Below are 57671 nucleotides of genomic sequence, written 5' to 3' on the forward strand. Positions count from 1 at the left end.
GCCGTCTAAATCACCATAGACTTCATCCGTAGAAATATGATGGAATCGAAAATTAGATTTCTTATCTCCACTCAAGTTTTGCCAGTAGTGCCTCGCGGCTTCAAGCAGGGTATAAGTGCCGACTACATTGGTTTGAATAAATGCACCAGGCCCATCAATTGAGCGATCAACATGAGACTCGGCAGCCAAGTGCATAACGCCGTCCGGCTCCTCTTTTTCAAAGATCTTTGCCAACTCAAGCGGGTCACAAACATCGGCTTAATAAAATGAATACCTATCTGATGGCAGCACCTCTTCAACCGAGGATAAATTGCCAGCGTAAGTTAATTTGTCGACATTAACTATTTCATCCGTTGTATTTTTAATGATATGACGTACTAATGCACTGCCGATAAAACCAGCTCCGCCAGTTACTAATATTTTTAATTTGCCTTTCCCTCTTTGTATTTTCTAATCCCACTTAGATAGCAAATAAAAAACATCACCCCTACCCGGAATTCTAACAACTCCCTTACAGCGCTTTTACGCATTATCATTGAATTGCAAAGCATGCAATTTTGCATAATGCCCGGATTGCGCTATTAATTCCTCATGCTTACCCTGCTCAACTATTCGCCCCGCATCCATCACCACAATCCGATCAGCCTTTTCAATCGTCGACAACCGATGCGCAATCACAATCGTAGTCCTACCTTCCATCACCTTATCAAGCGCTTCCTGAATGGTACGCTCTGACTCCGTATCCAAAGCTGAAGTGGCCTCATCAAGAATAAGAATCGGGGCATCTTTTAATAAGGCCCTGGCAATGGAAAGGCGCTGCCGCTGGCCGCCGGATAAACGGGTGCCATCTTCACCCACAATGGTTTGCAGTCCTTCGGGTAAGGTATTTATAAATTCCATGGCGTGGGCATCCGTGGCGGCTTTTTCGATGGCGCTGTGATCAACATCGGCCAATTGGCCATAGGCTATATTGGCGGCAACGGTATCGTTAAATAACACTACCTGCTGGTTAACCAAAGCAACCTGTCTGCGTAAGCAATCGATGTCCAAATCACGCAGGGCTATATCGTCTAATAAGATATCACCGCTGCCAAGCTCATAGAAACGTAATAACAAACTGGCCAAGGTGGTTTTACCACTGCCAGAACGGCCAACCAATGCCACGGTTTCGCCGGGCTCAATGGTCAGGTTGATATTATCGAGTACCGGCTTACCGGCTTCATATTCAAAGTTGATATTGCGCAGCTCAATTCGGCCGCTGACTCGCTCCACCACTTGTGAGCCACTATTGTGCTCCTGCTGTTCATCCAGCAAACCAAAAATAGAATCTGCCGCTGCTATACCGCGCTGAATGGTGGAGTTGATCTCACTTAGTTGTCTTACCGGCTTGGCTAACAAGCCCGCCGCAACCACATAAGCCACTAACTCCCCCGCTGAGGTATCGGCAGCCATCAGCAGGACGATATACATCAAGGCGGCTATAGCCAGCGATAATAAAAAGGTGAATACCGGCGTTTGGACAGAGGCAATACGGCTGAATTTTATACCCTGGAGGGTATTGCTGTTGCTGGCAGTGTGGAAGCGCTGCTTCTCATAGCCCTCACCACCGTAACTGCGCACGAGCCGATAACCCTGAATAGCTTCGTTAGAGATATGAGTCACCCGCCCCATGGACGATTGCATCTTTTCACTCATACGGCGGAATAGTTTACTGGTATAGACAATCAGGCCAGCAAGCACCGGCGTTACCAGTATAAAGATCAGCGTTAGTTCCCAGTTTTGATATAGCAAATATCCCAATAGGGCGATAACAGTAAGCCCTTCCCTAAATAACACCTTGATGGCATTAGTCGCGGCATTAGTCACCTGATTCACGTTGTAGGTGATCATCGATACCAGTTCGCCGGAGTTACATTGGTCATGGAAGGCGCTGGGCAGCACCAGCATATGGTCAAACATCTGCTTGCGCAGATCATTCACTACACTCAGGGAGATTTTCGACATAAAGTAGTTGCCGCAGAAAAAGCCAATACCGCGCACAATACTGATAGCCACAACAGCCAGGGGGATAAAGGTGACCAGGTCGGCATCTTTGCTCTCTAGCCCATCAACGAAGTACTTCATCATATGGGCCAATGCACTCTGGGTACTGGCATAGGCGGCAAAACCCAACAAACTAATCACAAAATAGGGCCAATAGCGGGCGCTATAGCCTAATAACCGGCGGTAGATTGACCAGCCATCAGCGGTTTGTGTGGATGAAGGTTTAGCCATTAAGAGTAGCCGCAGTCCTGAGCATTGATCGTTTTAAAAGGGATTTCAGTTATTGGCGGGCATTATACGGCATTCTGACGCAATTGATGACTACATTTACGCCCTATCCAGCAATTTAAATACTGAGCATAAGGCGGTATGATGGCCCTCCTTTACAGCCAAAACCATAATAAACACCAATAGATAGATTGCGCGCCATTATGAGCCGACCACCGCTACAACCATTTTCCAACTTGCTAGTGGTTATGACTGACCGCCATATCGGTAATTTGTTAGTCAGTCTATATGCCATTAAAGCCGCGCAACAACAATTATCTAACGAGCAAACCCTTAGCTGCGTTATTGATTACCATCTGCTATCGCTGGCCACATATTTTTTACCTGATATTGAATTTATTCCCTGCAACTTGCGCGGCTCCAAACTTTCTATATGGCAAAAGTCCAAGCTGTTTATCAAACTGTATACTCGACTAAAACAACTCAAGATAGATACTGCTGTGGATTTATATGGTCATGGCGAATCCCTTAAAATTGCCCAGCTTTCAGGTGCCAACTATATTTCTGCTTTCTATAGTCGACCGAAATTGAAAGAGAAATATGATTGGTGTGATAGAGACAGTGATTTAACCGCCAACCACCAAATAGATTTTTACCGGTATCCATTTTATCCGCTCTTTGGTGAGCTTACGCATGTAAAACTCAATGCACCAAAGCTCGACAATGTTTACTCAGGGCTGCGAACAAAGCTGAACGCATTAGCTGTTGATCAAAACAGGCCTCTGGTGGTTATTCATCCCGGTGCTGGTAAAACATATAAATTATGGCCTACTCATCACTGGCAAAAACTGATTGCCATGCTGGAGCAAGATAACAAACAGGTGTTATTGATTGGCGCCGGGGTTGATAAGCCTGAAGTGGAAGCGATTATTAAGGATACGTCGATTGCCCCCATCAATGGCTTTGGGCAATTTAACCTAATTGAAACTATTCACCTGGGGTTTATCTGTGAGTCGATGATTGGTAATGACTCTGGGCCCACTCACCTAATGGCAACAACACCAACTTACGTCTATAGCCTATTTGGACCTACTGACGATACGCTATGGTCACCGCTGTCGGACAATAGCCACATTCTTCGCTCAGAAACTCCCTGCCTTGAAGCCTGTAGTAAACAAAGCTGTGCCAGAACCCAAAGCTGCTTACAGTTGCTTTCTGCAAACACTGTGTACCAGCAATCACAGACCCAGGCTTAGCCTTGCTCCATTAGGCAATGCTCGTTTTTGGCAACATAGACACTAATTGTCCGGCGACGATGTTTAACGTAATAGGCCAGGCAGTTTTTTCCAGAAACCACTACCTGCTCATCTGAACGGCCATAATAAACAACGGCAACATCAGGCTTTAAGCCTGATTCCAGCACCTTTAATACTTTTGTTGGTTCGGCCTTGAGTGTACGTGCTTTCTTATAATCCACACGGTTAACCAGCGATACTTGCAAAGCGTTAGAATAAACAGCAGGGCCTGACAGGCCCATAGCTTCAACTTTACTTTGCGCCTCATTTAAGAAGCGTTTGCTTCCCGAGGGAGCATCCAGCACTTTAAACAGGGGCACAATGATAATAAGTGTCAGTAATATTTTTGAAAACCGCGCCTGCCTGGCGGCGGCAGACAAGATTAATATGATCGATAAGGCGGTTAGAAAATAGGTTAACGGAAGGTTATATCTAAAAACTAAAAACCCTCGGCTAAATAAAAATACCAAACAATAAACAACGATTGATAAGGCGTAAACCGAGAGTAAGATAGTGGCATTATTTTTCTGTTTCCGCTGAAAGTAAAAAAGCCCCAGCAGATATACCGACAACGAGCTGGAAAGATAGAAAAAATAGGTGCCTATATAGAGGCTAAACAAGCCAACGCCACTATGTCCAGCCCAGTATTTGGATAATAACTCCGCCTCCAGAATTTCTTGCCCCTGTGAAAAGGTGACAAAAACACTGGGAATTTTACCGCTAACATACTTCCAGGCATCTGCCTGGGGCATATCAATAGCAAGCAGACCAATAGCCGCCGCCAACAATAGTACAACCCCTGCCAACAAGCCCAATAGGTACTGACGAGTTAAATAAATAACCGCCAGGAAACCAAAAGCCAATATAACCAAAGCCTCAATACGAAATAACGCTGCAATCACAAAAGATAGAACAAACAAAATCAATGACTTTTTATCACGGCTGGATGTTAGCCTGTCGGTGTTAATGCAAATAAGGCTGTAATAAACACCGATCATAATAAAGAGAATAAAGCCCTGGTCTCGCATTAAGTAGTTACGAAAATTGTGGAAGCTTATTGAAATAATAAATAATACGACGGCCCAAAATAGACGTGACTGGTGCACACGCAATGCACTGCAAATGCGATAAAAAAAGTAGATTTGGCCACACTGAAAAACAAAATTAAGCACCCAGCCACTGACCAGTAAATTATTGAAAAAAGCCATATCGACATAGGCAACAAGCACGGAGTAATAGGCCCATGGGTAGGTTTTAAGCGCCTCGGCCAGGCCATGGTCGATAAAGTTTCTAGCGGCATAGAGGTACAGGGCGCCATCGTCGTTCACCGCCCAGCCGTATTGCCATAGACGAAGTAGAAAGGTAATGACTAATAACGACAGAAAAAAAGTAACCAGACGGCCACGGGATTCCAACATATAGCTGGTAAAAGCTCTTAACCCGGTAACAATACTATCCTGCATTGACATATATTCTCATTCCATAGTTCCATTGGGAGCTTATAGCAGTGACTTGCAAGCCATCATTTCTAAACACATAGCATATCGACATATCTGATTACAGCCAACAGTAAATTCTAAATAGACTTCTCTCGCCAGAGTATCTATTCTTAGCCACCAATAAACAATAACCCTTTAGTATTAAGCGTGCGCCAGTTGAATGACTATCGTGGCATATCCATAAAGCAGCATTACCCTTTCATACCATAAAGGCTCTGGATGTTATTTAATTCTTTCGAGTTTATCCTGCTGTATCTACCCCTGGTGGTACTGGGCTATTACCTGCTGCGCAGGCTATCGACGGGGTCTACTCCAACACTTTCTCCAACACTTTATCTGGTGATTGCTTCACTGGGCTTTTATGGCTGGTGGAAACTTGAGTATGTCGCTCTGCTGCTTGCCTCCATCTTGCTGAATTATGGCCTGAGCCTAATGCTATTGCGAGCAGGCCCCGGGGGCTATAAAAAACTCGTGCTGGGCCTTGGGGTAGCGGCCAACCTGCTGACATTGATGTATTTTAAGTATGCGGACTTTATTATTGAAAGCATTAACCTGATGCTCGACAGCCAAAGCCCATCGCTGTCTATTATCTTGCCATTGGCTATTTCCTTTTACACCTTTCAGCAAATCGCTTACCTGGTTGATAGTTACCAGGGGAAAACCCATGCCCATGGGTTTCTCGATTACTGTTTGTTTGTCTGTTTTTTCCCTCAACTTATTGCTGGCCCGATTGTTCACTACAGCGAAATGCTGCCGCAATTTGCCCGGCAGAGGAAAACCCTCTTCAACCCATCAAATATCTCGGTAGGCTTAATTCTATTTACTCTGGGCCTGGCAAAGAAGGTATTGATTGCCGACAATATGGCGCCCTACTCCACCGCCATTTTTGCCAAGGCAGACGCGGGCCAAACCATAACGCTACTGGAGGCATGGCAGGGCGCCCTGGCTTACAGCTTACAACTGTATTTTGACTTTAGTGGCTACTGCGATATGGCGATGGGCGCCGCCAGAATGTTTGGTATTGTGCTGCCTATTAATTTTAATTCGCCTTATAAGGCCAAAAATATTATCGATTTCTGGCGTCGCTGGCATATGACACTGTCACGGTTTTTAAGAGACTATTTATATATCGCCCTTGGAGGTAACCGCAAGGGTCAAAGCCGCCGCTATATCAATCTGTTTATTACCATGTTGCTGGGTGGGCTCTGGCACGGAGCCGGCTGGAATTTTGTTATCTGGGGAGCCTTGCATGGCAGTTATCTTATTATCAACCACGCTTGGCATGCTGTGCACAGGGGCCTGCCAGCCCTACCCCGGTCAGTCAATTGGCTGGGTAGCAAGCTAGGGGTTGCTATTACATTATTAGCCATTATTGTAGGCTGGGTGTTCTTTAGAGCCGAAACCTATTCAGGGGCCATGAAAATGCTGGCGGGAATGTTTGGCCAAAACGGCATTGCCATACCGATAAAATATGCCGAGCGTTGGGGCTCATTCAGTGACAACTTAATCAGTGCCGGTGTTGAATTCCGTTATCTGGATGGCTTTAGCTCTATCTCACCACTGTATACCATTCTATTATTATGGGTCTTTGCCCGCTATGCACCCAATAGCTTTAGTTTACTACGGGCCTATAAGCCTGCTTTAGGCACGATTGATGCTTCCCGTTTTGAAATTAAGCTGACTAAAACAAATGCTGTTTTAGTTGGGCTGCTTTTTATCATCGCAACGGTATCACTCAATACTGTTTCTGAATTCCTTTACTTTCAATTTTAGGATAACGATGAATCAAGCAACTCCTCGCTATGCTGTCTTCTTTTTTATTACCGTCACGGTAGCGGCGCTATTGTTAATGGCTTTAAATTATACGATTGATCCCTGGATGTATTTCCGCGACAGCAAGTTTTCTATTGATACGGGACAGGGCCGGCATCAAAATGCGGGTATCGGCAAGCATAAACAATTTTCAATATTGGTTATTGGCACATCACTCAGTCAAAATTTTTTAGCTACGGATGCTGAAAATAAATTCTCCGGCGAGGTGGCAGTACTATCCATACCCGCCGGCAGCGGTAAAGAGCAGAATCTTACCGTAGCCAATGCATTAAAATATCAAACACTGAGTCGAGTTATTTGGGAGCTACACCCAGCCGCTTTTGTACTGGATAAGGATGCGGTTAAAACCTCTTCATTCCCTGAATATTTATACGACAATAACCCCCTAACTGATGCCTATTATCTTTACAATCTCACCAACCTGAAGAAAAGCCTATCAAGCCTGCAAGAGATTAGTGGTAAAAAAGATATCAAGCCCAGGAATTGGAAAAACCTATACGCTGCCAAAGACAATGAATATGGCTGCCCTTCTTTATTACATATGCAAATTAAGAAAGCGGGTATGCCGCAACAGGACAGTGACCTATTAGATACAAGTAATAATATCGCTGACAACATCGAGGCCAATATCGTTTCTTTGGTTAATGCTCACCCCGATATACAATTTGATTTTTTCTTCCCGCCATTTTCAAAATTATATTGGGGCTTGATAAAAGAACATGAGCCGGTTAGGTATGCGTTGTATCTTCAAGTTGCCCAAACTGCGCAGGCCCTATTGGCAGGCAAAGAAAATACCAGACTCTATGATTTCAGGGCAAAAGAGGCGCTATCAGGTGATTTGAATAATTACCGCGATTTGACGCATTACTCTTCAGCGGCCAATAAACAGATTATTAGCGATATTGCCAAAGGAGATTATCAAGCCACGGAGCAAGGCTTAGCCGCCTTTAACGCCTGGGTTAGTCAGTATGCTACCGATGATGTTGTTCAAAAATGCCTTAAAAAGTAATAACAGATGGTTTGCGGCCGTATTTTTTGAGATGCTTTTTTTGAAAATCAGGGATGATTAAACGGATATCACTAGCCAATGTTTTTTTATCGACTGCCGCCGTCTTATAATAGACCTCCATCAGGCCCGTTAAAAAAGACTGTTCAATACTGGCCTCTGAAAGTCCCACTAAAAGCCTCGCCAAATCCCTCGCCGGAGAATACTTTTTGGAAATCGCCCTGACACTATCTAAATCTACAAAATAGACTGATGCATTATCTATAAGCAGATTATGCAGTTTGGTATCTCCATGGACATAACCAGCACTATGAACACGGGCTAGCTGCTGGGCAACTTGCGATAAAACATGGCTTAGTTCCTGATCATCTGCTGTGGCAACAAAATCATATAATGTTTGGGCATCTTCAAGATACTCACTGAAATGCACTGACTCGCGGGCTAGCAAACCGGTTTTCTTGATCACATAACCCATTGACTGTGGCGCTGTAGCACCAGCGGCGATAAATAGATTAACTTTGTCATGGCTTTGTTGTGCCCTGTTACCTTTGAACACAGCCCTAAGCATGGCTGCAATACCAGAATCACGGTAGGATTTACAAAAAAGTGTTTGCTGATTCAATAGTGTTGCGCTAAAAATACTGCGGGAAGGCTCTTCTTTGATCACGCTTATTGCGCTAAATAAATCCGGGATACTCGCTAAGCTCTCGTCGATGTCCAGGCCTGAATTTTTTTTAATCAGGCCGGTAGTGCCATCACTTGAGATCGGGTAAAAATCACGGCGATCAGTACTCATTGGATAATCCGCACAATGCAAACACCTTATAAGGATGATATTAAAGCGTCGATCTGTTCCTGGTAACCCAACAATGCGATATCTTTTTTATATCTCTCAGCCGCAACTTTGGCTGAACGCAATGTATAAGGTGAAGGTCGGTCAGATTTGGTTGACTTATTTTTATGAGGCAAGGCCGGCAGGTCATATTTTTTGGCGAGTACGGTCCAATCTTCGGCCATATTTTCAAACTTGCCTATATAGTCCACTACGACATTATCACCATCACAAAGAAAACTTGTCTGGGCGCGCAGGTGTCGATCAATTTTTTCATCCGGTATTTCAGCCACCCGGTCTACAAACTCTTCGAATGTCATATCCAATGTAATACCCAGATTCCAGAATATATTTTTACTGCCTCCGGAGTTTCTGACATCTTGTATTTTATCGGTATAACTTGAGTGCAAACGATCGAGGGGATTTCTAACGAAGGCAAAAATAAATGGCGGTTTATCGGCCACTAAAAACTGTTTGATGGTTTCATGGCTGGCATAGTTATTCGCATAATGGCGCACCAGTTGCGGGGTAACCTCTTCAATATCACCACCGGCCTGTGTTGCATGTAAATGCCTGGCCAGGGTCAACTCAATAGAGGTTGAAGCCACTTTGGTAATTTTAATATAACCCAACTCCGGTGAAGGCAGGCGCCATATTTTAGGGCGGTGCCTGGCTACCTTGTAATTTCTTAACCATTTCTGGAAAAAGCCAGGATTAGGGCCGTAGTCTTTCATAAATGTTTACTCAAATATGCTTAGATCAGTGTCGGAGTACGCTTAAAGTCTCTCCGATACAGTTTAACCGCACGACGCTCAACAGCACGTAAAAAGTCATGGTGCTGGCTGAATATATCCTTAAGCGGCATTTGATAATAGGCTCGCAAAAACCGATAGACATCACCCCTTGTCAGGCCGATATCCAACGCTGAAAAATAAATACTACCTACATCTTTTACCCACCAACGCCTGGGCACTTGCTGGCGTATTTGTGCACGATGCAAGTCCACGATGAACAGACGGATTTTTTCCTTATCGGTAAAAGCTTCACCCGATGAGATATCTAAAAGAAAATGACAGATATAGAGGTCGCGATGGTTAATGCCATGGTTATGCATCGTGCTGGCAACTTCGGCAACTTTCTCAATGATGGCTTTTTTATGACTAAACGCCGGAGGTTTTTCAGGCCATTGTTCAGCATATTGAGCCAGGCTTAAAGTGTCTGTCAGTTCTTCGGTAATAATAAATGACTGCTCTGCTGCCGGGTTATAACCGCGTTTTCCATAGGCCACTGCGGTTAATGTATCCAGCCCTAGCTGGTGTAATTTTTTTATCGCCAACCATTCGTTGCTAGCGCCGGTAATCGGCAGCCTTAGTTGTAATAGGTTTTTTATGACTTCTTGCCAGCCAATACCCTCATGCAACTTCACGTAAAAACCTTCACCGTTGATCTTAAAGCACTGGGTGGTTCTTCCCTCTTTTGAACGGACTACCTTGCCTTTTATAGCTTTGATTTTTTCAAAAGGGTCTGCGTTACCCAGCCAATCTCGAATCACCTGTGAGTCAATAATCAATGGCATCGCTTCACTCCAATAGCTTCGATTTTTTCTGCGATCCGTAACGGGCGTGAATAGATATCCGCTGACTGCGCAAAGTCAGCACACCGTGTACGCCAATCAACTGGATCTACCATTAACTTAGCTAATTGTTGATTCATTGTAGTTTGATTAAAGGGCTCAGGAGTTACTGCGCCCAGATTATTGTCTTCGATATAAAAAGCATAGCCACAGATACCACTACAAATAACGGGCAACCCAGCGACCACTGCTTCTAATAATACGTTGCCAGTATTTTCCAAGTAAGCCGGATGCGCCAAACAGTTCGCTGCAAATAATAATTCAGGAACGTCATCACGTTGCCCAACAAACAGCACCCTATCACGAATGCCCAGCTTTGCCGCTAACGTCTCATAATCTTTGCTGCGCTTATCGCGGCCTATCACTAACACTTTTAAAGTGGCCTTCTGGTCCGCTGGAAGTGCTGCCGCCGCTTTTAACAAGCGGTCTAGTCCTTTTCTTTTATAATCTGAACCAAGAAAGGCAATCACTTTTTCTTCGGGTGCAATATCCAGCTCTTGTCGAATTCGCACTGCTTGCTGGTCACTCTCTGCGGTTCTCACTCGGGTCCGACTAATACCCGGGGGCATTAGATGCATGCGTACAAAGGGCGTTGAGTAGTAGCGATTAAACGCGTCGCCCTGGTCTGCTGATAACAACAGAACTTCAGTCTTGGAATCTTTGGCGAATACAGCGCGCTCATAACGAATAGACCATCGGCTGCGAGGCGATAAGCGGTATAGCCAACTTTTGTCTTCAAAGGCTTTTGCCGCAAAACAAGTGTCGGCACAATAATAAATATCCAAACCCGGCATTTTATTAAAACCCACTACGATATCGGCGGGTTTTCTTTTCAGCTCCTGCTGTAATAGCTTATAAAAATGTTTGTTGTAACCATGATTGGTAACGCCCGAGGCTGCAAGCAAGGTCACTGATAAATTGGCCGGACACTCCCCCTCCCACTCACCGGTGTACACGGTAATATCATGGCCACGTTTTAACAGTTCTTCGCTAATAGCTAAAAAATTTCTCTGCAAACCACCATAGGGAAAATATTTATACAGGCACAATGCAATCTTCATTAGCAACCCGCCGCTTTATACAATTTTTGATTGCCATCGGGCTGGGTTTTAAAGCGCTTATGTACCCACATATATTGCTCGGGCGCTTTACGAATGGCCTGTTCCAGCGTTTGATTAACTAACTCAGCATCGCGGGTTTCATCCCCTGAAGGAAACTCAGGCATCGCTGTTATTTCCATGGTGTAACCGGCATTATCTTTATTGCGATAATGGGCCAGCATCAAGATGGGTGAATTATTTAATCGCACCATTTTTGAGGTGGCTACAATGGTCGCTGCCGTCTGGCCAAAAAACGGTACAAAAACTGCACCCTTATTGCCAAAGTCCTGGTCTGGCGCATACCAGACACAGCGGTTTTTTCTAAGGTCGCGTAGTAGCTCGCGGAATTTTTTTCGGTCTACCACTTTGGTAAAGCGCGAGCGTTTTTTGCAAATCCAATAATCCATTAAGGCATTATTATGGGGGCGATAAACACAATCAAAGGGCTTGCCGTAAAAAGACAGTAATAAGCCGCCTAAATCTAAGGTACTAAAATGGCCGCCTAGTAGAATCACGCCCCGCTCTTGTTTCAACGCTTCTTCTAGCAGTTCGAAACCTACAAAGGTGGTTCGGTTTTCGATACTTTGCCGGTTGCCCCAATAGGCCCAGGCCGTTTCTATAAAACCGATAGCATTGGCTTTAAAAATATCTTTAACGAGTTTAGTTTGTTCGCTGGCTGTCAGTTCTTTAAAACAGAGGGCGATATTCACGTCTGTCACTCGTCGGCGTTTTGTCGCTAAGCGATATAGCAGTGAGCCTAATCCACTGCCCACTGCAAGGCCCGCCTTAAAAGGTAATAGCGCGATTAAACGCATCAACAATAAAAGCAGCCAGGTCGGCCAATAGCCGGGGGCTAGAAAATCTGACCACTGTGGGTCGAGTGGGCGACTCATAGCAATGTGTCCAATGCTGTAATCACACGCTGCGGCGACAAGTCTTTTAAACAATGCATCTGCCTGTCTTTAAGTGGGCACTCCCGCTGGAAACAGGGGCCGCACTCCACCGCCATTTTTTCTACCGCGACATTGTCGCTCAGTGGCGGCGTAAAGTCCGGGGAGGTTGAGCCATAAACTACTACCATTGGCCGGGCTAAAGCGGCGGCAACATGCATAAGGCCGGAGTCATTACTGACCACGGCGGAAGCGGCGGATAGTATATCAACGGCCTCGGCTAATTCGGTTTCTCCTGCTAAATTAATGCAGGCGTTTTTCTGCTTTTCAGGTAGCAATGCAATTATGGATTCGGTCACGTCTATATCATTGGCGGAACCAAACAGAGCCACCTGCCAGCCGCGATCAATAAAGGATTGCGCGACGGCGGCATAATGATTTTCTGGCCAGCGTTTTGCGGGGCCAAACTCTGCACCTGGACATAAGGCAATAAAGGGTTGCTGGTTAAAACCGTAGCGTTGCAGTAACCCGGCAACACGGGATGAATCGACCACTAAGGACGGTCTTGGTAACTCATCGGGCAACGGTGTAAAGGGTTTATGGGCCAGGGCCACAAAACGTTGCACCATTAATGGGTAGTCAGATTTTTTTAGTAAGCGAATATCGTTTAACAAACCATAACGCATTTCACCCCGCCAACCGGTACGCTCTGGAATTTTTGCAAGCCAGGGGACTAGTGCTGATTTTAACGAGTTGGGTAATAGAATGGCTTGATCGTATTGCTCGGCTTGCAGGCTTGTGGCTAACTCAAAACGCACACTTAAATTGAGTTTGCCATGGCCTACCGGCATCGCTATTCCCTTGCGCACTTCTGGCATGCGCTCAAGAATGGCTAAGCTCCATGCTGGAGCCAGGACATCAATAGAACTATCTGGGTGTTGCTGTTTCAAGGCAATAAATAAAGATTGCGCCATTACCATATCGCCAACCCAGGACGGGCCAACGATAAGGATTTTTTTGGGGCTGGATGTCATAGGGGCTTAAACCGGAGCCAGCCAATCCATATTTTGCTCACGACGACCTTTAACCGCATCGAAGTACATGGTCTGCATCTGTTCAGTAATCGGGCCGCGACCACCTTCACCAATCAAACGGCCATCCAATTCACGGATCGGCAATACTTCTGCTGCGGTGCCGGTGAAAAATGCTTCATCGGCCACATAGACTTCATCGCGGGTAATACGCTTTTCCCTGACCTCGTAACCCAACTCTTCAGCAAAAGAAAAAATGGTATTGCGGGTTATGCCATCTAAACAGCTGGTTAACTCCGGCGTAAAAATAATGCCGTTGCGAACAATAAAGATATTCTCGCCACTGCCTTCGGCAACATAGCCTTCATTATCTAATAGCAGCGCTTCTTCACAGCCACTGTCCAGAGCTTCTTTTAGTGCCAACATCGAGTTGATGTAGTGGCCATTGGCTTTGGCTTTACACATGGAGATATTGACGTGATGGCGAGTATAGGAAGAGGTGCGCACTTTAATGCCCTGCTCTTTAGCCTCTGGCGACATATAAGAAGGCCACTCCCAGGCAGCAACAATGACATGGGATTTTAAGTTATCGGCACGCAAGCCCATACCTTCTGACCCATAAAAGCACATGGGACGAAGATAGCCTTCCTCTAAATTATTTTCGCGTACTACCGCTCTTTGCGCTTCATTAATGGTTTCTTTGTCGAAGGGCATGGTCATATTCAAAATATGGGCACTGCGAAACAGGCGGTCGGTATGCTCCTGTAACTTGAAAATACAGGTGCCGTTATTCTGCGTGTGATAAGCGCGCACGCCTTCAAACACGCCCAAACCATAGTGGAGGGTGTGGGTCAGCACATGGACTTTGGCATCGCGCCAGGGCACCATTTCACCATCAAACCAGATAACACCATCGCGGTCAGCCATGGACATAACAAACTCCTTACAACGTCAAATCGTTTTTATTGCTTCTATATATTCTGTTTACTTAAGCTATCAAGCATCAGCCTATCGCCTGCAGCCTATCACCTGCAACCATAAGGTCACCACCGCCTGGCGGTGCCGGGCAAAATCCGCCAGGGGCACTTCGCTGGGTTGCTGCTGCAAACTCAAGCGGTGTGCGTGGGCGCGGTATGCCTTGTAAGCTTCCGTTAGGGCCTCCGCCTCAGCGATGGAAAATAGCCCCTGTTGTTGTAGGGCCTCCAGTATTCGGATGTTGTCCGTATATACTGCTAATGCGGGGTGTTGGTGTGACCAAGCCAGAACCGCGTATTGCACCATAAATTCGATGTCGACGATAGCTCCAGTGCCATGTTTGAGGTGAAAAATTGGCGGATCGGCCTGTTCCAGCCCCTTTGGCAGCAAATGATCGCGCATCTTTTCCCGCATGGCGCCAACTTGCTTCTTTAATTGGTCCTCATCACGGTGCTGGCACAGCAGTTCAACTCTTAAGGCTTCAAAGGTCTGGGAGAGCTGTTTATCTCCGGCCACCACCCGCGCTCGCACCAAAGCCTGGTGCTCCCAGGTCCAGGCATCTTGCTTTTGATAGGTTTCAAAGGCGCTTAAGGAAGTAACCAATAGACCCGATGTGCCGGAGGGCCGCAGCCGCATATCCACCTCATAGAGCATGCCGGAGGGGGTCTGGGCGGTCATAATATGGATCATGCGCTGGCCTAGACGGGTAAAAAACATCCCGTTATCAATGGGGCGGTCGCCGTCGGTGGACAGGCCCGAGGCCGCATTATGGATAAAGACCAGGTCTAAATCAGAGCCGTGGCCCAGCTCGATGCCCCCCAGCTTGCCGTAGCCGACAATAATAAAGTCTTTATCGCAGGCCACCCCCTTGGATTTTTGGGGGCGGCCATGTTTGGCCACCAGGTTACTCCAGGCCAGCTCCAGCACATGTTCAAGTACAACTTCGGCGATCATGGTCAGATAGTCACTGACTTTCATTAAGGGTAATTTGCCGATGACTTCTGCGGCGGAAATGTGTAGTTGATGGGCCTGTTTAAAATAACGCAGGCCATCCATATGCGCTTCCAGGTCATCCCAGGCTACGCGCAGCAGGTGTTGTTGCAACTCTGCGCGCAGCTTGTCTTTTTCCGGAACCTGGTAGAGAGTTCGAGTATCTAATAGCTCATCTAACAGTACCGGTTGGGTGGCGAGTTTTTCTGCAATCCAGGGGCTGGCCGAGCAAAGAATAACCAACTGCTTTAATGCGTTTGGGTTTTCTACTAGCAGTACTAGATAGGCCGAACGCCGCAATACGGATTCGACCAGGGGAACAATGCGCAATAGTGTCGCGGAGGGGCTTGCAGTATTAGCTACGGCCTGAAGTAACAGGGGAATAAATTGATCGAGACGCTCGCGGCTAACCGCTTGCATTCGCTGTACTGTGCGATCTTTTTGTAAACGTTGCAATTGGGTGAGTACTGCCTGGCCATCTTCATGTCCCGCTTCGGCTAGATAGGCCAGGACTTGATCGTTGTCGTTGTCGCTATCGGCTAACCAAACCGTATCCCAGTTTGAGGGTTTATCCATGGCGACGGCTTCCTTGTCATCGGCAATAATTTGCTGGAAGTGTTTGCTAACGTTGTTTCTGTGTTTCGTTAATGCCGCAATAAAATCTGGCCATTGTCGAAAGCCTAACACCATGGCCAGGGCGGCCTGGGGTAAATGATCTATTGGCAGCGTTTGTGTTTGTTGATCGTTAAAAGCTTGAATGCCGTGTTCGGTATTTCGCAGAAAGAGATAGGCGGCCTGTAATTCTTCTACGGCTTTTACCGGCATCGTGTTTTGTTCCGCCAGGACCGTTAACACTGTTTGTACACGACGTTCTTGTAGCTCCAGCTCTCGGCCACCACGTATTAGTTGAAAACACTGGGCAATAAATTCAATGTCCCGAATACCGCCGGGGCCCAGCTTTACGTCATTGTCTAAACGCCGGCGCTTTACTTCCTGCTGTATCATTTTTTTCATGGAGCGCAATGATTCAAAGGCTGAGAAATCTACATAACGGCGGTAGGTAAAGGGCCGTAGTACATTCATTAATTGCCCGGCAGCCTTCGCCTCACCGGCAATCACCCTGGCCTTGATCATCGCATAGCGTTCCCAGTCACGGCCTTGATCCTGATAGTACTCTTCCATGGCGCCTAAACTTAATACCAGTGCACCACTTTCACCATAGGGCCGCAGCCGCATATCGACACGGAACACAAAACCATCAACCGTCATCTGGTCAATAGATTGAATCAGCTTTCTTGCAACACGGGTAAAAAACTCACCATTGTCCTGGGGGTTTTTCTTGTGATCGGTTTCTCCGCGACGGGGGTAACAAAACATTAAATCGATATCAGAAGAGAGATTTAATTCCCGGGCACCCAGTTTGCCCATACCGATAACCATCATTTTTTGTTCTGTGGAAATACTATTAATGATGGCCATGGGGCGGCCATATAATTTGACAAGATTGTTATGATGGAAATCCAATGCCTGTTGAATGCTGGCTTCAGCCAGCAGAGAAATATCCCGGGTTGTTTCTTCAAGGTCGGCCAGACGGTTGATATCACGCCAAATAATGCGCAGCATTTCCTGGTTGCGGTTAAGGCGTAATTGGCTGTCTAGCTCTTTAGGGTTGCTAGTATGGACAAGCCGATGGGAAAGGTTATTCTGAATGGATGCTTTGGTATAGGTGGTTTTTAAGTTATTGCTATCAACCAACTCACGAAATAGTAGCGGCTTGCGGCAACAAAGATCAAAGGCATACTGGCTACCGCACCATACTCTATCTAACTGCTCTGAAAATTTTTTATCCGCTACACACTGTTCAAACCACGCAAGATAATCGGGGTTGGTGCTAGTAAATTGCTGCCTGTTTTGGTTGATTTGCTCCGACAATAATGCCGGAAAATCGGCGGGCGACAATACCTTCATGGTTTTTCTCGACGTAAGCTGGGTCTTTATTTTCTTGGCGGCGCCACTCTTAATACTTCTGCAATCGTGGTATCGCCTGCGGCCACTTTTTGTGCGCCGGATAAGCATAGGGTTTTCATACCTTCCTTCATCGATTGTTGACGAATTTTTTCGATATCCACCCGCTCATCCACATGCTCTTGCACTTCATCGGATAATAATAATATTTCATAAATACCCTGGCGCCCCAAGTAGCCAGTGTTACGGCATTCCAAACAGCCCTTGGGTTGATAAATCGTTGCTGGCTTTGGCACTTTCCAGGGTTTTGTTAACGAGGTCCAATCCGCTTCCGACACTGTATCGGGTTGTTTGCAATGTGGGCATAAGGTTCTGACTAAACGCTGGGCCATTGCTCCCAACACGGTGGCTTTTAATAAATAAGGCGGCACACCTAATTCCAGTAATCGGGTCAGTGCGCTCGGGGCATCGTTGGTGTGCAGGGTGGATAAAACCAGGTGGCCTGTCAGTGCGGCTTGAATAGCCATCTCAGCGGTTTCCAAATCCCGGATCTCACCGATCATAATAATATCCGGATCTTGCCGCATTAATGCACGCACGCCGCTGGCAAAATCCAAATCAATATTATGTTGCACTTGCATCTGGTTAAAACTGTCTTCCATCATTTCGATAGGGTCTTCGATGGTGCAGACATTGACTTCTGAAGTGGCTAGCTGTTTTAAGCTGGAATATAAAGTGGTGGTTTTTCCGGAACCGGTTGGCCCGGTTACCAAAACAATACCGTGGGGGTTTTTTATCATGCCATGCCAGCGGGCATAATCTTCGTTGGCTAAACCCAACTGTTCAAAACTTCGCAGCATCACATCGGGATCAAATATCCGCATCACCAGTTTTTCACCGAAGGCGGTGGGCAAAGTGGATAACCGTAGTTCCACTTCATTGCCTTGCGGGGTGACGGTTTTTAAACGGCCGTCCTGGGGTTTGCGTTTTTCTGCCACATTTAACCGACCAAGAATTTTTAAGCGGCTGGTAATGGCCATCGCCACCTGTAGCGGAAATTCACTGACGTTATATAACACTCCATCAATTCGGAATCGTACATTGCCGACTTCACGGCGCGGTTCGATATGAATATCACTGGCACGTTGGTCAAAGGCGTATTGTAAAATCCAGTCAACAATATTAACGATATGCTGGTCATTGGCATCGGGGTCTTTCATATCCCCCAGTTCTAATAACTGCTCGAAGTTGGTGACGCCAGCAAAAGTTTTACCGGCGGCTTTGCCCGAAGCACCGCGCACGGACTTTGATAGCGAATAAAATTCTACCGTATAACGTTTCAGGTCAGCGGGGTCGATCAGCACACGTTTAATCGGCCGGCGCAGTACATGCTCCAGGTTGGACTGCCAACCATTCAGGTAAGGCTCGCAACTGGCGATGGTGACTTCTTCGGCGGAGACATCCACCGCCAGGATTTTATGGCGCTGGGCAAACTCGAAGGACATTACTTCGGTAATGGCGGGTACGTTGATTTTTAGCGGGTCCAGGTTATAGACCGGCTGCTCGCAGGACAGGGACAGCCAGGCCAATAGTGCATCTATATTGAGGACGGCACCCGGGCGAGCGGCATCCGGTAGTTTCTGGTCAGCTATATAGCTAAGGGGGTGCCTGAGGGCATCTTGCTGGCTGCGGCTACTATTGAGCACCTGCACATGGTCTTTGTGACCGATGCGCTGGTCCCGCAGCAAATCATCCATCAGGCCCCGTAAATCCAAGGCTCGCTCCGCCTGTTTGGCCCCAAAAGCTGCATTGTCTGTTGAACCCGCCATGTAAATCTAACTCCTTCGATAAGCCGCTAATCTTCTGTCTTAGCCTTTAAGTATGGCCCAGTATGGCAGGGCCGCCAGCGGTGGCGGTGATATTAATCACAGCTTTGACCAGAGCATGGTGATGTACTTTTTCCGCCACGACAAATAATGTAATAAAAATGTCATTTTTCTGAAACAATAGCCTGATCTTCGAGTACAATTACGGCTTTCTGAACCTGTAAACTGGGCGGCTGTGCCTATTAGCCGGCCTGAAATATAGCTCGGATACAAATAACAATACCTATTCAAGGAGCTCACTTATGGCTGGCAATCCCTTCGGGAATCTATTTGGCCAATCCCCTATTCGGCCTATTCAAGAGCATATGGCAACTGCCCATAGCTGTGCGTCAAAGCTTAGCGACTATTTTGAAGCTGTGATCGCAAGTGATTGGGATAAAGCCAAAGATCTGCAAAAGCAGATTTCTAAGCTGGAAGGCGATGCCGACAAGCTGAAAAAGCAGGTGCGCCTGAATATGCCCAAAAGCCTGTTTATGCCGGTGCCTCGTTCTGACTTGCTCGACCTGGTGGCCATGCAAGACAAAATCGCCAACTGCGCCAAGGATATTGCCGGCATTATGCTGGGCCGCAAGATGGTAATCCCTGAAAAAATAGCCCCTATTATGGTCGACTATGTGCACGAAGCCGTTGCCACATCAGCCCAGGCTCTCAAAGCGATTCAAGAAATGGATGAGTTGTTAGAAACCGGATTTCGTGGCCGTGAAGTCAAGGTGGTTGAAGAGCTGATTAAAGAGCTGGACCGTCTTGAACATAAAAACGACAAGCTTCAGGTTAAAGTCCGCGCCATGCTGTTTAAGCTGGAAAAAGACCTGCCCCCTGTCGACGTTATGTTTCTCTACAAAATCATCGACTGGGTTGGCGAATTAGCCGACCGCGCACAAAAAGTAGGCTCTCGCTTAGAGCGCTTGCTTGCCAGTTAATAAACACACTAATAACTAATAATTTTTCGGAAAAGAACTATGTCTATTATTGCTGAGCACGGCCACATACTTTTAATAATGGCCTGCCTTTTTGGCTTTTTTATGGCCTGGGGTGTTGGAGCCAATGATGTTGCCAATGCTATGGGTACCTCGGTAGGGTCAAAAGCCCTGACTATCAAGCAGGCGATTTTAATCGCTATGGTCTTTGAGTTTGCGGGAGCTTACCTCGCCGGTGGTGAGGTAACGTCCACCATTCGCAAGGGCATCCTTGACCCGGCCTTGATCAATAACTCACCAGAGTTACTGGTCTACGGGATGATGGCCGCACTCCTGGCGGCGGGTACCTGGCTATTAATCGCCAGTATGAAAGGCTGGCCGGTTTCCACTACCCACTCTATTGTAGGCGCACTGGTAGGTTTTGCCGCGGTAGGTATTTCGGTGGATGCGGTTAACTGGGGCAAGGTCGGTACTATTGTTGCCAGTTGGGTTGTCTCGCCAGTTCTCGCGGGAACTATATCCTTCGGCCTGTTTATGAGTGTACAAAAGCTGATACTCAATACCGACAAGCCGTTTCAAAATGCTAAAAAATATGTCCCCATGTATATGTTTGCTGTGGGCTTTATGATTGCCATGGTGACCTTGTTAAAAGGTCTAAAGCATCTGGGTATTGAGATCGACCTCGGCCTGGGCAGCAAGTTTGCCAACGCTTTGCCCGTTGCTGCTGTTATCGGCATCATTGTCGCTATCATTGGTAAAGGTATGCTGGGCAAAGTTAAAGAAGAGGTGATTCCGGAAGATGGCAACCGCTTTGGCAATGTAGAAAGAGTGTTTGCGATATTAATGATTTTCACTGCCTGTGCCATGGCCTTTGCCCACGGTTCTAACGATGTAGCTAACGCCGTTGGCCCACTGGCGGCGATTGCCAGTGTGATTGGCAGCGGTGGTGAGATTGCCAGCAAGTCAGCTCTTCCACCCTGGATTCTTTTGCTGGGCGGTGGCGGTATTGTTATCGGTTTGGCTACCTACGGCTTTAAGGTAATGGCAACCATCGGTAAGAAGATTACTGAACTGACCCCAAGTCGCGGTTTTGCTGCGGAACTGGGCGCTGCGACTACGGTAGTATTTGCCTCTGCAACGGGATTACCTATTTCTACCACCCACACTCTGGTAGGTGCTGTGCTGGGTGTTGGTTTGGCCAGGGGTATTGGCGCTCTGAACCTGCGAGTTGTTGGTAGTATCTTTATGTCCTGGGTGATTACTTTGCCAGCAGGTGCCGGCTTAGCCATTCTGTTCTTCTTTACCTTTAAGGGTATATTTAGTTAATCAGGTAATTCTGGTTTAAAAGGCGGCGCAGTTTTCTGTAGCTGCTTTTTTTATGCCCGTAGTTCCCGACTAAAGCACCCGAGGGCAGGCTTCGGCAAAAATGACTATCGTCATTCCCGCGAAGGCGGGAATCCAGTGCTGTAGATTTCCGCCCTGGCGGAAATAACAGCATAAGCATGCAGTCTGGATTCCCGCCTTCGCGGGAATGACGAGGGGTTCGGACGGGCACAGCAAGGGTGGTGTCAGTGGCATTTAGTAGTATGATTCTGTAATACATCCATCAATGGAATAAACCATGTCTACAGTCCCCCCTCTTCTCACCATGATGAACGAGCTACTCAGTGAAATCTCAGTCAGTTCAACCTCGGCCCAGTGGGATACCGGCAACCGCCAGGTGATTGATAAGCTCGCTGGCTGGTTAAGTAGCCTTGGTTTTAACTGCGAAATTATTCCTTTGGCTGAACAAGCTAATAAAGCCAACTTAATTGCCACCCTTGGTAGCGGGCCTGGTGGGCTGGTGTTATCCGGTCATACCGATACTGTACCCTTTAACGAAGAACTATGGGATATGAACCCCCTTAGCCTGACTGAGCAAGATAATAAATTATTCGGCCTTGGCTCAACGGATATGAAAGGATTTTTTCCCATCGCGATTGAAGCGGCTAAAGCTTTTCTTGACCAACCCTTAAAAGAACCCCTGATTATTCTTGCTACCGCTGATGAGGAAAGCTCAATGGACGGCGCAAGGGAACTGGCGGCGCAGGGCGCACCCAAAGCGCGCTTTGCGGTCATTGGTGAGCCCACGGATTTAAAACCCATTCGCATGCATAAAGGCATGATGATGAATGCTATCAAAGTGGAAGGCCGCGCCGGGCATTCATCGAACCCAAGTTTGGGTAACAATGCGATGGAAGCGATGCATATTGTGATGGCGGACTTAATGGCCTTTCGGGCTGAGTTGCAAGAGCGCTATAACAACCCTTTATTTAAAGTGACTGTCCCTACGCTTAATCTGGGTTGTATTCATGGCGGCGATAACCCCAACCGAATTTGCGGCCAGTGTGAATTGCATTTTGATGTGCGTGCCCTGCCCGGCATGAATAACGCCGATGTACTTAATGAAATTTCCCAACGACTAAAACCATTGGCCACACAACTTAAGGTTAATATCAGCCTACGGTCGCTGATCAAACCACTGGCACCTTTTGAGCAAAGCGCGGATTCTGTCTTGGTCAAAGCGGCGGAACAACTGACGGGGCATAGTGCCGAGTCGGTTGCCTTTGCTACTGAGGGGCCGCTGTTACAGCAGTTAGGGATGGAGACGATTGTGATGGGGCCCGGCTCTATTGATCAGGCGCATCAACCTAATGAATATATGGCGCTCAACCAGGTACAACCGGCGGTGGATTTGCTCAAGCAATTGATCGGCCGATTCTGTCTCTAACGTCATTCCCGCGCCCCCCACGTCATTCCCGCGGGGGCGGGAATCCAGGCTGCCTCTTGCCCTAATACTCATTAGGCCCCACAATAAGCCAACGATTAATTCACCCAATATAAAAAACACCATGCCCACAAAAGATTACGTCAAATGGTTCCGTAACTCAGCGCCCTATATCAATGCGCATAGAGGGAAGACCTTTGTGCTGATGTTTAGTGGTGATGCGGTGGCGCATCCGAATTTTGCCAATATCATTCACGATATCGCTTTGCTTAACAGCCTTGGGGTAAAGCTTATTCTGGCCCATGGTGCCAGGCCACAAATTGAAGAGCGTGTTGCCCTCAGGGGGATCAGCTCGCGGATCGAAAACGATATTCGCATTACCGATGGCCCAACACTGGAATGCGTTAAAGATGCCGCCGGTTCTGTGCGGGCACAAATTGAAGCACTGTTAACCATGGGCTTGGCCAACTCCCCCATGCATGGCGCACAAATCAGAGTATGCTCCGGTAACTTTGTGGTGGCAAAACCTATTGGCATTCGCAACGGTGTTGATTATGAACATACCGGAATGGTTAGAAGAGTTGATACTCAGGGCATTGCAAAACAACTGGATGATGGCTCTATTGTGTTACTTTCGCCTACCGGCTATTCACCGACGGGTGAAGTCTTTAATTTGTCGTTGGAAGATGTAGCCACACAGTCGGCCATTGCGATGCAGGCTGATAAGCTGATTGTTTTTTCTGCGCAGGATGGCCTGCTGGATACCAGTGGTGATTTAATTCAAAACTGCTCAGTGAGTGAAATAAAATATTTGCTCGATCATAGCGATGACCCGGAAACCGCCAGCTTGCTAAGAGCTATTGCTACCAGCGGTGAAAACGGTATCAGCCGCTGCCACTGTGTTAGCTACAGCGACGATGGTGCATTGCTACAAGAACTATTTACCAGAGACGGCGCTGGTACATTAATTTCGCAAGATCACTATGAGCAATTGCGCACTGCTACGATTGAAGATGTAGGCGGTATATTAGAATTAATTGAACCCCTTGAAGCTGAAGGCTCGCTAGTAAAACGTTCGCGTGAATTACTGGAAAACGAGATCAATCTGTTTACTGTTATTGAAAGAGACGGGATGATTGTTGCCTGCGCAGGCCTTTATCCTTATGAAGAGTCTGCCTCAGGAGAAATTGCCTGCGTAGCCACTCACCCGGATTACAGAGGTGAAGATAGAGGTGAAAGATTATTAGCTGCCCTGGAAATGCAAGCACGGGAAAAGCAGTTGGCCAGTGTTTTTGTACTGACAACGCAAACTGCGCATTGGTTTCAGGAATTGGGTTTTGTGGAAATTACGCAGCAGCAGTTGCCGGAAAAGAAAAAGCAGCTCTATAATTTGCAGCGCAATTCAAAAGTATTTAGTAAGAACATTTAACGCATTATAATTAAAACAGGTTTGGATAATCTCGCCAGTAATACTGATATTCTTTTCCCTGCCAATGTTGATAAATACTTTCCCAATTTAAACCTTCGATGCGCCAACCATGATGCGGTTCCAGATTGGTTGAAAACACCGGCGCGCCATAATCACAAAAGCGGGTATCTACGCTAATCCTTACCAGGTCTTTGGCGGTATTCGATTCTGCTTTGTGAATAGTGCAGGAGTGAAAAAGAATCACATCTCCTTGCTCCACATTAGAAACATGCCACGTTGTTTCATCGGGAAAAATTTCACACTGCACACCCCCTACCCCATCGGCTGAGCCAATTTTTCTAACACCTTTTTTATGGGAGCGGGGTAATATTTTTAAGCGGCCCATTTGGTCATTGACATCATGCAGGGCTACCCAAATGCCTGCCATAGTCGGGCCAGCATTGTGTGAGTGAGCGTCCTGGTGGGGTGGTGTTTCAAAGCCGAGATTATTGGGAGTGGCGATGCGCGCCATTTTAATCGGATAAACAAAACAGGCTTTGCCCTGAAGTTTTTCCATTAGTGACTCGATAGCCGGTGAATGAAAAAAACTATGGAACGATTCCAGTGCCTGCATTTTTGGATACACTTCGTCCCAGATAGGGTCGGTTTCGCCAAACCCATCGCCCACTAATATCGGTTTGTGCCGGCTCTTATCAAAACCAATATAAGGCTCAAGTACCGCCAAAAAATCCTGCAAAAGTTGATCACACTGCTCGGCTGCCACATAGTTTTTAAAATGCAGATAACCCCACTCCTGAAATCGTTGTTGTAAGGTGTGTTGGTCTTCCTGGATATCGGAAACGATCAGTGGCTGGTCAGGCATATTATAAGTTTTGTTCAGGTCGGTAGAATTTGGCAACACGATACCACTGTCTGGCAGGCAAAAAAAAGGGGCGGATAAACCGCCCCAACATGCTGAGCTAACTTCTCGAGTGAGTTAGTGCACCGTGGCATCACAGTGTTTGTTAGACGCGCCATCTTCATAGCGGCAAGCTTCCATCCATAAAGGCCATTCCATGGGTAGTACGTCTTCAATATCTTGATGAGCTTGCATTTGGTCCGCTGTGGGTAGCGTAGTCACGAAGTCCATCAGTTGATTCATAGTGTCGCGGGCCAAACACAATACATCGATATCATCTTGCTGCTGTGCCCAGATGATGCTGCTTTGTAGGCTATCGATATAGTTGTTTAGCATGTCTTGCCCCTTGTGGCTGATTTGTTTTTGCTTCAATACCAGTACTAAAGCAATCGGCGGGCCAACTTTATAAACAAGGCTAGAATTGGCCTGTATCTTATTGATAAATGGAAAGAAATTGTTTTTACATGGATGGTATTAAGTCACTTTTTAATCCGTGGCTGACGGAGTTTTGCCGCTAAAAAAGCGGAATATAGAAGCTAATTGGAGGGGGCGCCAAAAAACGGACGTCATTCCCGCGCAGGCGGGAATCCAGCCTGCATGCTTATGCTGTTATTTCCGCCAGAGCGGAAATCTACAGCACTGGATTCCCGCCTGCGCGGGAATGACGGGGGCTTTCGAGCTAGGATGCGATATTGGTCTGCTCGCCTTCTGAGCGGGCAATGATTACGGCACCGGCGGAATCGCTGGTGACATTTACCGCTGTACGCATCATATCCAGGATACGGTCAGTGACTAACAGCAAGCCAAGGCCTTCCAACGGCAAACCAATAACGCCAAGGATGACTGTAATCGCTACCAGACTGGCGGCGGGGATACCCGCAACACCGATGGAAGTTAATAAAGCCACTAACACAATGGTAAATTGCTGCACGATGGTTAGGTCTAATCCATAGGCCTGGGCAATAAACATGGCGGCTACACATTCATATAAGGCGGTGCCGTCCATATTAATGGTTGCGCCTAGTGGCAATACAAAACTGGTGGTTTTGTTGGACACACCGATGTCTTTTTCAACAGTCTCCAACGTTAATGGCAGTGTTGCAGAGCTGGAAGCGGTGGAAAATGCAGTGAGCATCACCGGTGACATTTGTTTAAAAAATGTACCGGGGCGGACCCGGCCCAAAACACGTAATAATATGGGCAAGGTGATAAAGGCATGGATGCCTAAGGCTGCAACCACCGTAACAAAGAATATTAATAGCGGTGAGAACGCAGCAAAACCCGTTGCCGCTACGGTTTTTGCCACCAAACCAAATACACCCAGCGGTGCAAATTTCATCACCCACATGGTGATATGCATCATGGTATCAAACACCGCTTGCCAAAAGTTTTTTAACACATCGCTTTTATCTTTATCAATGCGGGTGATAAAAAACCCGAATAACAGGGAGAAAAAGATCAAACCTAACATTTGACCACCGGCTGCAGCGGCAACGACGTTAGTCGGCACCAAACGTAAAAACACATCGCTAATATCGCTGGCGCCTTTGCCTTCTACTTTTTCTACCACCATAGCTAATTCGTTAGCATCGGTGCTTAAGTTCAGTTGGTCACCGGCTGCTTGGCCATCAATCAGGCCGGGGGTGGTGATGTTGACTAAAACAAGACCCACTAAGATGGCGAGCAAACTGGTGGTGGCATAAAACAAAATGGTTTTGCCACCAAGGCGACCGAGGTTTTCGCTATTACCAATGCCAGAAATACCGGTAATAATGGAAGACATCACCAAGGGCACGATAATCATTTTTAAAGCGTTTAAAAATAAGGTGCCGACAAAGGCATAAATAGCGTAAAAGCTAATACCCAAAATACTGGTATCGGTTCCCGTGATTATTCCCGCAATGATTGCAGCGATAATTGCGATTAAAATTTGCCAATGTAGTGCAAGCTTCATGAAGTTGATTCCATTGCTAATAATTTGAGTAGGGCCGGCTTGCCCAGGGCTTGTAGTTTACGAATATTATTGTCAGGTATTAATTCTGGCTGTGGATAGTTTCCCAACGCCCGGCTTAGCTGCGCTTCGCGAATAAAATGTAACATCGGATAAGGTGAGCGATTGGTATAGTGGCTCACATCCTCTTCGGGCACACCCTCAAAACAGTAATCGGGGTGAAAGCTGGCAATTTGAATCACCCCCTCTAAACCTACCTGCTGTAATAATTCGTTGGCCACTTCAACTAATGACCAATATTGGTCGAAGTCCTTCAAGCCGTTACTGAATACTAGCAGGCTAGTGGCTATTGTGCTTTCGTCAGTTTGTTGCAGTTGGTCTAGCTGTTCTAACACTGCCGCTATGATGGCCTGGTCTTGTTCGGCTGGGCATACGTCAATATGCACGCCATCGGCCTTGAGTACGGGGCCGGCGAAGGGGCAAAGGTTTAGACCCACCACAATGGTTTCAAGCCATTGGCGAGTTTGTTGGGCGGCTAGGCTGGTTTCTATCATAGAAGTTCCGTCATTCCCGCGAAGGCGGGAATCTACCGTGCTGGGTTCCCGCCTTCGCGGGAATGACGTTCTGGTAAAAAAAAACGGACAACACTCTCATGTCATCCGTTTTTCGTTATCGTTCAAGAGCAGCTGCTAGTTCAACGCTTCTTTTAAGGCCTTACCAGGCTTAAAGCCTACGGTGTTGCTAGCTTTAATCTGGATTGGCTCACCGGTTTGAGGGTTTTTGCCGGTGCGGGCATTGCGATGGCGAGTTTCAAAGGTACCAAAACCAATCAGGCTTACGGACTCTTTGCGGCTCAGTGAATTAGTGATTTCGTCCAGGATGGCTGACAGCACATCGTTCGCTTTGTTGATGGGAATGTCGGCCTTGTCGGCAATTTGTTCAGCTAGATCTGGCTTGCGCATAATCGTTCCTTTTTCTTGTTATGTCTTTAAATAAAGACGCTTAGTTATTGTTAGAGTTAGCTATTCCATTGCTTGGGATAGCTTGATAACAACCTTATCCAGCTATCTTGATGGCTATCTCAATGGCCATGTTAATGACTATCTCAATTTTCCCCGGGTTAGTAAACCACAGTTTTTGGATTAATTAACCCTGATGACATCCAACCGTGACGATTAGGCCATGATGGGGGGCAGTTCTTTTTGTAGTCGCATTTTCTCTTTCGTGCCTTCACCGGTCAGGGCAAAGCCGATTAAGCCACCGTCAGCACCGCGAAATTCTGCAATCACATTATTGCCGTTTTCCTGCACTGTCCACTCACCCTGGACATCTTTAGGTACCGGGTTTACCGCGACGGGGCAGGCCGGTGTTTTAATGGTAACGGGCATAGCGGCATAGCTAACTTCCGTGGGCTCGCCGGCCAGGGTTTTACCCAGGGCTCTGGCGCCGGCCATGAGTGGGGCTACATAAACCAATACATGACCGGCTACTTCCGCACAATCACCCAGGGTGTAAACATTGTTGGCAGAGGTTTCTAATAAGCGGTTAGCGACAATACCGCGGTTAACTTCAATACCGGCCGCTTTAGCCAGCTCGGTGCGTGGACGCACACCTACAGCACAAACGACGATATCAGCATTGATGGTAACACCGGTATTCAGGGTCACAACAACGCCTGACTCTGCCTTGTTTACTTCGGTGACTAAGGGGCCAAAATGGAATTTTGCGCCTTTTTCTTCCAGTGCACGCTGTACCGCTTTGCCGGCTACCTCTGGTAACAAAGTAGGCAGGCAGTAATCCAGTGGGTCAACGGTCTCAACCTCAAAACCACCATTAAGCAGGTCGTTGGTGTATTCACAGCCGATCAGGCCGCCACCGATAACACAGACTTTTTTTGCGCCGGTTTTTTTCATGGCTTTACGGAAATCATCAAAGTCCAGCAAGTCATTGATGGAGTAAACATAGTCCAGCGCGTCACCCGCAATCGGCGGCTTGATGGTTTCAGCACCCAGGGTTAGTACCAGTTTGCTGTAGTGGATGCTGGTGGCGGCATCGCCGACTTTGATCATTTGCTGGTCGGTATCGATGGATAACACATCGGTCATGGTCCAGACACTGGCTTTTAAGGTTCTGGCCATGCTGCCGGCATCGGACTGGGCCAGGTCAGTGGCTTCAGTATTTTTGGTATAACCGGTAGATAGCATGGGCTTTGAGTACGCGCGGCCATCGTCATTGGTGATTAAGATTAATGGTGTCTCGGCATCATGCTTGCGGAATTCTTTGGCCAGGCCATAGCCGGCAAGACCGGTGCCCAGAATAATCACCGGGGCTACCACAGGGTCGGTGGTGTCTTCATCTTCATGGTGAGGCACTTCAGTTGTGGCCCCGGTAACTTCTATCATCTCGAAGTCTTCCTTGCCTACGCCACAGTCAGGGCATAACCAGTCGTCGGGGACATCAGCCCATTGGGTGCCGGGTGCTAAGCCTGATTCCGGGTCTCCCTTGGCTTCGTCATAAACCCAGCCACAAACAATACATTCCCATTTAGTCATTTGAAGTTCTGCCTATTCTTTGTCATTCTATTTTTGCCTGATTTATTGCCAGTACTTGTTCGTCCAGCACGTGAGCGTTTGCATGTTTACTTGCATGTTTACTTGCATGTTTAATGGCATTCGCGCATTCTCACGGCTATTGACACCTAACCCGCTGGAAGCCCGATATTGTACGCCCTTCAACCATCCGGATACCACCCCACAGAGTCCAACTGGCAGGATTATCACCACTTCACATCCTCCCAGCTGCCCGGCTCGGTCCGTCCCTGGCTATTAGATCGGGGCTCTTTGACCCAGCGACTTATCAAGTCCAGTCGCGGGCAGTTCAAAGTGCAGGTACTCAAGCAGCAATGGCAGCGGCCACGACTCTCTGAAGCCACTCTGTTGGGGATGCAGCATCGGGAGATGGCCATTATTCGCGAAGTGGCCCTGCTTTGCGGCGGCCAGCCCTGGGTGTTTGCCCGCAGTGTTATGCCCGCCAGTTCACTGGTAGGCAGGCTGCGCAGGTTGCGTAAGTTTAATGATAGCTCCCTCGGGGAGATGCTGTTTCGTGACCCCAGTATGCAACGCCACCCTTTCCAGATTGCCTCAATTGAAGGTAACAGCTCGCAGCTACCTGCCAGTTTGCAGCAAGAAACAACATTATGGGGACGGCGCTGCCGTTTTGAGCTGGCCACTAAACCGATTATGGTCAGCGAAATTTTTCTGCCCGCTTTTAAGCCCTAAAAATCCAGCATTTGGTAGCGGCAACGCCAAGCTATAACCTTGTTCTGGCGGTAACTGTTATACTGCAGGCCGCCTGTAATAAGAACGCCAAATGCTATGACCGCCCTGCATACGACTATCCTGAATAAAGCCCCCGCCTATCTGGCGCTGATTCGCTTTGATCGCCCTATTGGCACTTATCTATTGTTGTGGCCAACGCTATGGGCCCTTTGGCTTGCCGCCGAGGGTTTGCCCGACGCAAAACTGCTAGTGATTTTTATTCTCGGTACGTTTTTAATGCGTTCAGCTGGCTGTGCCATTAATGACTATGCTGACCGCAATATTGACGCCCATGTTAAACGCACGGCCAACCGACCACTTGCCTCGGGTAAAATCAGCGCGAAGGAAGCACTGGTTTTTACCGCGGTGCTTTGTTTGCTGGCCTTTGTACTGGTGTTATTTACCAACCTGAAAACCATCCTGCTATCCTTCGCCGCCGTTGCCCTGGCTGCCTGTTACCCCTTTATGAAGCGCTATACCCATTTACCGCAGGTGGTGCTAGGGGCTGCTTTTTCCTGGGGTATCCCCATGGCCTTTGCCGCCCAGCAAAATGCCCTGCCCAAACCACTGTGGCTGCTGTACTTTGCAGTGGTGCTCTGGACTGTGGCCTACGATACGTTTTACGCCATGGTCGACAGGGATGACGATATTACTATTGGTGTAAAGTCTACCGCCGTTTTGTTTGGTCAGTATGATCGGCTAATTACCGGGCTGCTGCAGCTGGTTGTTATTATGCTACTGGTAGTTGTGGGCCACGCCTTTAGCCTGGGTGATGTCTATTATTTAAGTTTGATCGTCACCGCCTTACTCTTCGTATACCAACAATACTTGGTTCGTCACCGTGACCGTGATCAATGCTTTAAGGCCTTTTTAAATAATCACTGGGTCGGTGCAGTTATTTTTTGTGGTATTGCCTTGAGCTATTTTTATGCAGCTTAGTTTTATCGACAGTATTGAACAGATCGATGCTGACCAATGGAATGCTGTTGCCGGCACTGACTATCCTTTTACCCGTTATGAATTTTTACATGCGCTGGAAGTCAGCAAGGCCACCGAGAAAAAATCCGGCTGGCAACCGCAGCATGCGTTGGTAAAAGATGGGGACGAGCTGGTTGCGGTAATGCCGCTGTATTTAAAATACCACTCCTATGGCGAATATGTGTTTGACTGGTCATGGGCGGATGCCTACCAGCGACATGGTTTTGCCTATTACCCGAAATTACTTTCCGCGATTCCGTTTACACCGGCAACAGGCCCCAGGCTTTGTATTAAACCGGGGCAAGATACAGGGGCTATTTATAGCCGGTTATCAGAGGGCCTTTTGGAGCATGCCAAACAAATGGATGCTTCATCCATCCATATTTTATTTCCGCCAGTGGATGATAAAAATCGCTTTGAGAAATTAGGCTTTAAACCGCGCCGGGGTACACAGTACCATTGGTTTAATCAGGGCTTTGCCAGCTTTGATGATTTTCTAAATACCTTTAGTTCCAGAAAACGCAAAAACCTGAAAAAAGAACGGCGTAAAGTTGAAGCACAAAATCTGCAATTAGAGATTATTGAAGGCCCGGATATTTCCCCGGAAATCTGGCAGCGGTTTTATTATTTTTACCAGCTAACTTATGCCAAGCGCAGTGGCCATGGTGGGTATTTAAACCAGGCCTTTTTTGAATTAATAGCCGAGACTATGGCAGAGCATATCGTTTTGGTTTTGGCCTATGATCATAATAAGGGTGGCGAAGCCATTGCCGGTGCGATTAATTTTCGCGATTCCAATACACTCTATGGGCGCTATTGGGGGTGTATGGTGGAATATGAATTTTTGCATTTTGAAGCCTGTTATTACCAGGGTATTGACTATTGTATTGCCAATGGTCTGCGACGCTTTGACCCGGGCGCCCAGGGTGAGCATAAAATCCAGCGGGGGTTTACGCCGATAGAAACCTGGTCTAACCACTGGATTGCCGAGCCTGCCTTTGCCGCGGCGATTGAGGATTTTATTGCGCAGGATAATCAGTCTATGGAAGGTTATATCGCACAGGCTAGTGAGATGTTGCCGTTTAGGAAGGCTGAGAAATAATCCACCCTACGCGGTGATATCTTCCGTTTACTGTTTTTTCCAAACTAAACAGCGGTTATTGGCTGGCATGGCTAAATCATCCAGCAACACTAGTCCAGCCTGCTCTGCCAAACCCTGAACGGCTTCAAAGTCGCGGATGCCACTGAGTGGATTGCGATTTTTTAGTAATTGCTCAAAGTTGGCGTTGCTTTCGCTGGTAAATTTACCGTCATAGTTAAAGGGGCCATAGAGACAAAAGATACCGCCCACTTCTAACACTTTGTTGATACCGGAAAAAAAACGTTCAACCTCCTGCCAACTCATTATATGGACGGTATTGGCTGAAAAGATTGCGGGGGCCGTTGATACCGGCCACTCCTGATTAACGTCTAAGGGTAACGGCGGTAATAGATTGTCGCGCTCTGCCCAATCAAGCCAGCGGTTGATCCCCTCTAAATAGTCTTGCTGGTCAGCAGCTTGCCAATAGAGATGGGGTAAGTGCTCGGCAAAAAATACTGCGTGTTGGCCAGTACCGCTGCCAACTTCCAGCACATAATCTACATCTGCAAAATAACGCTGCAACACCTCGAGTATTACGGCTTTATTATTTTCACAGGCTTGGGAAAAAGGAAGGTCCATAAACAGATCAACTCAGGTTTAAGGCTATTGCAGTCGACTAGCTAAAAGTGCATCAGGCGGGTTCATCGCGGGTAAACACCCACTCTCTGGCTGAGGACATTGCGGCATTGTAGCGGTAGCCATCGGTATCAAATTGCTTGATATCCTCTACATCCGTCAGCTGGTTTTTGATCACATAGGCGCTCATCAAGCCGCGGGCTTTTTTGGCATAGAAGCTGATGATTTTATATTTGCCGTTTTTTAAGTCTTTAAATACCGGGGTAATAATATCGGCGTTGATATTTTTTTGCTGGATAGACTTAAAGTATTCGTTTGAGGCGAGATTTAATAGCACTTCACTGTTGGATTTTTTTAACTGGGCATTCATCGCATCGGTTATTTGCTCACCCCAAAATTGGTAGAGGTTGTCACCGCCTTCGTTGGCAAATTTGGTGCCCATTTCTAAACGGTAGGGCTGGATATAATCCAAAGGGCGAAGCAGGCCATAAAGGCCGGACAAAATCCGTAGGTGCTTTTGAGCAAACTTAAAATCTTTGCCGTTAAAGCTTTCTGCATCCAGGCCAGTATATACGTCACCCTTAAAAGCCAGTACCGCCTGTTTGGCGTTGTCGACATCAAAAGGAGTATGCCAATTTAAAAAGCGATCAAAGTTCAGGTTACCCAGCTTGTCACTGATACTCATTAATCCTGAGATATCTGAAGGGGATAGTTCACGCAACTGATCGATCAACAGCTGTGATTGATCCAAAAAATCCGGCTGGGTTGAAACTTTGGTTTTTGCCGGGGTTTCAAAGTCCAGTGTTTTTGCGGGGGAGATAACCATTAACATGTTATTTACTCTTTGTTGCGCTGCTGTTAATTTTTATTCAGTGGGCGCCAGAATAGGTTGCCACCAATTCAATGGTTCACCGGTTTGCGGGTCATAAACATTGCCGTAAAACCATGCCACATCTTCATAGCATGACAGCGCTTCATCTAACATTTTTTCTATGGCGTTAAAGCCACAGCTGACATGAATGCTGTAAACCAGGGCTTTGGGTTCTTTGATATCCAAATCACCCCCAAGCTTTTCAATTTCTGAGGTGAGGTTCTGTTCCAGAGCCGATAAGGCGGTATTGCTAAAATCTTCTTTGCTAAATACCCGCAGGCAAAGGTTGCCACCATGTTGTAGTACTTTAAAGGCGCCTTTCGGTTTTTCCATCGCCTGAATAATATCAGCCCGGGCAATGCCGCGAACAAATAAGGGGGATTTTAATAGTTGATAGCTATTGGCTTGTTGCTGGGGGTTGATCAACACTTTTTCTACCACCAACTCACCGTTGGGGTGTTGCCCGGCGATCAGCTCAATGGTGGGCTCGCCGCCAATAAGGGCTTCTGTTTGCTTGTCTGTCATAATAAACCGGCCCTTAGCAGACGTAGATACCTTGTGAACGACGACGCTCGCATTCACGCTTATAGTTTTTGCACACTTGAATCATCGCAGCTGCCGGATCGTCGATCGTGTAGCACTCGGCATTTTTGGCGGCCAATTCATCATCGGGCATTTTTTCCCATTTGCTTTCGCAGGCGGTTAAAAAAACCGTGGTGCCCAATAACAGAGGGTAAATAACGGCATGTAGTGATGGTTTCATAGGAGGGGTTTGCCACTAAAATTAAATGATTCCTGAGCCGAACCATAGCAGATTTTGCCCCAATCTGGCCAGTAAGCCCTGCACCACTTCCGAACAACTGTCATTCCCGCGCAGGCGGGAATCCAGTGCTGTCAATTTCCGCTTTAGCGGAAATAACAGCATAACCATGCAGGCTGGATTCCCGCCTGCGCGGGAATGACAAAGGGTTTGCAAATCACGGCGTTTTAAGAAGGGGGGGAAAGCGGTGGATTGTAATCCACCCTACATTCTATAATGCCGCCACCATTGAACCTTTGCCCTCAATATTATGCCCATGTCCTTTATTCATCGCTTTATTGATCAGCTCTCTGAGCTGACAGGTCGTGTACTGGCCTGGTTAAGCCTGTTGATGATGGTGCTGCTCTGCCTGGTGGTGATACTGCGTTATGGCTTTGAGATTGGGTCTATTGGTTTGCAGGAAGGGGTGACCTATCTGCATGCCAGTATTTTTATGTTGGGGGCCGCTTATACCCTGAAGCATGACGGCCATGTTCGGGTCGATATTTTCTACCGCAACTTTTCACCCAGGAGCAAAGCCTGGATTAATAGTTTGGGCGGGATTATTTTTCTGCTCCCTCTTTGTGTGTATATCTTTTTTATCAGCTGGGATTTTGTGTTGCAGTCGTGGGCCATTGGCGAAGTCTCTACGGAGCCCGGCGGTATTCCCGCAGTGTTTTTGCTAAAAAGCTTAATTCCCATTATGGCGATCAATCTTGGTTTGCAGGCGTTGGCAGACATTTTACGCAGTGCCCTTGTACTGGTGGAAGCCGCTAATGATTGAGTTGATTCCACTGTTTATGTTTATCGCGGTATGCCTGGTATTGATGCTGGGCTACCCCGTCGCCTTCAGCCTCGCCGGTACCGCGCTGGTCTTTGCCGGGGCAGGTATTATTACCGGTCATTTTGACCCCTCCTTTTTAACCGCCATGCCTAACCGCCTGTTTGGCACCATTAAAAACACCACGCTAATTGCAGTGCCGTTATTTGTGATGATGGGTGTAATGCTGGAAAAATCTCGAGTTGCCGAGCAGTTGCTGGGTAATATGGCTGCGCTGTTTGGTCGGGTACAAGGTGGTTTGGCGATCTCTGTCGTCTTAGTCGGCATGTTGCTCGCCGCCAGTACCGGTATTGTGGGTGCTACGGTGGTAACCATGGGCTTGATGTCATTGCCTTCGATGTTAAATCGTGGCTATGACCCTAAGCTGGCCACCGGCGTTATCTGCGCCACTGGCACGCTGGGGCAGATTATCCCACCATCTATCGCGCTGGTTTTATTAGGGGATATTCTCTCTACCGCCTATCAACAGGCGCAACTCAATATGGGGGTTTTTAATCCCAAAACGGTTTCCGTTGGCGACCTGTTTATGGGTGCACTGGTGCCCGGCTTTATCTTAGTCACGCTCTATATTGTTTATCTTTTGGTCTTGGTAAAAATGCGACCAGAGGCTGCACCTGCAGCTGATGATCAGCAGCCGCCCTCCTGGTCCGATCTATTTGGTGGCTTAATGCCACCGGTGTTACTCATTATGGCGGTACTGGGTTCTATTCTGGTAGGCGCTGCTACTCCTACAGAAGCCGCCGGTGTTGGGGCATTAGGAGCAACATTGCTGGCCGCTTTAAAAGGTGAGTTAAATACAGCGCGCCTGGGTGAAGTGGGCCGCTCTACCCTGCAAGTGACCTGTATGGTCTTTATGATTTTAATTGGCGCGGCGGTGTTCTCTTTAGTGTTCCGCGGCTTTGGTGGTGAAGAAACTATCCACCACCTGTTTCAGCAAATGCCCGGCGGTGTGGTTGGAGCTATCGCGGTGGTGATGCTGGTGATTTTTTTGCTGGGCTTTATTCTCGATTTTATTGAAATCACTTTTGTGGTGGTACCGATTGTAGGGCCTATTTTATTGGCTATGGGTGTTGACCCTATTTGGCTGGGAATTATGATTGCGATTAATCTGCAAACTTCCTTCCTGACGCCGCCCTTTGGCTTTGCCCTGTTCTATTTGAGAGGCGTTGCGCCGGAGTCGATAAAAACCGGGGATATTTATCGCGGAGTTATCCCTTTTGTATTGATTCAACTGCTACTACTAGGCATGATTGCGCAGTGGCCATCTCTGGTTACCGGTCTCCCCGAGTTATTAACGCAGTAATAACACTTTTTGCCTTCAGCGATTTTTAAGGATTGTTTATGAGTGACAACGATTTAAATGATGATATCCCTCTTCCCGGCGGCGACCTCGCCCTGCAAACCATGGCCATGCCCGCAGACACTAACGCCAACGGTGATATTTTTGGTGGCTGGCTGGTATCGCAGATGGATTTGGCTGGCGCGATTGCTGCACTTAAAATTGCCCAGGGACGTATAGCAACCGTAGCGATTAATGGCATGGTATTTTTAACACCGGTGCATGTCGGTGCGGTGGTTAGTTGCTATGCTGATGTCACCGAGGTTGGCCGCAGCTCAATCAAGGTGAGTGTTGAGGTTTGGATTAGGCATAAAAAAACCCAGGAGCCCACCAAGGTCACCGAGGGTGACTTTGTGTTTGTTGCCCTTGATGACTCGGGTAAAACCCGCGTTATTACATAAATAACAATGGCGGCCGCTAAACTGCCGCCGTGGCTCTCTGATCAATCATCAAATTAAAGTCCGTCGCACTCACTGCAGGGCTAAAATAAAATCCCTGTACCTGGTCACAGTGATTTTGCCAAAGGAACTGCACCTGCTCTAACGTTTCTACGCCTTCGGCAATCACCTGCAAACGTAAACTATGGGCCAGGTTTATCATCGCTTTTACAATAATGCCGTCGTCGTCATTTTTAACCACGTTGCGCACAAAGCTGCGATCTACTTTTAACGCAGAAATCGGCAAGCGCTGGATATGGGCAAAGGATGAAAAGCCGGTACCAAAATCATCTAACGAAAAGGTAATGCCGAGTTTGCTTAAAGCCATCATTCCTTCGTAGGTCTGTTGGTAGTTCGACATGATGGCCGTTTCGGTTAATTCAAATTCCAAGCGATGGGCATCTACACCGCTTTGTTCAATAATGCGGGTAGCGGTATCGACAAACATATTATCTTGCAGTTGTTTGAAGGATAGATTGATAGCAATGTCTAAACTATCGTGGCCGTTTTCATCGAAAAAGCGCATATCTTCGCAGGCCTGTTGAATCACCCAGTAACCGATAGGAACAATTAAGCCGCACTCTTCGGCGACGGGAATAAATTCATTAGGTGACACCAAACCACGTGTGGGATGGCGCCAGCGAATTAGCGCTTCCATGCCAACGGTGACTCCGGTGCCGATGGCAACGCGGGGCTGGTAGTGCATTTCAAATTCACTATTGCGCAAAGCGCGACGAAGATCAGCTTCCAGATTTATCCGATACATGGCGTCGGCATTGGTATCTTCGTTGTAAAAATTATATTGGCTGCCCCGTTGGGTTTTGGCTTCTAACATCGCCATATTGGCGCGCTTTAATAAGTCATCAACAGACTCACCAGCTTCTGGATAAATGGCAATACCAATACTGCAACTGACAATTAACCCCTGACCCGCAACGGTAAACGGTGCCGATAAAACATCAATCACTTTTTTTGCCACCAGAGCGACATCATCATTGCCGTGGCAGTCTTCCAGTACCAAAGTAAATTCATCGCCACCAACACGGGCGATACCATCGCTCTTGCGCACACAGCGTGTCAGGCGTTGGGCCATGGTGGCCACTAATCGATCGCCGGCTTCGCTACCATAGCTTTCGTTAACCTTTTTAAAACCGTCGAGGTTGATTAATAACAGCGCCAGTGAAATTTGTTGGGTCTTGGCCAGTTCAATCGCCCGCTCCATAGTTTGACGGAATAACATGCGATTGGGAATGCCGGTTAAGGGATCATAGAGGTTGAGCTGGTTAATCTTTTTCTCGACCTGGCTTTTATCAATGGCATAGCCGATGCAACGCTGGAAAACGTAATCGTCGAGGTTATCCAATGAGAGGTAATCGGCAGCGCCATATTGCAGGGCTTGCTGGGAAGCGGTGTTATCAACTTCGGCGGTCAGGGCAATAATGGGTAACAGGCAACCTTGTTCCAGGGTCTCTTGCAACAAGAGTAGCGCGGTGTCTGGCTGATGCTGGCAGTCCAGAAGAACGGCATCATAGTTCCCCGAGACTATTTCAGCCTTGCCGTTTTCCAACTGCTCACACCACAGCAGCTGAAATGAGCTTTGCTGTATAGACGACAGCATCGCTTCAAATCGGCGATATTCGGCGAGGTTACTGCCTAATAGCAGTATTCGCGCCATGGACTCTTGCATTTCAATACCTATCACTCAGCAGCGGCCTAACTGAAGGCCTATCTCTAATGGTGCTTGCTCCTTCAAGCGATTTATTACGGCTTTACGGCCGTTTTGTCCCTGGCAATTCCCACGGCTTTTAGGGCCTGATCTTGCTCTTCTTTTTGCTGTTTTCTTCCCAACATCAAAAAATAGCTATATTTATTTCAATATCAAGTAGTTATAGGCGACATCTAATAGAACTTCTAGTATTTATGCAAGATTTTTCATATGATTTCTATATATAGTGCCGCCAGACCTCCTACTGCAAGAAATCCGCTGCTACAATGCCTGCCCTTTGTCGCCCGTGAACCCCTCTTAACCGATGATCCCTATCCGTGAGTAATCTAAACCCCCGTCAGCTGGAAGCCGTTAAGTATATTGACGGCCCACTTTTGGTGCTTGCCGGGGCCGGCAGCGGCAAGACCAGCGTGATTACCCGCAAGATCGCCTACTTGATTGAGGAATGCGGTACCAAAGGCCGTAATATCGCCGCCCTGACCTTTACCAATAAGGCAGCCCGGGAGATGAAAGAGCGTGTCTCGCAGTTGGTTTCAGGTCCCGCAGCAAGGGGGTTGATTGTTTCTACCTTCCATAACCTGGGTCTACGGATTATCCGCAAGGAACACCAGTCACTGGGCTATAAGAGTGGCTTCTCCATTTTTGATGCCCAGGACGCCCAGGCCCTGATCAAGGATTTGCTGATTCAGCAGCACGGTGAAGATAACGACCAGGCGGACCATATCCAGCACCAGATCTCCAACTGGAAGAACGATATGATCACCCCGGAACAGGCGATCGCCCAAGCCAATGGCCCTGCGGATATGCTCTGCGCACAGGCTTACCTGCGCTACCAGCGGGCCTTGAAGGCCTATAATGCGCTGGACTTTGATGACCTGATATTGCTGCCGGTGCAGATGTTTCAGCAGTTCCCAAAAATCCTTCAACACTGGCAGCACCGCATTCACTATATGTTGGTGGATGAGTATCAGGACACCAATGTTAGTCAGTACTTACTAGTCCAGCTACTCATAGGGGACAGGGGCAAACTAACTGTAGTTGGGGATGATGACCAATCAATTTACGCCTGGCGCGGGGCTCGCCCGGAGAATCTGGCGCAGCTTCAGGATGACTATCCCAAGCTGAAATTGATTAAGCTGGAACAAAATTATCGCTCCACCGCCCGCATCCTAAAAGCCGCCAACCATGTGATTGACCACAACCCTCATGTGTTTGAAAAAGCCCTGTGGAGTGAGCTGGGCTATGGTGATCCGATCCGGGTGATTCGCTGTCGCAATGAAGAAGCTGAATGCGAGCGCGTGGTCACCGAAATCCTCGACCGCCGGGTTAGGAGCAGCGGCCAGTACTCTGACTTTGCGGTGCTATACAGGGGCAACTTCCAAGCCCGATTGCTGGAACTGAAATTCCAAGTCCATAATATCCCCTATAAAATCAGTGGCGGCACCTCCTTTTTTGCCCGCAATGAAATCAAAGACATCATGGCCTATTTGCGGCTGCTGATTAACCGCGATGATGACAATGCCTTCTTACGAATCGTCAATGTCCCCAGACGTAAAATCGGCGCATCAACATTGGAGGGCTTAGGCACTTACGCTACCGAGCGCAGTATCAGTATGTTTGCAGCCTGCGATGAAATCGGCATAGAACAAACCCTCCCCGAAGCCAGCGTAAAACGCCTGCGACAATTCTCCGCCTGGATGAACCGAGTAACCCAACGCTGTGATAGCGGCGATGGTATGGCCGCCGTGCGGGAAATGGTTGGCGATATTGATTACGAGGCCTGGTTACACCAAAACAGTTCCAGCAGCACCGTGGCTGAACGACGAATGGCCAATGTCTTCACCCTGATTGATTCTCTGCAGTCCACCCTGGAAAAAGCCGACGACGATGAAGACAATATCCAGGCCGCTGTTGCCAAGTTGGTACTGCGGGATCTAATGGACCGACAAGAGGAAGATGATGAAGCCCTGGATCAGGTGCAACTAATGACCTTGCATGCATCCAAAGGTTTGGAGTTTCCCCATGTCTATGTCATCGGCGTTGAAGAAGAGATCCTGCCCCACCGCGTTAGCATCGAAGAAGATAATATCGAAGAAGAACGCAGGCTTTGTTATGTGGGGATTACCCGCGCCAAACAAACGCTGGCACTGACTTATTGCGGTAAGCGTAAGCAGTATGGTGAACGAATCGATTGTGCGCCTAGCCGGTTTTTGGATGAGCTGCCCTATGATGATTTGGTGTGGGAAGGGGAAGAGAAGGATGAGGCGTTAAATGTGCAACGGGGGCAGGATACGTTGTCGGGGTTGAAAGGCTTGTTTGATACTTTCTAGTTCACCCTAACTCGTCACCCCAAAAATCAAAAGCTGTTTTGCTTTCCCCGGTGTTTATTGAAAAATAATCACCCAGAGGGATTGACTTCATTTTGATCGAGGCGCAAGATCCTCGGCCTGCTTATGAAAGCAGGTTTTTAAAACAACGAATAGACTTAAACAAATGAACACCTTAAATCGAATTATATGTTCCACACCCGCGTCCCTCGGCAAACCGTTTGCCGCAGTGGCGTCCAGTGTGCGTATGCATGTGCATACGTATAAAGGGATCGATTCTTTGAGGTTAAGTTAAACACGTTCATTTGATAATGAAAAAGCCTCCGAGGATCAACAGCCCGGAGGCTTTTTTCGTTATGAACACTTCCTTTTTCATTCCTTAAAAATCTCCGGCCGTTGCTTCTCTGGTGCTACACGCAGTAAGGAGTCCGCCATGGAAAGAGCACTACGTCGCAATATTACTAACATATACCTTATGTCGTTTTTTCAAAACGCCATGATTATTACCGCTATCTTTGTACCGCTGTTGCAAAGGCACGGCCTAAGCATGACTGAAGTTCTGCAAACTCAGGCTTTATTTGCACTGGTGGTGGCTATCTGTGAGGTCCCCAGTGGTTATTTGGCAGATTTGTGGGGACGAAAAAATACCATCGCAGTGGGTGCGGGCATTTGCTGTATTAGCTTTATCTATTTGTTGTTTGCCGATGACTTTGCCGACTTTATTATTTATGAAGCACTAATGGGTATAGGTATCAGCCTGTGCTCTGGTGCTGACCTGGCACTGCTTTACGATAGCCAGAGCCACCTTAATCGCGGTGGACACCAAAAATACAAAGGCGACAATAGCCGTCATATTGCACGCCTTGTTTCTATCGAGGGCTTTGCCGGTGGCTTTGCTGCGATATTAGCCAGTATTTTAAGTCTTTGGTATTTGGATTGGGTGCTTTGGGCCCAGGCGATTATTGGTGTGCTGGGTTTTGTGTTTGCACTGTCATTGGTGGAAGCTCCCCGACAGTTAAGCGCCCAAAGCCATAGTGAAAACTGGCAGCAGGTTTATCATGACATCGTAAAAAACCCACTGGTGTTATGGACCGCACTGGCAATTATTGTTTTTAGCCTGGCGGCTTTATATACCTTTTGGCTTTACCAGAAGTATTGGGAGTTGCAGTCTATTCCTGTTACCTGGTTTGGTTATATCTGGGCCTGCCACTGTATTATCCGTGGTGTCACTGCACGCTTTGCCACTGAGATAGAAGCGGCGCTGGGTTTTCGCAATGTTTTTATTTTGATTGCCCTGTTACCGATGGTCGGTTTTTTTGGTATGGGTTCTTTTGGAGGCTGGCTGGGGCTCGCGATGGCTTTAGCGTTTCCCGTTAGCCGAGGTTTAAGTCTGGTTGTTTTTTATGACGCTTTAAATAGGCGGGTAAAAGCAAACTTTCGTGCCACTATTAACTCTTTGGTCAGCCTGGGGGTAAGGGGTATTTTTATTACTACCGGGCCAATACTGGGCTATTGGGTGGATGCCTATGGTGTGCAGAACAGTTTGCTAACGCTTGGAGTTATTTTTATTCCCTTGTTTGCGCTAGTGTTGTTGCCACTGGTTGGCAGTATTAAGGCCAGCACCGTCGTTCCCGCGAAGGCGGGAACCTAGATCCCCGCCTTCGCGGGGATGACTTTTTAAGCGTAACTGGCGTTACTGGAAAACTCTTTAACGGCGTGCAACAGCTGGCGGCAGGAAATCTGGCCGATTAACTTACCATTCTGGATAACCGGACGACGGCGCTGGCTTTTGCTCATCATATCATTGGCGACATTGATAATATTTTCATGAACATCGACCACATCGATTTCCCGGGTCATATAATCGGCGACGCTGCCAATGCTGGCGCTATTATAAGTGGCGGCCATAAAACCCTTCAGGCAATCCAGCTCTGACAACACCCCCAATAATTGTTTATTGCTATCAACAACACACAGGCCTGAAATTTTGTGACGTAAAATACTATTTACCGCTTCGGATAGTGGTGCATCGGGGGAGATGGTCACCGGGTTTTTCAGCATATGGTCTTTGATATCAACAGAACCTAGCATAGGGAACTCCTTTGGTACGCAAATACTGATCAGCGTTTATTATTTATATTAACTGGATGTTACGTCTTGATCTAATGAACAGGGGTTATAAAAACACAAAGTCCACAGACTTTAAACTACTATTAGCTAACTGTCATTCCCGCGAAGGCGGGAATCCAGCCACTTCGCCACAAGCAGAGCACCCGCTGCTATAAGTTCAGCATCGCAATATATTAAACCGACCGGGTATTCTCTATTTTACAGGTGGGGATTATAGGCTTAAAAGTGTCTTATCTTCCGATAGAGCTTTTTTAATACGGAGGTTTAATAATGAAAATAAGCAAAGCAAGGGGTTTAGGGCGTTTTTTCAAACTCATACTGTTTTTTATTATGGGCAACATCGGGCTTGCCTATGCCTACTGTCCCTATGGTGCCTTTATTGCCGGGTACGCCCATGCATTTGATGTGTATCCACAGCAGGTTTGTAATGCCTGGGGTTGTAGCGTTGTTTCGCAACAGGGGCCTTGCCAACACCCCATATGGAGATGTCGCTAATGAACAAATTAAAACAGGCCACTGAGAAATTAAATACTGTCATACATTCTATTAGTCCCTGGGTTTATCTGGCAGGTCTTGTTATCGTATTTCTTATTCCACAGACCTTTAAAAATATTCCTTTAAAACAGATTATTGTTAAGGTTGAAACGGTGGATTTGAGCACCATCGTTAACAGTGAAGCGCCGCCCAACCCCGCTTCTCCTGCTGCCAGGTTTCAACAAATGGTGACCTATACAATTCGCTGCGCCGCAGCATCAACCAGTGATGTGTGTGACGCTACCGCTCTGGAGTTTCACTTTCCTGCAACACCTCCCCCCAGTATCGATATCACACTCAATAGAAGTAACTATAACGCCAATATCCAACATGCCACATTTGATGGAAATGGAAGAAAAAAATATAAAATTACTCTCAGTTCAATGACGGCCAAAGATGAACTGAAAATTGTTAGCGGGATCAAGGGCCATGTTGACCAGGAGGATCTGGACTTGCTTGATCATGCCAGCCAGGACCTTATAGGCCATCGGATTTCCTGCTCAAAAATTGCCGGGGATAACTGGTTTTTAATCTGCAATGAGTCGCCAACATTTGCTCAGCGCATAAGTGCTATTTCACCCTTTTAACTCTGATAAACATTCTGTCAGGAGATATCTATGCTGTTCGCCACTAATCGCACTCCGCGCCAATCGGCAAAGTCTAAAAAAAATAGAACCATTAATTTTTCATTGCAAAATACCAGTGTCCGGCAAGATATGTACTTTTGCCGCCGGCATGGCGTTGATGATTATTCTGAGATCGGCAACCAGGCTTTTTTTCAACAGCTAAAAGACCTGGATGGTAAAACTCAAATTTTATTTTATATTCATGGTTTTAATAATACGGGTGAAGCCGATGTATTTCCCAATGCCCTGATGTTACAGAGTATGTTCGACGAGTTAAGCCCGGGGCTGGTACATATTGTTCCTTTAATCTGGCCCTGTGATGATGATTCCGCGGTTGCTTTTATGGATGATTACTGGGATGACCAGCGGGCTTCAAGAGCCAGTGGTGATGCCTTTGCCCGCATGCTTGGCCTGTTTGATAGCTGGCGTAAAGAAGAGGCGAAAAAACCTAACCCCTGTAGCCGCCGGATGAATGTGCTAGCCCATTCTATGGGTAACCGTGTATTGCGCAATGCTATTAATAGCTGGGTAAAGTTTGATATGGCGGGCAATATGCCGCAGCTATTTCGCAATGTATTTATGGTGGCCGCTGATGTTGTTAACCATACCCTGGAATATGAACACGACGGCCGCTATATCCCTGATTCTGCCAGAAATGTGGTGGTGTATTATGCCAATGATGATTTAGCTATGCCTGCCAGCAAGGTAGCCAATCTTAAAAATATAACGGCATCGCGTCGGCTGGGTATGACGGGGCCGGAGTCTATGTCGGAGGAGCGGTTGGCAAAAAATGTTTTTGAAGTGGACTGCGATAATTTTAATAATAGTTGGGGGGATAAAAAGGGGCATACATATTTTTTACGTAATGATGCCGGGGTGATTAGTCCGGTGGTTCATCATATGTTGGCGGCGATTGATGGGGGGCGGGTTTTGCCGGCTAAGCGGCAACATGTGTTGGAGAAGCCTTAGCCCTTCAAGATCTCGTAGTATTTTAATGTTAGAGAATTTTATGAAGCCACGAATGAGTATGATCACTTTAGGTGTTGAGGATTTAAATCGATCGGTGGCGTTTTACCAAAACGGTTTAGGTTTTCCTCGCCAGGGTGATGAAGAGAATGTTGCGTTTTTTAATTTGAATGGCACCTGGCTTGGACTTTATGGCCGGGAAGCGTTGGCGGAGGATGCCCAGGTCAGTGCCGAAGGCTCGGGTTTTAATAGTTTTGCCATTGCCCATAATGTGCATTCGGAACAGGAGGTGGAAGCGGTGATGCAAACGGCGCTGGATGCCGGGGCGGAGCTGGTTAAAAAACCGCAGAAAGTATTTTGGGGTGGCTTTAGTGGTTATTTTAAAGACCCGGATGGTCATTTATGGGAGGTGGCTTATAATCCATTTACCTGGATTGGCCCGGCAGATTAAAGGACTTCATGAAACCTTCCGATATTGGCAAAGCCTACAATACCATTACCCACCTGTGGCAAAGCCCCAGGTTTAATCGCAACAATGGTATTGACGCGCATAAACGGGCGATCGCTTTTTTAACTAATAAGCGCACAGCATTGGATGTAGGTTGCGGATGTACTGGGCGCTTTATCGATCTGTTACTCGCCGAAGGCTTTGTTCCTGAGGGAGTAGATATCTCCGATAAGATGATAGCCCTGGCCCAGGAGCGGCACCCTGATATTTGTTTTTACCAACAGGATATCTGTGAGTGGGATATTCCCAGTCACTATGACCTGATTACCGCCTGGGATAGTATCTGGCATATCCCCCTTGAGCGGCAAAAGGATGTGCTGGCCAAACTGGTAGCCGCTCTCAATAAAGGTGGGGTATTTATTTTTTCCTGTGGTGCCACTGAAGAAGCCGGTGACCATACCGATGATTTTATGGGGCCCGAGGTCTATTACTCAACACTGGGTATTCACGGTTTTCTGGAACATTTGACCAGTCTGGGCTGTATCAGTCGGCACTTTGAATATGACCAGTACCCGGAGCTGCACGCTTATTTTATTGTGCAAAAGCCGTAGTGATGCCTAGGCTGGATTGCAATCCACCACTTCCAAGCATGCGCAGATTGGGTTGTTGGCCAACTGGAAAATTAACCCACGCCGTCGTCCCCGCGTAGGCGGGGACCCAGCGTCTCTAGATTCCCGCCTTCGCGGGAATGACATTGTCCATTAGAAAAGTCTGCTGACCTATATAATCATTAGGGTAAGTATTAAAGTAATGATTAAGCAATTTTACCGGTACAATTAATGGCACCTCGCCGGTGCGGTACTGGTCAATTAATTGATCAAAGGAAATTCTTTCGGTACTGCTGATATCCCGTTTTAAATAACCTTTAATATGTGATAGCGCATTGCTATAACCCTTGCGGGTAGCCGAACACTTAAGCGCCGTCATTAATAGCTCAATAAAATGGTCCGCCTGCTGTTGCGGATTCTCACGATCGGGTTTGGATAACAATCGGCCAATTTTCTTGTAGTGGGTAACACTATGTGCCATCACCAAATATTTATAACGGGAGTAAAACTGGCTGAGCTGGTGTAGTGTTGGTATATCACCGACTTTGTTTAATTGCTTCCATTCATGATAGGCATGCACCCTACGGACAAAATTTTCACGCAGGTTGGGGTCATGCAGGCGACCATTTTCTTCTACGGGTAGTAAAGGATCATTATCCATTATCTGTTGCGCGTAAACACCGACACCGGTATTGGCTAAGGCATTGCCTTCATCGTTATAGCGTTTAACTCGCTCATAGCCACAACTGGGGGAGCCTTTTACAAAAACATAACCGGCAAATTCCCGATGCTTTGCTGTCATCTCATTGGCAAAATTTCTTAATGGCTGCGCATATTCAATGGTTTGTGTTTCGCTGTCCTTAACATAGATGCCTTCATTGTTTTCAACAATTCTGATCGGCTCACGGGGTACAGGTAAACCAATGGCCACCTCTGGGCATAGCGGAATCATATCCATGGTTTCAGCCAGCTTTTCCAATACATGACTGCGCTTTTTAGCATCGCCACTATAGCGAACAGCATGGCCGACCAAACAAGCTCCGATACCGACTTGAGGCTTTGTGGACGCTGCACTTTCTGAGCTCATTATATTTCTCCCAAGAACCACTTTTTTTCATATACGGCGCAGGGCGAATTTCCGATCAATCTGGCCAATATTCAGTGTTTACGGGGGCTGCAATAGCTTTAAATGGCGGATTTATGCATAATAAGCCGCGTTTATTAGTCGATTAGCCACAGGCATTAAAGGCCAGAGCTTATGTACCACAGCTACTTTGGTTTAAAAGAAGCGCCCTTTTCTATAGCGGTAAACCCACGCTACCTCTTTATGAGCGCCCGCCACCGGGATGCTCTGGCCCATCTGCTCTATGGTGTGGGTGTGGGCGGCGGTTTTATTCTGCTAACCGGCGAAGTGGGAACCGGTAAAACGACGGTTAATCGAAGCCTGTTAGAACAAATTCCCGACAATACCGATATCGCCCTAATCCTCAACCCGGCACTCAACGCGGTTGAGTTGTTGGCTACCGTCTGTGATGAGCTGGGGATCGAGTACGATAGTGGTGAGCAAAGTCTTAAAGTCTTAACGGATAAGTTGCATCAGTTTTTATTAAGCAACTATGCCAGCGGCCGCAATACCGTGCTGTTGATTGATGAAGCACAGCATTTGCAGTTTGAGGTGTTAGAGCAAATACGGCTGTTAACCAACCTTGAAACCAACACCAAGAAGTTGCTGCAAATTGTTTTGGTGGGGCAGCCTGAGTTACGCGCCCTGCTCAACAAGCCCGAGCTAAGACAGCTCGCCCAACGTATTACCGCTCGCTACCAATTAAAGCCGCTCAATCTTGCCGAGACCGATGCTTATATCCGTCATCGCCTACAGGTTGCTGGCTTACCCGCCAATCAAACCCTGTTCCCGAAAAAAGTGGTTAAAGGTATTCATACCGTTAGCCGCGGCGTACCCCGCATTATTAATGTGTTATGTGATCGCATGTTGCTGGGCACTTATGGGCAAAATAAAACTATGGTTGATCGCGCTATGTTAAAACAGGCGATTACCGAAGTGATGGGCGAAGAAGATGATATCGAACTGCATGCGCCGAAAAACTTTTGGCCCATTATTGCCAGCCTGGTAGCAGCAATCTGTATCGCAGCCGCTTGGTGGGCATGGCCCACTGCCAGCATAGAACAAGCTGCGCCTAAGGTTGTAGCCACGCCAGACATTAAAGAACCTGTGATAGTGGCCCCATCCATACCTGTTAAACCCGTCCCTGCCACACCCATCTGGATCAATAACGAACAGCAAGCGATCAATGAATTAGCTTCTGTACTTAAAATAGATACCACTACGCTAACTATCGACTGCAACAAGAAAGGCTATACCAGCCCACGCTGTGAACGGCTGACGGTAAAAACCTGGCAAGAATTAATGGAATATAACCGACCTGCGGTTTTATCGATGATTACCGCCGCCAAAATGCAAGTCTATGTGACGCTGGTTGCTATTGATAATCAACAGGCCACGGTGCAGCTGAACAATCAAATCGTGGAAGTCCCCCTATCGGCTATTGGCGAAATTTGGACTGGGGATTTTATGTTTATCTGGACACCGCCGCCGGGCTATAGCAAACCTTTTTCTGCAGAATATAGCGGCCCGATGGTGAAATGGCTGGCGCAGCAATTTGCCGAGCTGGATGACCAAAATTCATTATTGGCTGAAGCTACTTTTAATGCGGCACTCGTGCAGCGGGTTAAAATTTTCCAGAAAAATAATCAGTTATTAGATGATGGTGTTGTCGGCTTAAAAACTTTACTAAAACTTAATGAGCGGTTAAACAAAGCCACAACGCTTAATCCTTTGACTGATAATACAGCGACGGAGGGTTAAGCATGTCATTGATACTTGATGCCCTGAATCGTGCCGACCGGGAAAGAGCGGAAGAAAACCATATCCCTAACCTCCATGCCAGTCATGGGCCTGCCCTTCAAACTAGCAGCCCGATTCGGCGCTGGATTATAGAGGGGGTTATCATTGCAACTGCCATTGCAGTCTTTGCCTATTCACAGTGGTCGGATGAAACCGTTACTCCAGTAGCTCCAATAACTTCAATAACTTCAATAAAACCAACAACACCTGTACCAGCCCAGCCGGCTCCGGTTAAACCCAGGCCGGCAGAACCTGAACCTGTTGTTGAAAAGTCGGTTGTTACCAAAGCTACTGAAAAACCTGAAACCGACACCGCGATAAATGCTTTATATAAAAAACCTGTGAAAGAAGCACCGGTGGTTAAAAAATCTATCGTCAGTACGCCACCTGTTACTGAGCCGGTAGTTGAACAAGAGGTGGATAATACGCTGTTTATTTTGCAACAAATCCCCTTAATCACTGAACGCTCAACGCGTTTTCAGCGGGGAATACCCACCATAAATTATGAGGTGCATGTCTACTCAGCGGAAGATGGCGCAGGTTTTGTAAAACTGAATGGAAGCATTGCCCGAGTCGGCACTCAAGTGGCGCCGGGGTTGAGGCTGATTGCTATATTAAATGACAGTATTGTACTGGATATGAATGGCACGCAATTTCGTTTGCCCGCCTTAAATAGCTGGGTCAATTACAATTAGGTCTTATTTTAAATGTCGCCGGCAAAGCGCTAACCAGCGCTGGATACCTGCACTGCGATATTTGTTTTTGTGCAGTACACAATAAAACGCCCGTTTTAAATCCCGGTGGGGTACTTGCAGGGGAATAAGGGAGCCGCGCTGAAACGCATCGGATAAAGTGATGGCAGACAAACAGGATATACCAAGACCCGCTTCTACTGCCCGCTTGATTGCTTCGGTATGTTGTAACTCCAACTTAATGGTCTGCTCCGCTAAGAGGCCATGCATCGCGCGGTCAAAACCTTGCCGGGTACCCGACCCGGTTTCCCTAAGAATCCATTGTGCAGCAAGCAAGTCATCATCATCCAGTAATGGCTTTTTAGCCAACGGGTGATCGGGTGCGCAAAACACCACTAACTCATCATCACGCCAGTGACTCACTTCCAGGTCGGCGTGGTGGAACTCACCCTCTATTAAGCCCAGGTCTAAATCAAAGTTAAGTACCTGCCTGGCAATAGACTCGGTATTGGCAACTTCCAGTTCTATCTCTGCCCCGGGGTTTTCACCCATAAACTCGGCGATTAAACCCACCGCCAGATAGTTACCAATGGTCAGGGTTGCACCCAGTTTGATATGGCCAATATCTTTGTGGTTAACCAACTCCTGCTCTAACGCCCTGGCTTGTTCAATCAGGGCCTGCGCTTTCGGCCGCAGTGACAAGCCTTGTTCGTTAGCCTGCAGGCGCTTGCCCACCCGGTCAAACAACTGCATATCAAACTGTTGCTCAAGATCTTTAAGCGCCCCACTCGCCGCAGACTGGGACATAGCGAGGCTTTGCGCCGCTTTAGTGACATTCTCAAAGTGGGCGGTGGCAAGAAAGACTTCTAGTTGTCTGAGGGTATAACGCATAGCTCTATATCTGTAAATCCGATTATATAAACAAGAATAACCCGTTTTACTAATATATCAACCCCCCTTACTCTAACCTCATGAATCAACGGCAAGATTAAGGAACCACCATGAGCAACTTACTGACCGAACAAGTGACCGACGTTAACCACTGGACAGACACGCTATTCAGCTTTAAAACCACCCGACAATCCGGCTTTCGCTTTAAGAATGGCCATTTCACCATGATTGGGCTGGAGCGAGAAGGTAAGCCATTAATGCGAGCTTATAGTATTGCCAGTGCCAACTATGAAGATGAGCTGGAGTTTTTTAGCATTAAAGTACCGGATGGCCCCCTAACCTCTGAGCTTCAGAAGATTCAACCCGGCGACAATATCTTGGTCAGCAGCAAACCTACGGGCACTTTGATTCTGGACAACCTGCTGCCGGGCAAGAACCTGTATCTTATTAGTACTGGCACTGGCCTGGCTCCCTTTATGAGTATTATCAAAGATCCTGAGACTTATGAGCAGTATGACAAGGTTATCCTGACTCATGGCTGCCGCTATGTGGATGAGCTGGCCTATCAGGAGTCGATTAATGAGCACCTGCCAGAGAATGAATACTTTGGCGAGCAAATTAAACAGCAGTTAATTTATTACCCCACAGTAACCCGTGAAGCTTTTAAGAATGAAGGCCGCATTACGGATTTGTTAGCCAATGGTAAACTGGCCAGTGATATTGGCCTGCCCGTCTTCAATAAAGAAGACGATCGCTTTATGATTTGCGGCAGCCCCAGTATGCTGAAAGATACCTGTGCAATTTTGGATGCACAGGGTTTACAAGAAGCCCGACGCGGTAATGCTGGCCATTATGTGATTGAAAGGGCTTTTGTTGAATAAATGACTCTGCAGGAAGTAATGATGGAAAATGACAATGCCGACACCGAAAAGCCACTCTCTTTTTTTCAAATGGTCGGCAGTGTTTTAGCTTCGTTTTTTGGGGTGCAAAGCAAAAAGAACAAAGAACGAGACTTTAAGCGCGGTAAAGCCTCGCAGTTTATTGCGGTGGGAATTTTAATGACCATTGTCTGGTATGGGGCAATTTACTTTTTAGTCAATATTGTATTGGAAAAATAGACTCTGTGTCGTCCCCGCGCAGGCGGGGACCCAGTGCTTACGACTAGGCCGTAAGTTGGATTCCCACCTCCGTGGGAATGACGGTGGAAGGCAGGGATAACGGCGGCGGTTTATCAGGCAAAAAACCGCAACACCAGATAAGGTGTTAAAAAAAATACAAACACCAACAGTTTAAATATTCCTAAACCACAGTAGTGAATGGTATCAAAACCATCTTCCGATAATTTAAACCAAGTGCTGTGAATCTTAAATACCGTGTCTCTGGCGATTGAAAAGAACAAAAACCAAAGTAATAGCAGTAGATAATTAATCACTGCCCCCCAACCAAAAAATCCGATCAGTAATTCGCTATTCATAATCTTTCCCTCTTCATTGATTAAATCGATTATTGAAAAACTTCGGTGGTATCTCCAGGTTTCCAGGGTTGTCTTTTTTGCATACAGCGGTCGAACATTGCAGAGTCTAAAAGACCAGTTAACCATAGTTGCAGATTATTGTATTGACTCTGGTCAAACCAGGGTTTATCTACAAAGGCAAACTGGCGAATAAAAGGGAAAATAGCGATATCGGCTATGGAAGGCTTATCATCGATTAAATAACGATGGCCACTAAGCCTTTGTTCCAGCACCGCTAAAAATTGCTCACCGTCATTACGATACTCTTCCATGGTTTTTTCAGGATAGCGATCTGCATATTTATAGCGATCAAGGCTGGCTTTAAAGTCGCCATCGTTTTGATCGATAAGTTTTTGGATTAGGGTTTGGTCTGCCCTGAGAAGCTGCTCGGGGTCATTGTGCTGCAGCGCCCAATTCACAATGTCCCCGCTTTCATCGAGTACACGGCCATCGCTTAACACCAAAACCGGTACGGTTCCTTTGGGAGAATACTCAAGCATTGAGGCGGGTTTATCCCGCAGTACGATTTCCCTAAGTTCTACGGCTATCTGGCTGGATAACAGAGCTATTCGTGCGCGAATGGCATAGGGGCAGCGGCGAAAGCTATAAAGTATCGGTAAATTATCCAATTAACTATTTAGCCAAACATGTTCTGCCCATACCCACACATCGGCCCAGGGGTCTTCATCGGTAACGGCGCCATTTTCCCAGAAAACGACTTCGCCTATTTCATTGGTGCAATAGTAGCTTCCACGATATTCACATAGGGGGATCAATTCACGAGACACGCCCAGTGACCAGGCCACTGCTGCAACTTCCGGTAAATAAGTATGGGAATTGGGGTCTGCAACCGTCACCGGCTCCATCGTTCCGTAAATCACATCACTAACCGTCAGCATAAATTGCCGGAATTCACTATCCAGCGATACCAGTATTTGCTCTTCGGCATCAATAATATCGTCCATATCCGGCAAATCGAGGGGGACAGGCACATCTTCACAGCAGGCCCTTAACTCGGCAATCACTCTTTCCATCACAACATCTCAATCATAGAAAGGTGCCATTGTACGCTATTGGCCGGAGATTTCTTATTCTACAGTGACTGACTTCGCCAGATTTCTGGGCTGGTCAACATCGGTGCCTTTTAACACAGCGACATGATAAGACAATAGCTGTAGCGGGATGGTGTAGATAATCGGAGCAATGGCATCAGCGACATGAGGCACGCTGATAACATGGAGACCGTCACCACTACTAAAACCTGAGGCTCGATCGGCAAAAACGAATAGTTCACCGCCACGTGCCTGCACCTCTTCGAGGTTGGATTTGAGCTTTTCCAGCAATTCATCATTGGGTGCCACGGCTATTATCGGCATTTCGGCATCAACTAACGCCAATGGACCGTGTTTTAATTCGCCAGCCGCATAGCTTTCTGCATGAATGTAGGAAATCTCTTTCAGCTTTAGTGCACCTTCCATAGCGATGGGCCACTGTGCGCCACGACCTAAAAATAGTGCATTATTTTTTTCGGCAAAAGCTTCGGACATCTTATGGATAGGTTTATCCAGCGCCAGGGTTTCTTCCAATAAGTCCGGCAGGCCATGAAGAGCCTTAACAATATCTGCCTCGCTTTCTTTGCTCAAACCTCGGCGGCGACCCAGGGCAACGGTTAACAACATAAGCGCGACTAACTGTGTGGTAAACGCTTTAGTTGACGCCACGCCAATTTCTGGCCCGGCTTCGGTCATTAACGCTAAATCGGATTCGCGGACTAATGAACTTTGTGCAACATTACAAATGGTCATGGTGGAAGCATAGCCTAAGGTTTTTGCTAAACGTAAGGCAGCTAATGAGTCGGCCGTTTCACCTGACTGGGAAATAGTAACGAGTAAGGTATCCTCTTGAACAACAAATTTCCGATAGCGGAATTCACTGGCCACTTCGACGCGGCAGGGAATACCCGCAATACCTTCAATCCAATACTGGGCCACCATACCTGAGTGATAGCTGGTACCACAGGCAACAATTTGTACCGCTTTAGTCTTATCTAAAATAGCCTTGGCTTCTGTGCCAAATGCCTGTTCTAAAATATGATCTTTACCAATGCGACCTTGCAAAGTGTTTTTTATAACCTTTGGCTGCTCATAAATTTCTTTGAGCATATAGTGGCGGTATTGTCCTTTGCTGGCTGATTCAGCCTGATCCGTTAGATGCAGTTTTTCGCGCTCTACTTCTGCACCCTCTTTGTCCCAGATTCTATAACTATCTGGCGTAATTTCAGCAAAGTCGCCCTCTTCCAAATAGATAAAGCGATCGGTTACCTGGCGTAAGGCCAGCTGGTCAGAGGCTAAGAAATTTTCACCAATACCTAAACCTAAAACTAATGGGCTGCCGCTACGGGCACAAATAATTTTCTCGGGCTCATCTTTATTAATAACGGCTAAACCAAAAGCACCTTCTAATTCTTTAACTGCTACATTAACTGCTTCTAATAAATTTAAACCGGTTTTTATTTTTGAATGAACCAGATGAACAATAGTTTCGGTATCGGTTTGTGAGCTGAAGGTATAACCCTGTGCTGCTAGCGATTCACGTAATTCTTCATGGTTTTCAATAATACCATTATGAACTAAAGCAATTTGATCGGAAGATAGATGCGGGTGTGCATTAGCCTCAGAGGGCTGGCCATGGGTTGCCCAGCGTGTATGGGCTATACCGGTGGTACCGGATAGCGGGCTTTCTAAAACGGCTTCATCTAAAACCGCGACTTTACCCAATTTTTTATGACAGCCAATTTTTCCATCACGATCAGTAATCGCTACACCGGCAGAGTCATAACCTCTATATTCAAGGCGTTTCAAGCCTTCTACCAGGATTGCCGATACTTCCCTTCGGGCCGCTGCCCCTACAATTCCACACATAATTTTACCTAAGGTCTACATCAATAGATTATGATTTTTTAGTCGGTCGTTTCCAGCTATCAAGATTTTTTTGTTTGCCACGAGCTACGCCGAGTTGGTTATCAGCGACATCGCTGCTTATCGTCGAGCCCGCACCCACAGTGGCATTGCTGCCAATATTCACCGGTGCTACCAGTGAACTATTGGAGCCAATAAAAGCACCATCACCAATATTAGTGGTCGATTTATTAACACCATCGTAGTTACAAGTAATGGTACCTGCACCGACATTGACGCCCTTGCCGATATTGCTATCACCAATATAAGTCAGGTGATTAACTTTGCTGCCTTCGCCGATATTGGCTTTTTTAGTCTCTACAAAATTGCCAACTTTAGCTTTGTCAGCCAACACAGAGCCGGGGCGCAATCTGGCAAAGGGACCTACATCACAATTTTCTGCAACGGTGGCATTTTCTAAAATACTATTAGCTTTGATCACGGTACCTTTGCCAATTGTAGAGTTTTCAATCACACAATTTGGGCCAATAGTCACGTCATCGGCGATAGTTACATCACCAATAAAGACACAATTAACATCGATAAAAATATCCTGGCCGATGGTTAAGTCACCGCGAATATCAATTCGCGCCGGGTCAGCCAAAGTCGCGCCTTCAGTCATTAAGCGCTCAGCTTGTTGCTGTTGGTAAAACCGTTCCAAGCCGGCCACTTGTAGACGATTATTTGCACCCTCTACTTCCATTGCTGATTGTGGATGTTGGGCGGTAACAGTCATGCCGTCCTTCACCGCCATAGCAATAATGTCCGTTAAGTAGTATTCGCCTTGCGCATTATTTGAGGATAGTGCGGGCAGCCATTGGTTAAGTTTTGCGGCCGATACGGCCAGTATGCCGGTATTAACTTCATTGATAAGCAGCTGTTCTTCACTGGCATCTTTTTGCTCAACAATGGCGGTAATAACGCCTGACTCTCTAACGATACGACCATAGCCGGTTGGATTATCCAGATAAACCGTTAATAGGGATAAGGTATTCTCATTGGCAGCATCAACTAAAGCAGATAAGGTTTCAGCGGTGACCAGGGGAACATCGCCATAAGCAATTAGGACAATGCTGTCAGCTTTAACGGCTGGCATTGCCTGGGCAACAGCATGACCAGTACCTAGCTGTTCGCTTTGGATGGCCCAATGCAGATCAGCATCAGCAAAGTTTTGCTGGACCTGTTCAGCCCCATGACCAATCACCACATGAATAGCACCAGCCTGAATTTTCTTTGCAGTATCAATAACATGGCCAACCATAGGCTTACCAGCAAGCTGATGTAAAACCTTGGGAAGCTTAGAGCGCATACGGGTGCCTTTGCCCGCTGCTAAAATTACGACTTCTGTAGTCACTCTCTATTCCTTTGTAGCGATGCTTTTCATCTAATACTGTGGCTAAGTTGCCGTTTTTATTAGATTTTCAGTTTTTATTATTGTAGTCGGGTAAACAAAAAAGGGTAGCCTAAGCTACCCTTTTCTTTGGAACTAATGCAGTTGTTTAGCCCATCTTTTTACGGATGGCCTGCAAGGTTCTAAGTTGTGCTGTGGCGGCAGCCAGCTGAGCGCTTGCTTTGCCATAGTCGAAGTCACCAGACTGGTTAGCCAGGGCCTGTTCTGCTTCTTTTTGCGCTTCAAGCGCTGAAGCTTCGTCGATATCACCAGCGCGAACAGCCGTATCGGCTAATACGCTAACGGTGCCCGGCTGAACTTCCAGGAAACCACCAGAGACGTAGTAAACTTCTTCTTCGCCATCTTGCTTTTTAATGCGAATGGGCCCTGGCTCCAAAGATGTCAGTAGGGGGGCGTGACCGTAGCCAATACCTAAGTCCCCTAATGAGCCTGTCGCCACGAGCATTTCTACT

55 protein-coding genes and 1 pseudogene (1 of these 56 running past the window's edge) are annotated in these 57671 nt (G+C 47.2%); 23 read left to right on the plus strand and 33 right to left on the minus strand.

The window, feature by feature from the left end; all coding sequences use genetic code 11:
- Together P8H32_RS01670 and msbA are read right to left on the minus strand one after the other, a co-directional pair.
- Positions 1–447: pseudogene (locus P8H32_RS01670) on the minus strand (GDP-mannose 4,6-dehydratase); the annotation flags it as partial.
- Positions 448–522: 75 nt separating this feature from the next.
- Entirely contained in the window at positions 523–2274 is a 1752-nt protein-coding gene (gene msbA / locus P8H32_RS01675; RefSeq protein ID WP_301088300.1) for a lipid A export permease/ATP-binding protein MsbA, read from the minus strand.
- Positions 2275–2474: 200 nt separating this feature from the next.
- Between msbA and P8H32_RS01680 the strand changes: the two genes are divergently transcribed.
- Entirely contained in the window at positions 2475–3527 is a 1053-nt protein-coding gene (locus tag P8H32_RS01680) for a glycosyltransferase family 9 protein (protein WP_301088301.1), read from the plus strand.
- Here the strand turns inward: P8H32_RS01680 and P8H32_RS01685 are convergent.
- Entirely contained in the window at positions 3524–5035 is a 1512-nt protein-coding gene (locus P8H32_RS01685; protein WP_301088302.1) for a hypothetical protein, read from the minus strand. The two genes, P8H32_RS01680 and P8H32_RS01685, sit on opposite strands and share 4 nt — an antisense overlap.
- Before the next feature lie 249 nt (positions 5036–5284).
- Between P8H32_RS01685 and P8H32_RS01690 the strand changes: the two genes are divergently transcribed.
- Together P8H32_RS01690 and P8H32_RS01695 are read left to right on the plus strand one after the other, a co-directional pair.
- Entirely contained in the window at positions 5285–6838 is a 1554-nt protein-coding gene (locus P8H32_RS01690; protein ID WP_301088303.1) for an MBOAT family protein, read from the plus strand.
- 7 nt (positions 6839–6845) lie between these two features.
- The gene (locus tag P8H32_RS01695) at positions 6846–7907 is read left to right on the plus strand and encodes a hypothetical protein (RefSeq protein WP_301088304.1); all 1062 of its coding nucleotides are present in this window, start codon (positions 6846–6848) and stop codon (positions 7905–7907) included.
- Here P8H32_RS01695 and P8H32_RS01700 read toward each other — a convergent pair.
- The 10 genes from P8H32_RS01700 to P8H32_RS01745 all read right to left on the minus strand — a co-directional run bounded on the left by P8H32_RS01700 (position 7897) and on the right by P8H32_RS01745 (position 19348).
- Positions 7897–8700, minus strand: a complete 804-nt coding sequence (locus tag P8H32_RS01700; RefSeq protein ID WP_301088305.1) for a lipopolysaccharide kinase InaA family protein — start codon at positions 8698–8700, stop codon at positions 7897–7899. The genes P8H32_RS01695 and P8H32_RS01700 overlap by 11 nt on opposite strands.
- A gap of 26 nt (positions 8701–8726) precedes the next feature.
- On the minus strand, positions 8727–9470 hold the full coding sequence (locus tag P8H32_RS01705) for a sulfotransferase family 2 domain-containing protein (protein ID WP_301088306.1): 744 nt from the start codon (positions 9468–9470) through the stop codon (positions 8727–8729).
- A 20-nt stretch (positions 9471–9490) separates the two neighbouring features.
- The gene (gene rfaP, locus P8H32_RS01710) at positions 9491–10312 is read right to left on the minus strand and encodes a lipopolysaccharide core heptose(I) kinase RfaP (protein ID WP_301088307.1); all 822 of its coding nucleotides are present in this window, start codon (positions 10310–10312) and stop codon (positions 9491–9493) included.
- Positions 10303–11430, minus strand: coding sequence for a glycosyltransferase family 4 protein (locus tag P8H32_RS01715; protein WP_301088308.1), 1128 nt, complete (start codon positions 11428–11430; stop codon positions 10303–10305). The genes rfaP and P8H32_RS01715 overlap by 10 nt, the downstream gene beginning before the upstream one ends.
- A complete protein-coding gene (locus tag P8H32_RS01720; protein ID WP_301088309.1) occupies positions 11430–12362 on the minus strand; it encodes an LpxL/LpxP family Kdo(2)-lipid IV(A) lauroyl/palmitoleoyl acyltransferase in 933 nt (310 codons plus the stop codon). Before P8H32_RS01720 ends, P8H32_RS01715 begins: the two co-directional genes overlap by 1 nt.
- Entirely contained in the window at positions 12359–13393 is a 1035-nt protein-coding gene (gene waaF / locus P8H32_RS01725) for a lipopolysaccharide heptosyltransferase II (RefSeq protein WP_301088310.1), read from the minus strand. Before waaF ends, P8H32_RS01720 begins: the two co-directional genes overlap by 4 nt.
- A gap of 6 nt (positions 13394–13399) precedes the next feature.
- Positions 13400–14323 carry a branched-chain amino acid transaminase gene (locus tag P8H32_RS01730; RefSeq protein WP_297292307.1) on the minus strand — a complete coding sequence of 308 codons (924 nt, stop codon included), beginning with the start codon at positions 14321–14323 and terminating at the stop codon, positions 13400–13402.
- A gap of 75 nt (positions 14324–14398) precedes the next feature.
- On the minus strand, positions 14399–17323 hold the full coding sequence (glnE, locus tag P8H32_RS01735; RefSeq protein WP_301088311.1) for a bifunctional [glutamate--ammonia ligase]-adenylyl-L-tyrosine phosphorylase/[glutamate--ammonia-ligase] adenylyltransferase: 2925 nt from the start codon (positions 17321–17323) through the stop codon (positions 14399–14401).
- Between the two features lie 26 nt (positions 17324–17349).
- A complete protein-coding gene (locus tag P8H32_RS01740) occupies positions 17350–19149 on the minus strand; it encodes a GspE/PulE family protein (protein WP_297292305.1) in 1800 nt (599 codons plus the stop codon).
- 46 nt (positions 19150–19195) lie between these two features.
- On the minus strand, positions 19196–19348 hold the full coding sequence (locus P8H32_RS01745) for a hypothetical protein (RefSeq protein WP_301088312.1): 153 nt from the start codon (positions 19346–19348) through the stop codon (positions 19196–19198).
- A gap of 100 nt (positions 19349–19448) precedes the next feature.
- On the opposite strand from P8H32_RS01745, the gene P8H32_RS01750 reads away from it, so the two are divergent.
- From P8H32_RS01750 to argA, 4 genes are all read left to right on the plus strand, one after another.
- A complete protein-coding gene (locus P8H32_RS01750) occupies positions 19449–20126 on the plus strand; it encodes a TIGR00153 family protein (protein WP_297292303.1) in 678 nt (225 codons plus the stop codon).
- Between the two features lie 39 nt (positions 20127–20165).
- Complete coding sequence (locus tag P8H32_RS01755; RefSeq protein ID WP_297292302.1) at positions 20166–21449, plus strand: inorganic phosphate transporter; 1284 nt, start codon at positions 20166–20168, stop codon at positions 21447–21449.
- A 295-nt stretch (positions 21450–21744) separates the two neighbouring features.
- Positions 21745–22893, plus strand: a complete 1149-nt coding sequence (gene argE, locus P8H32_RS01760; RefSeq protein WP_301088313.1) for an acetylornithine deacetylase — start codon at positions 21745–21747, stop codon at positions 22891–22893.
- A gap of 121 nt (positions 22894–23014) precedes the next feature.
- A complete protein-coding gene (gene argA, locus P8H32_RS01765; RefSeq protein ID WP_297293219.1) occupies positions 23015–24319 on the plus strand; it encodes an amino-acid N-acetyltransferase in 1305 nt (434 codons plus the stop codon).
- A gap of 10 nt (positions 24320–24329) precedes the next feature.
- Here the strand turns inward: argA and P8H32_RS01770 are convergent, their stop codons facing one another.
- The 6 genes from P8H32_RS01770 to P8H32_RS01795 form a co-directional block, all read right to left on the minus strand.
- Positions 24330–25217: a phytanoyl-CoA dioxygenase family protein gene (locus tag P8H32_RS01770; RefSeq protein ID WP_301088314.1), complete on the minus strand. Its 888-nt coding sequence runs from the start codon at positions 25215–25217 to the stop codon at positions 24330–24332.
- Between the two features lie 78 nt (positions 25218–25295).
- Complete coding sequence (locus P8H32_RS01775) at positions 25296–25553, minus strand: hypothetical protein (protein ID WP_297293217.1); 258 nt, start codon at positions 25551–25553, stop codon at positions 25296–25298.
- 343 nt (positions 25554–25896) lie between these two features.
- Entirely contained in the window at positions 25897–27171 is a 1275-nt protein-coding gene (locus P8H32_RS01780) for a dicarboxylate/amino acid:cation symporter (protein WP_301088315.1), read from the minus strand.
- The gene (locus P8H32_RS01785) at positions 27168–27722 is read right to left on the minus strand and encodes a DUF1415 domain-containing protein (protein WP_297293215.1); all 555 of its coding nucleotides are present in this window, start codon (positions 27720–27722) and stop codon (positions 27168–27170) included. Before P8H32_RS01785 ends, P8H32_RS01780 begins: the two co-directional genes overlap by 4 nt.
- 135 nt (positions 27723–27857) lie before the next feature.
- The gene (locus P8H32_RS01790) at positions 27858–28130 is read right to left on the minus strand and encodes an HU family DNA-binding protein (protein WP_301088316.1); all 273 of its coding nucleotides are present in this window, start codon (positions 28128–28130) and stop codon (positions 27858–27860) included.
- Positions 28131–28343: 213 nt separating this feature from the next.
- Positions 28344–29720: an FAD-dependent oxidoreductase gene (locus tag P8H32_RS01795; protein ID WP_297292240.1), complete on the minus strand. Its 1377-nt coding sequence runs from the start codon at positions 29718–29720 to the stop codon at positions 28344–28346.
- A gap of 168 nt (positions 29721–29888) precedes the next feature.
- Between P8H32_RS01795 and P8H32_RS01800 the strand changes: the two genes are divergently transcribed.
- The 3 genes from P8H32_RS01800 (at position 29889) to P8H32_RS01810 (ending at position 32565) form a co-directional block, all read left to right on the plus strand.
- The gene (locus tag P8H32_RS01800) at positions 29889–30446 is read left to right on the plus strand and encodes a chorismate lyase (RefSeq protein WP_297292239.1); all 558 of its coding nucleotides are present in this window, start codon (positions 29889–29891) and stop codon (positions 30444–30446) included.
- A 96-nt stretch (positions 30447–30542) separates the two neighbouring features.
- On the plus strand, positions 30543–31424 hold the full coding sequence (gene ubiA / locus P8H32_RS01805) for a 4-hydroxybenzoate octaprenyltransferase (RefSeq protein WP_301088317.1): 882 nt from the start codon (positions 30543–30545) through the stop codon (positions 31422–31424).
- Positions 31414–32565, plus strand: a complete 1152-nt coding sequence (locus P8H32_RS01810; RefSeq protein WP_301088318.1) for a GNAT family N-acetyltransferase — start codon at positions 31414–31416, stop codon at positions 32563–32565. Before ubiA ends, P8H32_RS01810 begins: the two co-directional genes overlap by 11 nt.
- Before the next feature lie 27 nt (positions 32566–32592).
- Here P8H32_RS01810 and P8H32_RS01815 read toward each other — a convergent pair whose 3' ends face one another.
- Genes P8H32_RS01815 through P8H32_RS01830 form a run of 4 tightly spaced genes read right to left on the minus strand, consistent with a single transcriptional unit; the run spans position 32593 to position 34814 of the window.
- A complete protein-coding gene (locus P8H32_RS01815) occupies positions 32593–33183 on the minus strand; it encodes a DUF938 domain-containing protein (protein WP_366057372.1) in 591 nt (196 codons plus the stop codon).
- A 52-nt stretch (positions 33184–33235) separates the two neighbouring features.
- Positions 33236–34012 carry a peroxide stress protein YaaA gene (gene yaaA / locus P8H32_RS01820; RefSeq protein ID WP_301088319.1) on the minus strand — a complete coding sequence of 259 codons (777 nt, stop codon included), beginning with the start codon at positions 34010–34012 and terminating at the stop codon, positions 33236–33238.
- Positions 34013–34045: 33 nt separating this feature from the next.
- The gene (locus tag P8H32_RS01825) at positions 34046–34576 is read right to left on the minus strand and encodes a DUF4265 domain-containing protein (RefSeq protein WP_297291000.1); all 531 of its coding nucleotides are present in this window, start codon (positions 34574–34576) and stop codon (positions 34046–34048) included.
- 13 nt (positions 34577–34589) lie between these two features.
- Positions 34590–34814 carry a hypothetical protein gene (locus P8H32_RS01830; RefSeq protein ID WP_301088320.1) on the minus strand — a complete coding sequence of 75 codons (225 nt, stop codon included), beginning with the start codon at positions 34812–34814 and terminating at the stop codon, positions 34590–34592.
- A gap of 313 nt (positions 34815–35127) precedes the next feature.
- Between P8H32_RS01830 and P8H32_RS01835 the strand changes: the two genes are divergently transcribed.
- From P8H32_RS01835 to P8H32_RS01845, 3 genes are read left to right on the plus strand one after another with little or no spacing between them, the layout of a single operon-like run.
- Positions 35128–35634: a TRAP transporter small permease subunit gene (locus P8H32_RS01835; protein ID WP_301088321.1), complete on the plus strand. Its 507-nt coding sequence runs from the start codon at positions 35128–35130 to the stop codon at positions 35632–35634.
- The gene (locus tag P8H32_RS01840) at positions 35627–36994 is read left to right on the plus strand and encodes a TRAP transporter large permease subunit (RefSeq protein WP_297292989.1); all 1368 of its coding nucleotides are present in this window, start codon (positions 35627–35629) and stop codon (positions 36992–36994) included. Before P8H32_RS01835 ends, P8H32_RS01840 begins: the two co-directional genes overlap by 8 nt.
- A gap of 38 nt (positions 36995–37032) precedes the next feature.
- On the plus strand, positions 37033–37431 hold the full coding sequence (locus P8H32_RS01845) for an acyl-CoA thioesterase (protein WP_297292988.1): 399 nt from the start codon (positions 37033–37035) through the stop codon (positions 37429–37431).
- Positions 37432–37447: 16 nt separating this feature from the next.
- Here the strand turns inward: P8H32_RS01845 and P8H32_RS01850 are convergent, their stop codons facing one another.
- A complete protein-coding gene (locus P8H32_RS01850; RefSeq protein ID WP_297292987.1) occupies positions 37448–39169 on the minus strand; it encodes a bifunctional diguanylate cyclase/phosphodiesterase in 1722 nt (573 codons plus the stop codon).
- A 341-nt stretch (positions 39170–39510) separates the two neighbouring features.
- Here P8H32_RS01850 and rep point away from each other — a divergent pair, with 341 nt between their 5' ends.
- Positions 39511–41523, plus strand: a complete 2013-nt coding sequence (gene rep / locus P8H32_RS01855; protein ID WP_301088322.1) for a DNA helicase Rep — start codon at positions 39511–39513, stop codon at positions 41521–41523.
- A 430-nt stretch (positions 41524–41953) separates the two neighbouring features.
- Positions 41954–43171, plus strand: a complete 1218-nt coding sequence (locus P8H32_RS01860) for an MFS transporter (protein ID WP_301088323.1) — start codon at positions 41954–41956, stop codon at positions 43169–43171.
- A gap of 26 nt (positions 43172–43197) precedes the next feature.
- On the opposite strand, the gene P8H32_RS01865 is transcribed toward P8H32_RS01860, so the two are convergent.
- Positions 43198–43611: a CBS domain-containing protein gene (locus P8H32_RS01865; protein WP_297292985.1), complete on the minus strand. Its 414-nt coding sequence runs from the start codon at positions 43609–43611 to the stop codon at positions 43198–43200.
- 533 nt (positions 43612–44144) lie between these two features.
- Between P8H32_RS01865 and P8H32_RS01870 the strand changes: the two genes are divergently transcribed.
- Genes P8H32_RS01870 through P8H32_RS01885 form a run of 4 tightly spaced genes read left to right on the plus strand, consistent with a single transcriptional unit; the run spans position 44145 to position 46835 of the window.
- The gene (locus P8H32_RS01870; RefSeq protein WP_297292984.1) at positions 44145–44771 is read left to right on the plus strand and encodes a hypothetical protein; all 627 of its coding nucleotides are present in this window, start codon (positions 44145–44147) and stop codon (positions 44769–44771) included.
- Between the two features lie 30 nt (positions 44772–44801).
- Positions 44802–45779, plus strand: a complete 978-nt coding sequence (locus P8H32_RS01875) for an alpha/beta hydrolase (RefSeq protein ID WP_297292983.1) — start codon at positions 44802–44804, stop codon at positions 45777–45779.
- Between the two features lie 52 nt (positions 45780–45831).
- A complete protein-coding gene (locus P8H32_RS01880) occupies positions 45832–46227 on the plus strand; it encodes a VOC family protein (protein WP_301088324.1) in 396 nt (131 codons plus the stop codon).
- A gap of 8 nt (positions 46228–46235) precedes the next feature.
- Complete coding sequence (locus P8H32_RS01885; RefSeq protein ID WP_301088326.1) at positions 46236–46835, plus strand: trans-aconitate 2-methyltransferase; 600 nt, start codon at positions 46236–46238, stop codon at positions 46833–46835.
- 115 nt (positions 46836–46950) lie between these two features.
- Here P8H32_RS01885 and P8H32_RS01890 read toward each other — a convergent pair whose 3' ends face one another.
- Positions 46951–47919, minus strand: coding sequence for a DUF1722 domain-containing protein (locus tag P8H32_RS01890; protein ID WP_301088327.1), 969 nt, complete (start codon positions 47917–47919; stop codon positions 46951–46953).
- Positions 47920–48090: 171 nt separating this feature from the next.
- Between P8H32_RS01890 and P8H32_RS01895 the strand changes: the two genes are divergently transcribed.
- Both P8H32_RS01895 and P8H32_RS01900 read left to right on the plus strand, forming a co-directional pair.
- On the plus strand, positions 48091–49716 hold the full coding sequence (locus tag P8H32_RS01895) for an AAA family ATPase (RefSeq protein WP_297292981.1): 1626 nt from the start codon (positions 48091–48093) through the stop codon (positions 49714–49716).
- Between the two features lie 2 nt (positions 49717–49718).
- The gene (locus tag P8H32_RS01900) at positions 49719–50450 is read left to right on the plus strand and encodes a general secretion pathway protein GspB (RefSeq protein ID WP_301088329.1); all 732 of its coding nucleotides are present in this window, start codon (positions 49719–49721) and stop codon (positions 50448–50450) included.
- A gap of 3 nt (positions 50451–50453) precedes the next feature.
- On the opposite strand, the gene P8H32_RS01905 is transcribed toward P8H32_RS01900, so the two are convergent.
- Positions 50454–51338 (minus strand): LysR family transcriptional regulator, encoded by an 885-nt coding sequence (locus P8H32_RS01905; protein ID WP_301088331.1) that lies wholly within the window; start codon positions 51336–51338, stop codon positions 50454–50456.
- 110 nt (positions 51339–51448) lie between these two features.
- Between P8H32_RS01905 and P8H32_RS01910 the strand changes: the two genes are divergently transcribed.
- On the plus strand, positions 51449–52219 hold the full coding sequence (locus P8H32_RS01910; RefSeq protein ID WP_301088333.1) for a ferredoxin--NADP reductase: 771 nt from the start codon (positions 51449–51451) through the stop codon (positions 52217–52219).
- Positions 52220–52456 (plus strand): DUF2970 domain-containing protein, encoded by a 237-nt coding sequence (locus tag P8H32_RS01915; protein WP_297292977.1) that lies wholly within the window; start codon positions 52220–52222, stop codon positions 52454–52456.
- Between the two features lie 113 nt (positions 52457–52569).
- Here P8H32_RS01915 and P8H32_RS01920 read toward each other — a convergent pair whose 3' ends face one another.
- The 6 genes from P8H32_RS01920 to P8H32_RS01945 all read right to left on the minus strand — a co-directional run.
- Complete coding sequence (locus P8H32_RS01920) at positions 52570–52812, minus strand: DUF6868 family protein (protein ID WP_297292976.1); 243 nt, start codon at positions 52810–52812, stop codon at positions 52570–52572.
- A gap of 29 nt (positions 52813–52841) precedes the next feature.
- The gene (locus P8H32_RS01925; RefSeq protein ID WP_301088335.1) at positions 52842–53480 is read right to left on the minus strand and encodes a glutathione S-transferase; all 639 of its coding nucleotides are present in this window, start codon (positions 53478–53480) and stop codon (positions 52842–52844) included.
- Positions 53481–53885 (minus strand): SMI1/KNR4 family protein, encoded by a 405-nt coding sequence (locus P8H32_RS01930; protein ID WP_297292974.1) that lies wholly within the window; start codon positions 53883–53885, stop codon positions 53481–53483.
- A gap of 54 nt (positions 53886–53939) precedes the next feature.
- A complete protein-coding gene (gene glmS / locus P8H32_RS01935; protein WP_297292973.1) occupies positions 53940–55772 on the minus strand; it encodes a glutamine--fructose-6-phosphate transaminase (isomerizing) in 1833 nt (610 codons plus the stop codon).
- A 28-nt stretch (positions 55773–55800) separates the two neighbouring features.
- Positions 55801–57162: a bifunctional UDP-N-acetylglucosamine diphosphorylase/glucosamine-1-phosphate N-acetyltransferase GlmU gene (gene glmU, locus P8H32_RS01940; protein ID WP_297292972.1), complete on the minus strand. Its 1362-nt coding sequence runs from the start codon at positions 57160–57162 to the stop codon at positions 55801–55803.
- A 145-nt stretch (positions 57163–57307) separates the two neighbouring features.
- Positions 57308–57671 carry the 3' portion of a F0F1 ATP synthase subunit epsilon gene (locus P8H32_RS01945; RefSeq protein WP_297292971.1) on the minus strand. It continues 59 nt past the right edge of the window, so only the last 364 of its 423 coding nucleotides appear in the window; its start codon lies beyond the right edge, outside the window; the stop codon is at positions 57308–57310.

Source organism: Oceanicoccus sp. (assembly GCF_029238675.1).
In the GTDB taxonomy this organism is placed as follows: Bacteria; Pseudomonadota; Gammaproteobacteria; order Pseudomonadales; family Dasaniaceae; genus Oceanicoccus.

Bases quoted from the DNA above. Each gene is read 5' to 3' on its own strand.
- msbA (WP_301088300.1), bottom strand. From the start codon at position 2,274: ATGGCTAAACCTTCATCCACACAAACCGCTGATGGCTGGTCAATCTAC.
- P8H32_RS01680 (WP_301088301.1), top strand. From the start codon at position 2,475: ATGAGCCGACCACCGCTACAACCATTTTCCAACTTGCTAGTGGTTATG.
- P8H32_RS01685 (WP_301088302.1), bottom strand. From the start codon at position 5,035: ATGTCAATGCAGGATAGTATTGTTACCGGGTTAAGAGCTTTTACCAGC.
- P8H32_RS01690 (WP_301088303.1), top strand. From the start codon at position 5,285: ATGTTATTTAATTCTTTCGAGTTTATCCTGCTGTATCTACCCCTGGTG.
- P8H32_RS01695 (WP_301088304.1), top strand. From the start codon at position 6,846: ATGAATCAAGCAACTCCTCGCTATGCTGTCTTCTTTTTTATTACCGTC.
- P8H32_RS01700 (WP_301088305.1), bottom strand. From the start codon at position 8,700: ATGAGTACTGATCGCCGTGATTTTTACCCGATCTCAAGTGATGGCACT.
- P8H32_RS01705 (WP_301088306.1), bottom strand. From the start codon at position 9,470: ATGAAAGACTACGGCCCTAATCCTGGCTTTTTCCAGAAATGGTTAAGA.
- rfaP (WP_301088307.1), bottom strand. From the start codon at position 10,312: ATGCCATTGATTATTGACTCACAGGTGATTCGAGATTGGCTGGGTAAC.
- P8H32_RS01715 (WP_301088308.1), bottom strand. From the start codon at position 11,430: ATGAAGATTGCATTGTGCCTGTATAAATATTTTCCCTATGGTGGTTTG.
- P8H32_RS01720 (WP_301088309.1), bottom strand. From the start codon at position 12,362: ATGAGTCGCCCACTCGACCCACAGTGGTCAGATTTTCTAGCCCCCGGC.
- waaF (WP_301088310.1), bottom strand. From the start codon at position 13,393: ATGACATCCAGCCCCAAAAAAATCCTTATCGTTGGCCCGTCCTGGGTT.
- P8H32_RS01730 (WP_297292307.1), bottom strand. From the start codon at position 14,323: ATGTCCATGGCTGACCGCGATGGTGTTATCTGGTTTGATGGTGAAATG.
- glnE (WP_301088311.1), bottom strand. From the start codon at position 17,323: ATGAAGGTATTGTCGCCCGCCGATTTTCCGGCATTATTGTCGGAGCAA.
- P8H32_RS01740 (WP_297292305.1), bottom strand. From the start codon at position 19,149: ATGGCGGGTTCAACAGACAATGCAGCTTTTGGGGCCAAACAGGCGGAG.
- P8H32_RS01750 (WP_297292303.1), top strand. From the start codon at position 19,449: ATGGCTGGCAATCCCTTCGGGAATCTATTTGGCCAATCCCCTATTCGG.
- P8H32_RS01755 (WP_297292302.1), top strand. From the start codon at position 20,166: ATGTCTATTATTGCTGAGCACGGCCACATACTTTTAATAATGGCCTGC.
- argE (WP_301088313.1), top strand. From the start codon at position 21,745: ATGTCTACAGTCCCCCCTCTTCTCACCATGATGAACGAGCTACTCAGT.
- argA (WP_297293219.1), top strand. From the start codon at position 23,015: ATGCCCACAAAAGATTACGTCAAATGGTTCCGTAACTCAGCGCCCTAT.
- P8H32_RS01775 (WP_297293217.1), bottom strand. From the start codon at position 25,553: ATGCTAAACAACTATATCGATAGCCTACAAAGCAGCATCATCTGGGCA.
- P8H32_RS01780 (WP_301088315.1), bottom strand. From the start codon at position 27,171: ATGAAGCTTGCACTACATTGGCAAATTTTAATCGCAATTATCGCTGCA.
- P8H32_RS01785 (WP_297293215.1), bottom strand. From the start codon at position 27,722: ATGATAGAAACCAGCCTAGCCGCCCAACAAACTCGCCAATGGCTTGAA.
- P8H32_RS01790 (WP_301088316.1), bottom strand. From the start codon at position 28,130: ATGCGCAAGCCAGATCTAGCTGAACAAATTGCCGACAAGGCCGACATT.
- P8H32_RS01795 (WP_297292240.1), bottom strand. From the start codon at position 29,720: ATGACTAAATGGGAATGTATTGTTTGTGGCTGGGTTTATGACGAAGCC.
- ubiA (WP_301088317.1), top strand. From the start codon at position 30,543: ATGACCGCCCTGCATACGACTATCCTGAATAAAGCCCCCGCCTATCTG.
- P8H32_RS01810 (WP_301088318.1), top strand. From the start codon at position 31,414: ATGCAGCTTAGTTTTATCGACAGTATTGAACAGATCGATGCTGACCAA.
- P8H32_RS01815 (WP_366057372.1), bottom strand. From the start codon at position 33,183: ATGGACCTTCCTTTTTCCCAAGCCTGTGAAAATAATAAAGCCGTAATA.
- yaaA (WP_301088319.1), bottom strand. From the start codon at position 34,012: ATGTTAATGGTTATCTCCCCCGCAAAAACACTGGACTTTGAAACCCCG.
- P8H32_RS01825 (WP_297291000.1), bottom strand. From the start codon at position 34,576: ATGACAGACAAGCAAACAGAAGCCCTTATTGGCGGCGAGCCCACCATT.
- P8H32_RS01830 (WP_301088320.1), bottom strand. From the start codon at position 34,814: ATGAAACCATCACTACATGCCGTTATTTACCCTCTGTTATTGGGCACC.
- P8H32_RS01835 (WP_301088321.1), top strand. From the start codon at position 35,128: ATGTCCTTTATTCATCGCTTTATTGATCAGCTCTCTGAGCTGACAGGT.
- P8H32_RS01840 (WP_297292989.1), top strand. From the start codon at position 35,627: ATGATTGAGTTGATTCCACTGTTTATGTTTATCGCGGTATGCCTGGTA.
- P8H32_RS01845 (WP_297292988.1), top strand. From the start codon at position 37,033: ATGAGTGACAACGATTTAAATGATGATATCCCTCTTCCCGGCGGCGAC.
- P8H32_RS01860 (WP_301088323.1), top strand. From the start codon at position 41,954: ATGGAAAGAGCACTACGTCGCAATATTACTAACATATACCTTATGTCG.
- P8H32_RS01865 (WP_297292985.1), bottom strand. From the start codon at position 43,611: ATGCTAGGTTCTGTTGATATCAAAGACCATATGCTGAAAAACCCGGTG.
- P8H32_RS01870 (WP_297292984.1), top strand. From the start codon at position 44,145: ATGAACAAATTAAAACAGGCCACTGAGAAATTAAATACTGTCATACAT.
- P8H32_RS01875 (WP_297292983.1), top strand. From the start codon at position 44,802: ATGCTGTTCGCCACTAATCGCACTCCGCGCCAATCGGCAAAGTCTAAA.
- P8H32_RS01880 (WP_301088324.1), top strand. From the start codon at position 45,832: ATGAGTATGATCACTTTAGGTGTTGAGGATTTAAATCGATCGGTGGCG.
- P8H32_RS01885 (WP_301088326.1), top strand. From the start codon at position 46,236: ATGAAACCTTCCGATATTGGCAAAGCCTACAATACCATTACCCACCTG.
- P8H32_RS01890 (WP_301088327.1), bottom strand. From the start codon at position 47,919: ATGAGCTCAGAAAGTGCAGCGTCCACAAAGCCTCAAGTCGGTATCGGA.
- P8H32_RS01895 (WP_297292981.1), top strand. From the start codon at position 48,091: ATGTACCACAGCTACTTTGGTTTAAAAGAAGCGCCCTTTTCTATAGCG.
- P8H32_RS01900 (WP_301088329.1), top strand. From the start codon at position 49,719: ATGTCATTGATACTTGATGCCCTGAATCGTGCCGACCGGGAAAGAGCG.
- P8H32_RS01905 (WP_301088331.1), bottom strand. From the start codon at position 51,338: ATGCGTTATACCCTCAGACAACTAGAAGTCTTTCTTGCCACCGCCCAC.
- P8H32_RS01910 (WP_301088333.1), top strand. From the start codon at position 51,449: ATGAGCAACTTACTGACCGAACAAGTGACCGACGTTAACCACTGGACA.
- P8H32_RS01915 (WP_297292977.1), top strand. From the start codon at position 52,220: ATGACTCTGCAGGAAGTAATGATGGAAAATGACAATGCCGACACCGAA.
- P8H32_RS01920 (WP_297292976.1), bottom strand. From the start codon at position 52,812: ATGAATAGCGAATTACTGATCGGATTTTTTGGTTGGGGGGCAGTGATT.
- P8H32_RS01930 (WP_297292974.1), bottom strand. From the start codon at position 53,885: ATGGAAAGAGTGATTGCCGAGTTAAGGGCCTGCTGTGAAGATGTGCCT.
- glmS (WP_297292973.1), bottom strand. From the start codon at position 55,772: ATGTGTGGAATTGTAGGGGCAGCGGCCCGAAGGGAAGTATCGGCAATC.